This window comes from Bradyrhizobium sp. SZCCT0231 (genome assembly GCF_018130245.1).
GTDB classification, from domain to species: domain Bacteria; phylum Pseudomonadota; class Alphaproteobacteria; order Rhizobiales; family Xanthobacteraceae; genus Bradyrhizobium; species Bradyrhizobium japonicum_F.
Genome location: NZ_JAFCKP010000004.1, coordinates 1 through 57671, shown reverse-complemented (window position 1 = coordinate 57671; position 57671 = coordinate 1). Strand labels below are relative to the sequence as shown.

At 64.5% G+C, this 57671-nt stretch carries 50 protein-coding genes (1 of these 50 running past the window's edge); 30 read left to right on the top strand and 20 right to left on the bottom strand.

The window, feature by feature from the left end; translation table 11 throughout:
* The 5 genes from JQ566_RS13330 to JQ566_RS13310 all read left to right on the top strand — a co-directional run.
* Positions 1–46 carry the end of a dioxygenase family protein gene (locus JQ566_RS13330; RefSeq protein ID WP_212372690.1) on the top strand. It extends 848 nt beyond the left edge of the window, so the window shows 46 of its 894 coding nt (coding positions 849–894); its start codon lies beyond the left edge, outside the window; it ends in the stop codon at positions 44–46.
* Positions 47–164: 118 nt separating this feature from the next.
* Complete coding sequence (pcaH, locus tag JQ566_RS13325; RefSeq protein ID WP_212372689.1) at positions 165–866, top strand: protocatechuate 3,4-dioxygenase subunit beta; 702 nt, start codon at positions 165–167, stop codon at positions 864–866.
* Position 867: 1 nt separating this feature from the next.
* Complete coding sequence (pcaG, locus tag JQ566_RS13320; protein ID WP_212372688.1) at positions 868–1470, top strand: protocatechuate 3,4-dioxygenase subunit alpha; 603 nt, start codon at positions 868–870, stop codon at positions 1468–1470.
* A 261-nt stretch (positions 1471–1731) separates the two neighbouring features.
* Complete coding sequence (locus JQ566_RS13315; protein WP_212372687.1) at positions 1732–3420, top strand: methyl-accepting chemotaxis protein; 1689 nt, start codon at positions 1732–1734, stop codon at positions 3418–3420.
* 76 nt (positions 3421–3496) lie between these two features.
* Positions 3497–4561: a phosphotransferase gene (locus tag JQ566_RS13310; RefSeq protein ID WP_212372686.1), complete on the top strand. Its 1065-nt coding sequence runs from the start codon at positions 3497–3499 to the stop codon at positions 4559–4561.
* 143 nt (positions 4562–4704) lie between these two features.
* Here JQ566_RS13310 and JQ566_RS13305 read toward each other — a convergent pair whose 3' ends face one another.
* Genes JQ566_RS13305 through JQ566_RS13295 form a run of 3 tightly spaced genes read right to left on the bottom strand, consistent with a single transcriptional unit; the run spans position 4705 to position 7935 of the window.
* Entirely contained in the window at positions 4705–6261 is a 1557-nt protein-coding gene (locus JQ566_RS13305; protein WP_212372685.1) for an MDR family MFS transporter, read from the bottom strand.
* A 35-nt stretch (positions 6262–6296) separates the two neighbouring features.
* On the bottom strand, positions 6297–7460 hold the full coding sequence (locus tag JQ566_RS13300) for an HlyD family secretion protein (protein WP_212372684.1): 1164 nt from the start codon (positions 7458–7460) through the stop codon (positions 6297–6299).
* Positions 7453–7935 carry a MarR family winged helix-turn-helix transcriptional regulator gene (locus JQ566_RS13295; RefSeq protein ID WP_212372683.1) on the bottom strand — a complete coding sequence of 161 codons (483 nt, stop codon included), beginning with the start codon at positions 7933–7935 and terminating at the stop codon, positions 7453–7455. The genes JQ566_RS13300 and JQ566_RS13295 overlap by 8 nt, the downstream gene beginning before the upstream one ends.
* A 158-nt stretch (positions 7936–8093) precedes the next feature.
* Here JQ566_RS13295 and JQ566_RS13290 point away from each other — a divergent pair, with 158 nt between their 5' ends.
* From JQ566_RS13290 to JQ566_RS13270, 5 genes are all read left to right on the top strand, one after another.
* Positions 8094–8588 (top strand): Fur family transcriptional regulator, encoded by a 495-nt coding sequence (locus JQ566_RS13290; protein ID WP_212372682.1) that lies wholly within the window; start codon positions 8094–8096, stop codon positions 8586–8588.
* A gap of 35 nt (positions 8589–8623) precedes the next feature.
* Positions 8624–9577 (top strand): DMT family transporter, encoded by a 954-nt coding sequence (locus tag JQ566_RS13285; protein WP_212372681.1) that lies wholly within the window; start codon positions 8624–8626, stop codon positions 9575–9577.
* A 12-nt stretch (positions 9578–9589) separates the two neighbouring features.
* Positions 9590–10873 (top strand): flavodoxin-dependent (E)-4-hydroxy-3-methylbut-2-enyl-diphosphate synthase, encoded by a 1284-nt coding sequence (gene ispG / locus JQ566_RS13280; RefSeq protein ID WP_212372680.1) that lies wholly within the window; start codon positions 9590–9592, stop codon positions 10871–10873.
* A 192-nt stretch (positions 10874–11065) separates the two neighbouring features.
* Entirely contained in the window at positions 11066–11962 is an 897-nt protein-coding gene (locus JQ566_RS13275; RefSeq protein ID WP_212372679.1) for a TauD/TfdA dioxygenase family protein, read from the top strand.
* Between the two features lie 313 nt (positions 11963–12275).
* Positions 12276–13091, top strand: coding sequence for an N-acetylmuramoyl-L-alanine amidase (locus JQ566_RS13270; protein ID WP_212372678.1), 816 nt, complete (start codon positions 12276–12278; stop codon positions 13089–13091).
* Between the two features lie 30 nt (positions 13092–13121).
* Here JQ566_RS13270 and JQ566_RS13265 read toward each other — a convergent pair whose 3' ends face one another.
* From JQ566_RS13265 to JQ566_RS13255, 3 genes are all read right to left on the bottom strand, one after another.
* On the bottom strand, positions 13122–14729 hold the full coding sequence (locus tag JQ566_RS13265; protein WP_212372677.1) for a Na+/H+ antiporter: 1608 nt from the start codon (positions 14727–14729) through the stop codon (positions 13122–13124).
* A 49-nt stretch (positions 14730–14778) separates the two neighbouring features.
* On the bottom strand, positions 14779–15636 hold the full coding sequence (gene bla / locus JQ566_RS13260) for a class A beta-lactamase (RefSeq protein WP_212372676.1): 858 nt from the start codon (positions 15634–15636) through the stop codon (positions 14779–14781).
* A gap of 223 nt (positions 15637–15859) precedes the next feature.
* Positions 15860–16234, bottom strand: a complete 375-nt coding sequence (locus JQ566_RS13255; protein ID WP_212372675.1) for a nuclear transport factor 2 family protein — start codon at positions 16232–16234, stop codon at positions 15860–15862.
* A gap of 94 nt (positions 16235–16328) precedes the next feature.
* On the opposite strand from JQ566_RS13255, the gene JQ566_RS13250 reads away from it, so the two are divergent.
* Together JQ566_RS13250 and JQ566_RS13245 are read left to right on the top strand one after the other, a co-directional pair.
* Positions 16329–16757 carry a GFA family protein gene (locus JQ566_RS13250; RefSeq protein ID WP_212373081.1) on the top strand — a complete coding sequence of 143 codons (429 nt, stop codon included), beginning with the start codon at positions 16329–16331 and terminating at the stop codon, positions 16755–16757.
* Positions 16758–16941: 184 nt separating this feature from the next.
* A complete protein-coding gene (locus JQ566_RS13245; protein ID WP_212372674.1) occupies positions 16942–18759 on the top strand; it encodes a caspase family protein in 1818 nt (605 codons plus the stop codon).
* Positions 18760–18924: 165 nt separating this feature from the next.
* Here the strand turns inward: JQ566_RS13245 and JQ566_RS13240 are convergent, their stop codons facing one another.
* Both JQ566_RS13240 and JQ566_RS13235 read right to left on the bottom strand, forming a co-directional pair.
* Positions 18925–19614 carry a DUF1345 domain-containing protein gene (locus JQ566_RS13240; protein ID WP_212372673.1) on the bottom strand — a complete coding sequence of 230 codons (690 nt, stop codon included), beginning with the start codon at positions 19612–19614 and terminating at the stop codon, positions 18925–18927.
* 84 nt (positions 19615–19698) lie between these two features.
* Positions 19699–20622, bottom strand: a complete 924-nt coding sequence (locus tag JQ566_RS13235) for a polyprenyl synthetase family protein (protein ID WP_212372672.1) — start codon at positions 20620–20622, stop codon at positions 19699–19701.
* Positions 20623–20783: 161 nt separating this feature from the next.
* On the opposite strand from JQ566_RS13235, the gene mtgA reads away from it, so the two are divergent.
* The 3 genes from mtgA to JQ566_RS13220 all read left to right on the top strand — a co-directional run bounded on the left by mtgA (position 20784) and on the right by JQ566_RS13220 (position 22593).
* Positions 20784–21458: a monofunctional biosynthetic peptidoglycan transglycosylase gene (gene mtgA / locus JQ566_RS13230; RefSeq protein ID WP_212372671.1), complete on the top strand. Its 675-nt coding sequence runs from the start codon at positions 20784–20786 to the stop codon at positions 21456–21458.
* A gap of 169 nt (positions 21459–21627) precedes the next feature.
* Positions 21628–21810 carry a 50S ribosomal protein L32 gene (gene rpmF / locus JQ566_RS13225; RefSeq protein WP_007598106.1) on the top strand — a complete coding sequence of 61 codons (183 nt, stop codon included), beginning with the start codon at positions 21628–21630 and terminating at the stop codon, positions 21808–21810.
* 138 nt (positions 21811–21948) lie between these two features.
* Positions 21949–22593 (top strand): hypothetical protein, encoded by a 645-nt coding sequence (locus tag JQ566_RS13220; RefSeq protein ID WP_212372670.1) that lies wholly within the window; start codon positions 21949–21951, stop codon positions 22591–22593.
* On the opposite strand, the gene JQ566_RS13215 is transcribed toward JQ566_RS13220, so the two are convergent.
* Entirely contained in the window at positions 22594–22854 is a 261-nt protein-coding gene (locus tag JQ566_RS13215; protein WP_212372669.1) for a hypothetical protein, read from the bottom strand.
* Between the two features lie 222 nt (positions 22855–23076).
* On the opposite strand from JQ566_RS13215, the gene JQ566_RS13210 reads away from it, so the two are divergent.
* Positions 23077–24768: a bifunctional diguanylate cyclase/phosphodiesterase gene (locus JQ566_RS13210; RefSeq protein WP_212372668.1), complete on the top strand. Its 1692-nt coding sequence runs from the start codon at positions 23077–23079 to the stop codon at positions 24766–24768.
* A gap of 106 nt (positions 24769–24874) precedes the next feature.
* Here the strand turns inward: JQ566_RS13210 and JQ566_RS13205 are convergent, their stop codons facing one another.
* The 7 genes from JQ566_RS13205 to JQ566_RS13175 form a co-directional block, all read right to left on the bottom strand.
* A complete protein-coding gene (locus JQ566_RS13205; RefSeq protein ID WP_212372667.1) occupies positions 24875–26383 on the bottom strand; it encodes a tripartite tricarboxylate transporter permease in 1509 nt (502 codons plus the stop codon).
* Between the two features lie 4 nt (positions 26384–26387).
* A complete protein-coding gene (locus JQ566_RS13200) occupies positions 26388–26873 on the bottom strand; it encodes a tripartite tricarboxylate transporter TctB family protein (protein ID WP_212372666.1) in 486 nt (161 codons plus the stop codon).
* 186 nt (positions 26874–27059) lie between these two features.
* Positions 27060–28037, bottom strand: a complete 978-nt coding sequence (locus tag JQ566_RS13195; protein ID WP_212372665.1) for a tripartite tricarboxylate transporter substrate binding protein — start codon at positions 28035–28037, stop codon at positions 27060–27062.
* 204 nt (positions 28038–28241) lie between these two features.
* Positions 28242–31109, bottom strand: a complete 2868-nt coding sequence (locus JQ566_RS13190) for a PAS-domain containing protein (RefSeq protein ID WP_212372664.1) — start codon at positions 31107–31109, stop codon at positions 28242–28244.
* A gap of 325 nt (positions 31110–31434) precedes the next feature.
* Positions 31435–32310 carry an acyl-CoA acyltransferase gene (locus tag JQ566_RS13185; protein ID WP_212372663.1) on the bottom strand — a complete coding sequence of 292 codons (876 nt, stop codon included), beginning with the start codon at positions 32308–32310 and terminating at the stop codon, positions 31435–31437.
* 41 nt (positions 32311–32351) lie between these two features.
* The gene (locus tag JQ566_RS13180; RefSeq protein ID WP_212372662.1) at positions 32352–33332 is read right to left on the bottom strand and encodes an amino acid--[acyl-carrier-protein] ligase; all 981 of its coding nucleotides are present in this window, start codon (positions 33330–33332) and stop codon (positions 32352–32354) included.
* Positions 33333–33388: 56 nt separating this feature from the next.
* On the bottom strand, positions 33389–34606 hold the full coding sequence (locus tag JQ566_RS13175; protein ID WP_212372661.1) for an acyl-CoA dehydrogenase family protein: 1218 nt from the start codon (positions 34604–34606) through the stop codon (positions 33389–33391).
* 359 nt (positions 34607–34965) lie between these two features.
* On the opposite strand from JQ566_RS13175, the gene JQ566_RS13170 reads away from it, so the two are divergent.
* The 3 genes from JQ566_RS13170 (at position 34966) to mtnA (ending at position 37437) form a co-directional block, all read left to right on the top strand.
* Entirely contained in the window at positions 34966–35238 is a 273-nt protein-coding gene (locus tag JQ566_RS13170) for a phosphopantetheine-binding protein (RefSeq protein WP_212372660.1), read from the top strand.
* Between the two features lie 198 nt (positions 35239–35436).
* Positions 35437–36312 (top strand): S-methyl-5'-thioadenosine phosphorylase, encoded by an 876-nt coding sequence (locus JQ566_RS13165; RefSeq protein WP_212372659.1) that lies wholly within the window; start codon positions 35437–35439, stop codon positions 36310–36312.
* Positions 36313–36330: 18 nt separating this feature from the next.
* The gene (mtnA, locus tag JQ566_RS13160) at positions 36331–37437 is read left to right on the top strand and encodes an S-methyl-5-thioribose-1-phosphate isomerase (RefSeq protein WP_212372658.1); all 1107 of its coding nucleotides are present in this window, start codon (positions 36331–36333) and stop codon (positions 37435–37437) included.
* 105 nt (positions 37438–37542) lie between these two features.
* Here mtnA and JQ566_RS13155 read toward each other — a convergent pair whose 3' ends face one another.
* Positions 37543–38178, bottom strand: coding sequence for an HAD-IA family hydrolase (locus JQ566_RS13155; RefSeq protein ID WP_212372657.1), 636 nt, complete (start codon positions 38176–38178; stop codon positions 37543–37545).
* A 109-nt stretch (positions 38179–38287) separates the two neighbouring features.
* Between JQ566_RS13155 and JQ566_RS13150 the strand changes: the two genes are divergently transcribed.
* Together JQ566_RS13150 and JQ566_RS13145 are read left to right on the top strand one after the other, a co-directional pair.
* The gene (locus JQ566_RS13150; RefSeq protein WP_212372656.1) at positions 38288–39046 is read left to right on the top strand and encodes a S1 family peptidase; all 759 of its coding nucleotides are present in this window, start codon (positions 38288–38290) and stop codon (positions 39044–39046) included.
* Positions 39047–39171: 125 nt separating this feature from the next.
* Positions 39172–40674 (top strand): flavin-containing monooxygenase, encoded by a 1503-nt coding sequence (locus JQ566_RS13145; protein ID WP_212372655.1) that lies wholly within the window; start codon positions 39172–39174, stop codon positions 40672–40674.
* A gap of 223 nt (positions 40675–40897) precedes the next feature.
* Here the strand turns inward: JQ566_RS13145 and JQ566_RS13140 are convergent, their stop codons facing one another.
* Both JQ566_RS13140 and JQ566_RS13135 read right to left on the bottom strand, forming a co-directional pair.
* Positions 40898–41824, bottom strand: coding sequence for a response regulator (locus JQ566_RS13140; protein ID WP_212372654.1), 927 nt, complete (start codon positions 41822–41824; stop codon positions 40898–40900).
* Positions 41808–45179 (bottom strand): hybrid sensor histidine kinase/response regulator, encoded by a 3372-nt coding sequence (locus JQ566_RS13135; protein ID WP_212372653.1) that lies wholly within the window; start codon positions 45177–45179, stop codon positions 41808–41810. The genes JQ566_RS13140 and JQ566_RS13135 overlap by 17 nt, the downstream gene beginning before the upstream one ends.
* 170 nt (positions 45180–45349) lie before the next feature.
* On the opposite strand from JQ566_RS13135, the gene urtA reads away from it, so the two are divergent.
* The 9 genes from urtA (at position 45350) to JQ566_RS13090 (ending at position 56519) form a co-directional block, all read left to right on the top strand.
* Complete coding sequence (gene urtA / locus JQ566_RS13130) at positions 45350–46609, top strand: urea ABC transporter substrate-binding protein (RefSeq protein ID WP_212372652.1); 1260 nt, start codon at positions 45350–45352, stop codon at positions 46607–46609.
* Between the two features lie 131 nt (positions 46610–46740).
* Positions 46741–47667, top strand: a complete 927-nt coding sequence (urtB, locus tag JQ566_RS13125) for an urea ABC transporter permease subunit UrtB (RefSeq protein WP_212372651.1) — start codon at positions 46741–46743, stop codon at positions 47665–47667.
* A gap of 17 nt (positions 47668–47684) precedes the next feature.
* Positions 47685–48827 carry an urea ABC transporter permease subunit UrtC gene (gene urtC / locus JQ566_RS13120; RefSeq protein ID WP_212372650.1) on the top strand — a complete coding sequence of 381 codons (1143 nt, stop codon included), beginning with the start codon at positions 47685–47687 and terminating at the stop codon, positions 48825–48827.
* Between the two features lie 10 nt (positions 48828–48837).
* The gene (urtD, locus tag JQ566_RS13115) at positions 48838–49593 is read left to right on the top strand and encodes an urea ABC transporter ATP-binding protein UrtD (RefSeq protein ID WP_018644391.1); all 756 of its coding nucleotides are present in this window, start codon (positions 48838–48840) and stop codon (positions 49591–49593) included.
* Between the two features lie 68 nt (positions 49594–49661).
* Positions 49662–50351: an urea ABC transporter ATP-binding subunit UrtE gene (urtE, locus tag JQ566_RS13110; RefSeq protein ID WP_211403603.1), complete on the top strand. Its 690-nt coding sequence runs from the start codon at positions 49662–49664 to the stop codon at positions 50349–50351.
* A gap of 28 nt (positions 50352–50379) precedes the next feature.
* On the top strand, positions 50380–51609 hold the full coding sequence (gene fmdA / locus JQ566_RS13105) for a formamidase (protein WP_157285379.1): 1230 nt from the start codon (positions 50380–50382) through the stop codon (positions 51607–51609).
* Positions 51610–51723: 114 nt separating this feature from the next.
* Positions 51724–52101, top strand: coding sequence for an FmdB family zinc ribbon protein (locus tag JQ566_RS13100; RefSeq protein ID WP_212372649.1), 378 nt, complete (start codon positions 51724–51726; stop codon positions 52099–52101).
* Positions 52102–52144: 43 nt separating this feature from the next.
* The gene (locus JQ566_RS13095; protein WP_212372648.1) at positions 52145–53185 is read left to right on the top strand and encodes an aliphatic amidase; all 1041 of its coding nucleotides are present in this window, start codon (positions 52145–52147) and stop codon (positions 53183–53185) included.
* A gap of 499 nt (positions 53186–53684) precedes the next feature.
* Positions 53685–56519 (top strand): autotransporter outer membrane beta-barrel domain-containing protein, encoded by a 2835-nt coding sequence (locus tag JQ566_RS13090; RefSeq protein WP_349643323.1) that lies wholly within the window; start codon positions 53685–53687, stop codon positions 56517–56519.
* Positions 56520–56715: 196 nt separating this feature from the next.
* Here JQ566_RS13090 and JQ566_RS13085 read toward each other — a convergent pair whose 3' ends face one another.
* The gene (locus tag JQ566_RS13085; protein ID WP_212372646.1) at positions 56716–57537 is read right to left on the bottom strand and encodes an MlaD family protein; all 822 of its coding nucleotides are present in this window, start codon (positions 57535–57537) and stop codon (positions 56716–56718) included.
* Positions 57538–57671: the final 134 nt, after the last annotated feature.

The window sequence follows — 57671 nt, the reverse complement described above, 5'->3', positions numbered from 1 at the left end:
GCTCGAGCCCGGCGAGGCCGTGCTGCCGCGCCCGCCGATCAAATAGCGGCGCCCGACGGGGCGCAGGAAGGCTGCCAAACCCGCTTCCCCAAATTAGTTATATCCTATAATGATTGGCGGAAGCGTTGACCGGCCGGACCACAATGGCCGGGGAGGAGTTCGCCATGACATTTATCTATCCTGTCGACAGCAACAAGGCGCATCCGCTGCCGCTGTCGCCCGACTACAAGAGCTCGATCAAGCGCGCGCCGAACAAGCCCTTGATCCCGATGCGTCACACGCTGTCGGAACTGACCGGCCCGGTCTATGGCCACGAGACCGTGCGCGAGGGCGACAACGATCTCACCACCCAGCATGCTGGCGAGCCGATCGGCGAGCGCATCATCGTGCATGGCCATGTGCGGGACGAGGACGGCCGCGGCGTGCCGAACTCGCTCGTCGAGATCTGGCAGGCCAATTCCTGCGGCCGCTATGTCCACGTCCGCGATCAGCATCCGGCGCCGCTCGATCCGAATTTCACCGGTGCGGGCCGCACCGTGAGCGATGCTTCCGGCTATTATCGCTTCGTCACCATCAAGCCCGGCGCCTACCCCTGGGGCAATCACCACAACGCCTGGCGCCCCGCGCACATCCATCTCTCGGTGTTCGGCTATTCCTTCGTCACGCGCCTCGTGACGCAGATGTATTTCCCGAACGATCCCTTGTTTCCGTTCGACCCGATCTTCAATTCGGTTCCGGACGAGAAGGCGCGGGCGCGGATGGTCTCCTCGTTCGATCTCGAGAACACAAAGCCCGAATGGGCGCTGTGCTACCGCTTCGATATCGTGCTGCGCGGCAAGAACGCTACCCCCATGGAGAACCACTAACGTGCAGGATTCTGTGAAGCCCGACGGGATCACCCCCTCGCAGACGGTCGGTCCGTTCTTCAAATACGGACTGACGCCGACCGGCGACTATGCGTGGAACGACGCGTTCACCAGCTCGACGCTGACCCCCGACGTCACGGGCGACCGCATCCGCATCGAGGGCCGCGTGTTCGACGGTGCCGGCGTTGCCGTGCCGGATTGCATGCTGGAGATCTGGCAGGCGGATGCGCAGGGACGTTTCGCCGACCCGCAGGACAAGCGTGCGCTGCCGAATGCGAGCTTCCGCGGCTTTGCCCGCTGCGGCACCGACAAGGACGGCAACTACGCCTTCGAGACAATCAAGCCGGGCGCGGTGCCGGATCCCGACGGCAAGCCGCAGGCGCCCCATATCCTGCTTGCGGTGTTCGGCCGCGGCATGCTGCGGCATCTCTACACCCGGATCTATTTCAGCGACGAGGCTGGGAACTCCGCCGATCCCGTGCTGGCGCTGGTGCCGGCCGACCGCCGCGCCACGCTGACCGCGGTGCGCGAGGCCGGCAAGCCGGTCTACCGGCTCGACCTGCGGCTCCAGGGCGACGACGAGACGGTGTTCTTCGACGTGTGAAGGCAAGGCGTGCCGGGGAGGCCTGCTCCTCGGCACGCACATCTCATTCGGCGCATCGAAGCCGGCGCTGCGTTGCCCATCAGTCTCAAACGTTCTCTTCGGCGTTTGTGCGTCAGCCTCGCTGACTCAATACCGAAGGCTTGACGGCCAATTCCCGTAGTTATGCGGAGCTCGCGCGATACAATTCCGGCGCGAAGCAATCCCGTATTTACCGTATTCGTCTAGGGTGGAGGCAGTTTCGACGCCGACCCGGATTGTTTCATGAAATTTCGTCTGTCCTTGTCCTCTGCGATCGTCGCGTTCGGCATCGTTCTCGCCATTGGTTTTGCCGCCGTGGTTTCGACCAGCCTGTACGCCTTGAAGGAGCTCAAGGTCGGCGGCCCGCTCTATTCCGACATCAAGCTCGGCAACGACCTGATCGCCGATATCCTGCCGCCGCCGGAATATGTCATTGAGGCCTACCTCGAGGCGACGCTGGCCATGCGTGAGCCGGACCAGCTGGCGGCCCATGGCGAACGCCTGGTCCAGCTCCGCAAGGATTACGACGAGCGCAAGGCGTTCTGGGTCTCCTCCAGCCTCTCGCCAGATCTGAAGACCGCGCTGGTGTCGAAGTCCGATGCCGAGGTGCAGAAATTCTGGAAGGCGTCCGAACAGCTCCTGCCGGCCCTCAAGGCCAAGGACGCGGCGGCTTCCGAGCGCGCCTACGCGCAACTCAAGGAGGCCTATACCACGCATCGCGCCGTCATCGACAGCATCGTCGAGAGCGCCAACAAGCAGAATGCCGCCATGGAGAAGCTGGCCGCAGACCGCGACAGCTCCATGCTCTATATCCTCCTGGGCGTCTCCGCCGCCGTCCTCGCCTTCGTTGCCGCGGGCCTGCTCGGTGTTGCCCTCGGCGTGGTGCGTCCGATCGTGCGCATGACCGACACGATGCAGAAGCTCGCCACCGGCGATCTCACCGCCGACATTCCCTTCGCGCACCGGCAGGACGAGGTCGGCTCGATGGCGGGTGCGCTTCTGGTGTTCAAGCAGGCGGCGGTCGAGAATTCCCGTCTGCGCGAGGAACAGTTGCGACAGGAGCAGGAGGCGGCGCTTGCCAAGCGCTCCGCCCTGCACCAGATGGCCGAAACGGTCGAGCGCGAGACCGGCCGCTCGGTCGATACCGCAACCTCTGCGACGCAAGGCGTCGAGCGGGCCGCCTCCGGACTGTCGGAGATCGCAAAGTCGCTTTCTGCGCAGTCGCAGGCAGTCGCGGCGGCCTCCACGCAGGCCCTCGGCAGCTCGCAAGCCGTCTCGGCCGCGGCCGAAGAACTGAGCGCCTCGATCCGCGAGATCGCAAGCCAGGTCGCGCGGACCAGCACCGTCACCAAATCGGCGGTTGCCGGCCGCGAGCAGGCGCGCTCGACCATTCAGGCGCTGGCCGGATCGGTGAAGAAGATCGCCGAGGTCTCCGACCTCATCGGCGGCATCGCGGGCCAGACCAACCTCCTCGCGCTCAACGCGACGATCGAGGCGGCGCGCGCCGGCGAAGCCGGCCGCGGCTTCGCGGTGGTTGCCGCCGAGGTGAAATCCCTGTCCGACCAGACCGCCAAATCCACCGAGGAGATCGGGCGGCTGATTGCCGAGATCCAGACCTCGACGCAGGCCGCCGTCGACGCCGTCGAGGCCATGGGGGGCCACATCGTCGAGATCGACGGCGTGGCGACCTCGGTCGCCGCCGCGATGGAAGAGCAGGATGCCGCGACGCGGGAGATCGCGCGGTCGATTTCCGAATCGGCCTCTGCGGCGAAGGAGGTCTCGGCCAAGATCGGCAATGTCAGCCGCGATGCCGCCTCGGTCAACGAGCGCGCCGCGGACGTGAGGCAGGCGATCGCCGGGATGGCGGCCAATCTCGAGCAGCTGCGGTCGGTCGTCGTGCGGACCGTGCGCGACTCGACCGCGGCAGCCTGAGCCCCGCGGCAGCTCGGCCGCTGGTGCCCGGGCGTGTGATCGTGCAGTATGGCGCGGGACAGGGGCATCGTGGTTCATGACATCTCCACAATTGCCGGCGGTCGTTGAGCCCGCCCGACTGACGGCCGCGCTACGCAGGGGCGGCGTGCTCGACGCCGGCGCCGTGCGCGAAGTGAAGGTGCTGCACCAGCGCGACACCGTCGTGTCACATATCGTCAGGCTCGGGCTGCGCTATGTCGGGGAATCCGCCGGCGCCCCACAGTCGCTGATTCTGAAGACTCCCAACTCCGCCTTCGCCGAGAGCCTCGCCAATGGCGGCCGGCGCGAGGTGGACTACTACACCCAGCTCGCGCCGAAGATGCCGCCGGGACTCGTGCCGCGCTGCTTTGACGGGCATTTCGACGAGGACGGCCCCACCTGGCACCTGCTGCTCGAGGACCTCACCGATAGCCACGAAATCGGGATGGCTTGGCCGGTGCCGCCGTCGCGCGAGCAGACGATCGCCATCGTCACCACGCTCGCACGCTGGCATGCAGCCTGGTGGGACCATCCGAGCCTCGGCGACAGCGTCGGTACCTGGGCGAGCACGAAGGACAGTGCGCAACGTATGGAGACGTTTGCGGGGCACTATGACCGCTTTGCCGATCTTCTCGGTGATCGCCTCAGCGAGGAGCGGCGTACCCTCTACCGTCGCCTCATCGATCAGTCGGACCGGCTGTCCCAGCGCTACCATTCACGCCGTCACCTCAGCATCACCCATGGCGATGCTCATGTCTGGAATTTCCTGCTGCCGCGCGCGGGCGTCGCCGACACCGTGCGCATCTTCGATTTCGATCTTTGGAGCATCAACGTTCCGACCCACGACCTCGCTTATATGATGGCCATGCATTGGTATCCGGAACGCCGGCAGGCGCTCGAACGGCCGCTGCTCAATCTCTACCATGACACGCTGATCGGGAGCGGCATCACCGGCTACACGCGCGGCGCGCTCGATCGCGACTACCGCTGGGCGGTGCTCTGGCAGATCACGCGGCCGGTCTGGCAGTGGAGCATGAACATCCCGCCGCTGATCTGGTGGAACAATCTGGAGCGGGTGTTTGCGGCAGTGGATGATTTAGGCTGCGAGGAGTTGTTGGGATGATCTCTCGTGCCCCGGACGCAGCGCAGCACGTAGTGGTGCGCTGCTGAGCCGGGGCCCAGATCCGATAGCAGAATGGGTCCCGGTTCTGCGGCGCATCGCTACGCGCTGCACCGCGCCCGGTACACGAGATCGCCGACCCGAGGCTACTCCATCACCGCATGCTCCGGCCCCGCCGCCTGCTTGCGCAGCGTGGCCTTGGTGGAGCCGATCAGCAAAGCGAGCGGGATGGTGCAGAGGATGAAGACCATCACAAGCTGGTAGTCGTGTGCGAAGGCGATGATCTGCGCCTGCACGCTGACCATCCGGTCGGCCATGGCGCGGCCGGCGTCGGTGGACAGGTTGATCAGGCCGCTGACGCTGGGCATCTGCAGCGCGTGGTTGAACGGGTTGACGTGCTCGGAGAGGATCGCATAGGTCCGCCGCGTGCCCTGCGACAGCTCGGCGATGACGACGGAAATGCCGACCGAGCTCGCGACGTTGCGCATCAGGGTCAGCATCGCGGTGCCGTCGGTGCGCAGCTCGTTCGACAGCGTCAGGAACGCCACTGTCGAGAGCGGTACGAAGACGAGGCCGAAGCCGAAACCCTGGATGACGCTGACGGTGACGATCTCCGGCACCTGGGTCAGGTCGGTCCAGCCGGTCATCTGGAACAGCGAGCCGGCCGTCAGCGTCAGGCCGGAGATGATGAGCGTGCGCGCCTCGAAATAGCGCATCATGCGGCCGACCAGCATCATGGCGAAGAAGGTGCCGATGCCGCGGGTCGCGAGCAGCAGGCCGGCGGTGATGATGGGATAGCCGATCACATTCTGCATGTAGGGCGAGGCCAGCGCCATGGTCGAGAACAGCACGAGCCCCATCACGATCATGAACACGCAGCCGGTGACGAAGTTGCGGTCCCGAAACAGCGCAAAGCGGATGAACGGCGTCGAGGTCGTGAAGGAGTGCGCGAGGAAGAAATAGAAGGCGACCGCCGAGACGATGAATTCCGCGACGATCTCATTGGATTCGAGCCAGCCCAATTGCTCGCCGCGATCGAGCGCGAGCTGCAGCGCGCCGATCGCGATCGCCAGTGCGGCGAAGCCGAACCAGTCGAATTTGAGGCTGAGGTCCTTCCTGGTCTCGTCCATGAAGATGATCAGCCCGAGCACGGTGATGGCGCCGAACGGCAGGTTGACGAAGAACACCCAGTGCCAGGAATAGGTCTCGGTCAGCCACGCGCCCAATGACGGACCCATGATCGGACCCATCATCACGCCCATGCCCCAGATCGACATCGCCTTGGCGCGTTCCTGGAGCGTGTAATGATCGAGCATCACCGACTGCGACAGCGGCACCAGCGCGGCACCGAACACGCCCTGCAGCAGGCGGAACAGCACCATCTGGTTGATGTCCTGCGCGAGGCCGCACAGCACCGATGCCATGGTGAAGCCGGCCGAGCAGATGATGAAGATGCGCTTGCGGCCGAAGCGATTGGCAATCCAGCCCACCGGCGCCGTCATGATCGCGGCGGCGACGATATAGGAGGTCAGCACCCAGTTGATCTGGTCCTGCGAGGCCGACAGCGTGCCCTGCATGTAGGGCAGGGCGACATTGGCGATGGTGGTGTCCAGCGCCTGCATGATGGTCGCGGTCATGGCGCAGATCGTCACCATGTTCCGGCGCAGGCCGGGGACCATCAGGCTGGCGTTGGGGCCGGACATCGGGTCAGTCCTTGTTGTTGGTCTTGGTCTTTGGCCTAGTCTTTATCCTGGCCCGCGGTTGCCGACAGGCCGAACAGGCCGGCGAGCGAGCGTCGATGGCCGGTATCGATGGTGGCGTAGACGCTCATGCCGGCCTTCAGCTTCCGCACATATTTGTCGGTCTCGTCGAAATAGATGCGGATCGGCACGCGCTGCACCACCTTGACGAAATTGCCGGTGGCATTCTGCGGCGGCAGGATCGCGAATTGCGCGCCGGTGCCGGGCGAAAGCGAGCCGATCTTGCCCTTGAAGACGTGGTTCGGGAACGCGTCGACCTCGAGCGTGACGGGCTGTCCTTCGGTCACATAGGTGAGGTCGCTCTCCTTCGGGTTGGCGTCGACCCAGGGATGGGCGACGTCGATGATGGAGAACACCGGCGTGCCGGCGGCGACATAGCGGCCGAGCTGGATCTGCTCGACCTGCGTCGCCACGCCACCCATCGGCGCGCGCAGCACGGTGTGGTCGAGATTGCGCTGGGCGTCCTCGAGCTTTGCCTTGGCCTGCGCATAGGGAGGGAACTGCTCCAGTGGCAGGTCGGGTTTGCCGAGCAATTGCGTCTTCGCGTTCGACAGCTGCTGCTTGACGAACTGCGTCTGTGCGCCGGCGGTCACCAGCGCGTTGGCTGCATTGTCGAGATCGAGCTGGGAGCCGAAACTGTTCTTCACCAGGGCCTGCTTGCGCTCGACGTCGCGCTGCTTCAGCTCGACGCCCTGCTGGGCGAGGTTGAGCATGTCGCCGTAGATCCTGATATTGGCAACGAGGTTGTCGTAGGTCGTGCGGGCCTGCGCGAGCTGTGCCTTGGCTTCATCGACGGCGAGGCGGAACGGAACGGAGTCGATCTCGAACAGCTCGTCGCCCTGCTTGACGACCTGACCTTCCTTCACGACGACTTTCAGGATCTTGCCGGAGATATCGGGTGTCACCAGCACCTTCTGCGCGCCGACATAGGCATCGTCAGTGCCGACATAGCGGCCGCCTTGCAGATAGAGCGTGAGGCCGCCGATGGCGGCGATGAGAGGCAGCACGACCAGGAGCAGGAAACGGCGATAGCGGCGCAGGCCCGCCACCAAGCGGCGGCGCGGATCGGTGCCGGCCTTCTTGGTCGGTTTGCCGCCGTCGCTCTTCTGCTCGGGCTGGAACTTGAGGACCTGATCAGCCATAGCGCTGCTCCTTCCGTGCTTGCTCCGCGCCGCTGGTCTGGGTGGCGGTCCGCACGTTTTCCTTGATTGTTTCCAGCTGGACGAGGAGACGATGGGCGTCGGCCGGGCTGATGCCGTCGAGCGCGTTGGCGGTGATTTCGGACCGGAGCCCGCTCATCCGGCCGAGCAGCTGCCGGCCGGCCTTCTTCAGGTAGAGGCGCTTGACGCGGCGGTCCGAGGCGTCGCTGCGGCGCTCGAGCCAATCGTTGTCGCAGAGCTTGTCGATCAGGCGCGTCAGCGTGATCGGCTGCACCTCCAAGAGCTCGGCGAGCTCCGACTGCTTCATGCCCTCGCTGCGCTCCACCTTGGCCAGCACCGCCCATTGCGCGCGGGTGATGCCGAACCGCGAGGCCTCCTTGTCGGCATAGACGCGCAGCAGGCGGTAGAGCTCGGAGAGCGTGAACAGGAAGTTCTGGTCGACAGACCCGCGGGTCATGAGCTTTATCTCCAATAAGTCGAAGATATAGTAAGCAAGCTTATGATTATTTCAGGGCAGGATTATCGGGTAGCTGTCCCGCAGCGTTGGCATGGCTGGCAGCCGGTCGCAGTGTCGTGCTTTGGGTTCCCGGGTCGAAATGCTAGAAGGTCAGGCGCATGACACTCGCAAAGCCGGCATTTCCCGCGCCCGATCACGATCACCGCCGCTGCACCGCGGATGCACTCGCGCATGCCGAGGCCGTCTGCGAGCAGCGCGCGCAGAAATTCACGCCAATCCGCCGCCAGGTGCTGGGAGCCTTGCTTTCCAGCCACCGCCCGCTAGGTGCCTATGAGGTGATCGACGAACTGGCAAAATCGATGGCGCGGCCGGCGCCGATCACGGTCTATCGTGCCCTCGATTTCCTGATGGCCAACGGTCTCGTGCATCGCATCGAGAGCCGCAATGCCTATCTCGCCTGCGCCGCCCATGACCACGACGCGACCTCCGCGGTGGCGTTCCTGATCTGCGAGCGTTGCGGCCTGGTCGGCGAGATCTCCTCGGCGTCCTTCGCCAAGGACCTCAACGCTGCCGCGCGCAGCTCGGGCTTCGCACCAAAGCTGTCTGTGGTGGAGATCACGGGCGTCTGCGCCCATTGTCAGAAAATGTCTTAAAGCAACAACGGCGCAAAGCCGGATTTCGGGAAGAAATGTCCGCACCTCAAGTCATACCGTCCGAAGGTCGTCCCCTCAGTGCCGGCGCCATCGCCCTGATGCTCATGCTGTGCCTGACCTGGGGGTTCAACCAGATCGCGGTGAAGCTGGTGCTGCCGGACATTCCGCCGATGCTCCAGGCCACCATTCGCTCGATGGGCGCGCTGCCGGTGCTGTTCATCATCGGCGCCCTGCGTGGTGTCAAATTCTTCGAACGCGACGGCACCTGGAAGCCCGGCCTGATCGCAGGGCTGATGTTCGGCATCGAATTCGTGCTGATTTTCCAGGGGCTACGTCTCACGTTTGCTTCGCGTGCGGTGGTGTTCCTCTACACGGCGCCGTTCTTCGTTGCGCTCGGCTCCTACCAGGCGCTCGGCGAGCGTCTCGGCGGCTCGCAATGGTTGGGTCTCGCCATCAGCTTTGCCGGCGTCGCGCTGGCGATCGGCGTGCCGCAGCCCAATGTCGATTCGCATGTTCTGCTCGGCGATCTCCTGGTCGTCGGCGGCGCCGCGCTGTGGGCGGCAACCACGCTGGTCGCCAAGGGCACGCGGCTGCGCTTCGCCGCGCCCGAGAAGGCGCTGGGTTATCAGGTCGCGACCTCGATCCCGATTCTGGGGCTGGCGGCCTGGCTGTTCGGCGAAACCATCACGCACATGCCGGCGCCGCTGTCGCTCGGCCTGATGGCGTTCCAGGCGATCTGGGTGGTGGGAACCACGTTCACGCTCTGGTTCGCGCTGGTGAAGGCCTATTCGGCCAGCAAATTGTCCGCTTTTACCTTCATCACCCCTTTGTTTGGCGTGGTGGGTAGCTATTTCATCATGCACGACACCCTGAGCCTGACATTCGGGGCCGCTGCGGTCCTTGTAATTGCTGGGCTTTTTCTGGTTAACCGTCCCAGCCAAACGGCTGCGGCGCCGCGCGATGCATTGCTGAACGTCACCAAAACCTGATATTTGGACCCCATGAACAAGCTCGAAAACCCTCTCGATTCCGACGTTGCGGGCCCCGCGCCCCGGCACAAGACCATCCAGGTGAAGGTGGGCAACGTCACTGTGGGCGGCGGTGCGCCGATCGTCGTGCAGTCGATGACCAACACCGACACCGCCGATGTCGACAGCACCATCGCCCAGGTCGCAGCACTCGCGCGCGCCGGCTCCGAAATGGTCCGCATCACCGTGGACCGCGAGGAAGCCGCAGCCGCCGTTCCGCACATCCGCGACGGCCTCGCCAAGCGCGGCATCACCACGCCGCTGATCGGCGACTTCCACTATATCGGTCACAAGCTGCTCGCGGCCTATCCGGCCTGCGCCGAGGCGCTGGCCAAATACCGCATCAATCCCGGCAATGTCGGCTTCAAGGACAAGCGCGACACCCAGTTTGCCGACATCATCGAGATCGCGAACAAGAACGACAAGCCAGTCCGCATCGGCGCCAATTGGGGCTCGCTCGACCAGGAGCTTTTGACCAAGCTGATGGACGAGAACGCCGCCTCGCCGAATCCGCGTGACGTGCGCGCGGTGACGCGCGAGGCCATGGTGCAGTCCGCGCTGCTCTCGGCCGCGCGCGCCGAAGAGCTCGGCATGCCCAAGGACCGCATCATCCTCTCCGCAAAGGTCTCGGCGGTGCAGGATCTCATCGCGGTCTACCAGGATCTCGCGTCCCGTTCCGATTACGCCATTCATCTTGGTCTCACCGAGGCCGGCATGGGCTCGAAGGGGATCGTGGCCTCCTCGGCCGCGCTCGGCATCCTCTTGCAGCAGGGCATCGGCGATACCATCCGCATCTCGCTGACGCCGGAGCCCGGCGGCGACCGCACCCGTGAGGTGCAGGTCGGCCAGGAGCTGCTGCAGACCATGGGCTTCCGCACCTTCGTGCCGCTCGTTGCGGCCTGCCCCGGCTGCGGCCGCACCACCTCGACCACGTTCCAGGAGCTGGCCCGCTCGATCCAGGATTTCATCCGCGACGAGATGCCGACCTGGAAGACGAAATATCCCGGCGTGGAAGAGCTCAACGTCGCGGTGATGGGCTGCATCGTCAACGGCCCCGGCGAATCCAAGCACGCCAATATCGGCATCTCGCTGCCCGGCACTGGCGAAGCCCCGGCCGCGCCCGTGTTCGTCGACGGCAAGAAATTCCGCACGCTGCGCGGCCCGACCATCTCCGCCGACTTCAAGGCGCTGGTGATTGACTACATCGACCAACGCTACGGCCAGGGCGCCAAGGTCCCGGCGCCCGCGGCGGAGTAGTTTTCTCCTAAACATCGGAATCATAAGGCGGGTTCGCGAAACGAAACCCGCCTTATTTTTTGCGCGACCGTAGCCCGGATGGAGCGCAGCGAAATCCGGGGCGCTGCCCACCGCAGAACGATTGCTCCCGGATTGCGCTTCGCTCCATCCGGGCTACGATGGCTCTCAATCAAGATGATCGGGAGACACGCCATGAGCTCACTCGCCGGCAAGCAGGGTCCGCGCTATCGCCACACGGCTGAGGACGGCGCTCCTTACGAAACCATCGCGGTCGAAAAGCTCACGCCGATCATCGGCGCGGAAATCAGTGGCGTCGATATCGGCAAGCTCGTCGATGGCGATGCCCGCTCCAACCGGCAGATGGACGAGATCCACCGCGCGCTCGCCGAAAACCTCGTGATCTTCTTCCGCGACCAGCACATCACGCCGCAGCAGCACCTCGCCTTTGGCCGCAAGTTCGGCGAGCTGCATTTCCATCCCGCCGCTCCCCACGAGGACGAAGATCCGGCGCTGATGAAGATCTATGCCGACAAGAACTCGCCGCGCGCCAACGGCGAAGGCTGGCACTCCGACGTGTCCTGCGATCTCGAGCCGCCGATGGGCTCGATCCTCTACATCAAGCAATGCCCGCCGCGCGGCGGCGACACGCTGTTCGCCAACATGTATGCGGCCTATGAGGCGCTGTCGGACCGCATGAAGGCCTATCTCGACGGGCTCACCGCGTTGCATGACGGCGAGCCGATCTATCGCGGGCTCTACGCGAATTATGGCGTCGCTGACCGTCCCTCCTATCCGCATGCCGAGCATCCCGTGGTGCGCACGCATCCCGTCACCGGCAGAAAAGCGCTCTACGTCAACCGCGGCTTCACCCGCCATATCAACGGCATCCCGCGCGACGAGAGCGACGCGATGCTCGCCTATCTCTACCAGCACGCCGAGAACCCGCTGTTCCAGTGCCGCTTCCGCTGGACCGAGAACGCCATCGCCTTCTGGGACAACCGCTGCACCCAGCACCGCGCGATGTGGGACTACTGGCCGCACACGCGCTCGGGCACGCGCGTGACGGTGAAGGGGGAGCGGCCGGTTTGAACCCTCTCGTGCCCCGGACGCAGCGCAGCGCTTCTTCAGTGCCGTAGGGTAGGCAAAGGCGCGTCAGCGCCGTGCCCACCATGTTTCTGTGATCGTAGTAGCTGTGGTGGGCATGGCGCGCGAAGAGCGCGCCTTTGCCCACCCTACGAGAGCCGTTCTTGCGTTGACGTCCTCCCGCTCCCGCGCCAATCTTCCCAAAAAACAAATCGGGAGGCTTTCCATGCTCCGCGCAGAGGACGATACATTCCTGACCGAGTCCGGCCCCGGAACGGGCTTCGTCGGCCGGCCGCGGATCGCGGCAGCGGGGTAGGACTTGGGTCAGTCGCGGGGCATCGTTGTAATTCTCCTGGTGTCGCTGGTCGCGCTGTTGCTTCCGTCGATCGACGCGGGCCGCGCTGCTCCGGCCCGGAAGGTCGCGAAAGTCAGACCTAAGCCGTCGCCCGCACCAGCCAAATGTGAGATGCCGAAATTTCGGATCGTCGTGGACGTCGGGCACACCGCGGACTCCTACGGCGCATTGAGCGCGCGCAATGATCCGGAGTTCGGCTTCAACTTCCGCCTCGCAAGGCTCATCACGACGAAACTCAAGTCCGAAGGCTTTGCCGAAGCCCGCCTGCTCGTCACGGACGGCAAGGCACGGCCGAGCCTGTTCAAGCGCGTCGGCGCCGCGAACCAAGGCCGGGCCGATCTGTTCCTGTCGGTCCATCATGATTCGGTGCCGGACAAGCTGCTCGAAACCTGGGAGTTCGACGGCGCAAAGAGCTATTTCAGCGATCGATTTTCGGGGCACTCGCTGTTCGTCTCCGAACGCAATCCGCACTTCAGTACCAGCCTGAAGCTGGCCCGGATGATCGGCAAGCAGTTGAAGGAGCACGGCCTGCATTATGCCAGCCAATACACCCTGCCGGTGATGGGTCGCTATCGCCGCCAGCTGCTCGACAGGGATGTCGGCGTCTATCGCTATGACGGGCTCGTCGTGCTGTCGCGGACGCGGAGCGCCGCCGTGCTGCTCGAGGCCGGCTCGATCATCAATCGCGACGAGGAAATGGAGATGAACTCGGCGGAGCGGCAGGAGCTGATCGCAGGAGCCGTGGCAGCGGCGGTGGGGGAGTTTTGCGAGAGGCGGTAGATTGTTCCGCTGCGCTCGCAATGACGGGAGCTATAGCGGCCCGCCCCGATACTCCCGGTTCGCCAAACTCGCCTCCTCCAGATCCAGGTCCCGCTCGATCCGGCGCCGCGTCTCGTCGGTGATCTGGCCGTCGCGCAGGAGATCGTGGATGAATTTGCGCTCGGCCTCGATCAGGCTGCGGGTCAGCGCGGTGCCTGCGGCGGAGACGTCGTGATGGGTCGGATCGAGTGAATCGGGCAGCTGGTTGACGCGGATCTCGTGGCGGGCGCGCAGAAGCCGCATCACCTCGTCGGAGATCTCCTTTTCCGCGGTCAACGCATCGAGCGACTTCAGTGCGGCATCGAGCGCCTGGCGTCGCGCCAAGATCTCCGCTTCGTGCGCGGCGGCATGCTCGTGCCGGCCGGCTTCGGCGACGCCGAGCCAGCGCACGATCGGCGGCAGCGTCAGGCCGACGCCGATCAGCGTGACGAAGATGACACCGAAGGCGACGAACAGGATCAGATCGCGAGACGGAAAGGCCTCGCCATCAGGCAGCGCGAACGGCAGCGCCAGCGCGGCCGCCAGCGACACCGCGCCGCGCACGCCGGTGAAGGCGAGCACGAACGGCCATTGCCATGGCGGCGACGGGTCGCGCTCGCGCAGCGACTTCGAGAGCATCCGCGGCAGATAAGTCGCGGGATAGAGCCAGGCGAAGCGCGCGATCACGACGATGACCAGGACCACTGCAGTCGCGATGAGGATGTCGTCGAGCGGGAAGGCCTTCGATTTCTCGTAGAGCGCGCGCATCTGGAAGCCGGTGAGAAGGAACAGCATGCCTTCGATCAGGTAGATCACGAGATCCCAGAAGAAGATGCCTTGCAGGCGCGTTGCCGACGAGATCAGCAGCGGCCCGTTCCAGCTCACATAGAGGCCGCAGGCAACCGTCGCGATCACGCCGGAGCCGCCGACGTGCTCGGGCAGCCAGTAGGAGACGTAGGGTGTGATCAGCGACAGCGTCAGCTCGACCTGCGGATCCCCGGACCATTTGCGGAAGCGAAGGGAGAGCCAGCCGACGCCGATGCCGAAGGCGATCTCGCTGGCGACGATGAGGAGGAACTCGCCGGCCGCGAGCGGCAGCGAGAAATGTCCGACCATGATGGCGGCGAGCGCGAAGCGGTAGAGGATCAGCGCAGTGGCATCATTGGCCAGTCCTTCGCCCTCGAGAATGACGAGGAGCCGCCGCGGCATGTTGAGCCGGCGCGCGATCGCGAGCGGCGCCACCACGTCGGGCGGCGCGACGATGGCCCCGAGCAGGAAGCCGATGGTCCAGGGCAGGCCGATCATGTAGTGCGTGGCGGCCGCCACCATCGCCGCGGTGAAGATCACCGCGCCGACCGCGAGCAGCACGATCGGACGCAGATTGTTCCTGAACTCGCGCCAGCTCATGGCGACGCTCGCCGAATAGATCAGCGGCGGCAGGACCATCAAGAGCACCAGCTCCGGCGGCAATTCCACCGGCGGCATGCCCGGCACGAAGGCAAGGCCGACGCCGGAGAGCATCAGCAGAATGGCAGGCGCGATGTTGAAGCGGCGCGCGGCAAGTGCGGTGCCTGCCAGCACGGCGAGCAAGATGAGAAAGGTCTGAAACTTCGCTTCCATGATGGTCTGTCTTGACCCGGAAGCGCCCGCAAGGTCAATGCGGCGCGGTTCAGGCGAGGCGTTCGGCCACCCTGCGGCCGATGTGCGCGAACACCGCCGCGATCTGCGCCGCACTCGGCGTGCCGCCCTGGGTATAGGCCGCGATCAGGATCGGTGTATCCGGCTTGGGCCAGGCGACCGCGATATCGCCCGAGGCGTCCTTGCCGTTGTTCCCGGTCTTGTCGCCGATCTTCCAGCCCGCGGGGAGCCCGCCACGCAGCCGGTTTGCGCCGGTCTTGCAGTTCACCATCCAGTCGGTGAGCTGGACGCGCGATTGCGCCGACAAGGCTTCGCCCAGCACCAGCCGGCGCAAATTGTTCGCCATCGCCGCCGGCGTCGTGGTGTCCTGGGGATTGCCGGGCGGCGAGCGATTGAGCTCGGGCTCGTTGTGGTCGAGCCGCGAGGTGGTGTCGCCGAGCGATCGCCAGAATGCAGTCAACGCTGCGGGGCCGCCGATCCGCGCCAGCAGCAGATTGGCGCAAGTGTTGTCGCTGAGCTCGACGATGGCCTTGCACATCTCGCCGACCGACATCTTGCCCGCCGCGAGATTTTGTCTGGCAACCGGTGCATGCCCCAAAAGGTCGGCCTGGCCGTAAGGAATCGCTGCCGCAAGCTGTTCGTCACCGCGATCGACCCGCGCCAGCACGCAGGCTGCCAGCGAAGCCTTGAATGTCGAGCACATCACGAACCGCTCGTCGGCGCGCCATGCGAGCTTTTTGCCGGTCGCGAGATTTTCGGCGTAGATCCCGATCCGCCCGCCGCTCTCGCGTTCATAGATTTCGAGTTCGGGCGGCGCCTCTGCCGCAAGTGCGGGAGAGGCGGCCATCCAGCAGAGCGAGGCGAGCAGGGAACGGCGGTCGAGAAGCATGGGGGGCTTTCAGGCGAATGGAGGCGGTAGATGTAACGGATGCTTTATCCGCACCGTCACTGCGAGCCACCGGGTCCGCGCGAAGCGCGGCCCGATGACAGGCTCCGCGAAGCAATCCAGGCTGTCTTCGCGGAGGGATTCTGGATTGCTTCGCTGCGCTCGCAATGACGAAGACTGGGTAGCGAGTGCGCCAGATTTCAGGCAGCGAAGGTCGAGAGGCGCCTCACTCCCTCAGGTCGTACCGGTACGATTTCGACACGATCTGCCAGCCGTCGGCGAGCTTCATCGCGACCAGATAGTCGGTGAAATAGCGCGGCGGCAGCTGGCATCTGACCTTGATGAAGGCGGTCTTGTCGTCCGAACGGTCGATAGTGACGATGAAGTCCTCGCGCGGCTTGCCCTCGGCCTTGGCGGAGGCGCGCTTGCGGACGCGGTCGAGCCAGTCGGGCACCGTCAGAACCTGGAGCTCGCCCTTCTCGACCCAGCGCAGATCGGCGGAGGGATGGAAGATGGCGCCGAGCTTCTCGGCGTCGCCCTCATAGAGTCCGTCAAAGTAGGATTGCACGACGGCTTCGACGCTCGACCGGATCTGGCTCATGGGTGATTCCTTTGCATGATGGCTTCGGGCGAACTTAGTCGTACACGTCAAAATGCGCTATGGGTGTGTCAGCGATTTGCGCGAAGGCGTCACGATGACAGAATCAGAGAATTCGAACGCTCGTATCCTCGCCGGCGAATGCTATTGCCGCGCTGTGCGCTTCGAGGTGGCCGACGCGTTCTCCTATGCGATGAACTGCCACTGCTCGAACTGTCGTCGCACCACCGGCGCCGCGTTCAAGCCGTTCGCCGGAATCGCGCATGACAAGCTCCGCATCGTCCGCGGCGGGGACCTGCGGATGATTTTCGGCGACGATACCACCCACGATGCCCATTGTGCCCGATGCGGTTCGCTGCTGTATTCCCGGGTCCGTGAAGGACAATGGGTCCATGTCGCCATGGGAACCCTGGTCGATGCCCCCTCGATCCGGCCGAGCGCCCATATTTTTGTGGGCTCGAAGGCGCCCTGGCACGAGATTACGGACGGTCTGCCGCAATATCGGGGGCATGTCGGCGATCCCTAGAGGGAATCCAGCCCGCGCCCGCTTGTGTCGCCGAACCCCGACCGCGCTGGCGCGACAAACATAGAGGGTCTTTCGGCCTGTCATCGAAGCCGCCTTCGTGACCTCCATCACAAGCGCCGGCGATGGGTCCTGCTAAAGCGATCCCAAAGGGGCCCGGATGGCCCTGAATTTCGGAAGTCGTGTCATGCGCAACCTGCTCAGACTCTGCCCGCTTCTCCTTGCTGCCGCGCTGCTGTTCGGCACTGATCCCGCTTTTGCCGGAAAGCGCGTGGCGCTGGTGCTCGCCAATTCGGCCTATCAGCACGCGCCCTCGCTCGCCAATCCCGTCAATGACGGGTCGGTGATGGCGAAGACGCTGAAGGAGGCGGGCTTCGACGTCGTCGAGTCCCGGCACGATCTGTCGGCGCTGGACACGCGGCGCGTGCTGCGCGACTTCGCCGACGCGACCCGCGATGCCGATATCGCCGTGGTCTACTACGCCGGCCACGGCATCGAGGTCGAGGGCTCGAACTATCTGATCCCGGTGGATGCCAAGCTCGAGCGCGACACCGATGTCTACGACGAGGCGCTCTCGCTCGACCGTGTCCTGGTCGCGGTCGAGCCTGCAAAGCAGCTTCGTCTGGTGATCCTGGATGCCTGCCGTGACAATCCGTTCGGCAAGAGGATGAAGCGCACGATTGCCTCGCGCGGCATCGGCCGCGGTCTCGCCCAGGTCGAGCCGACCAGCCCCAACACGCTGGTTGCCTATTCGGCCAAGGCCGGTTTCACGGCGCAGGACGGCGACGGTGCCAACAGCCCGTTCACGGTCGCGCTGTCGAAGCATCTGACGACGCCGGGCCTCGATGTCCGCCGCGCCTTCGGCTTCGTGCGTGACGATGTGCTCAAGTCGACCGGCAACAAGCAGGAGCCGTTCGTCTACGGTTCGCTCGGCGGCGAGGACGTGCCGCTGGTGCCGGTCAGGGCGGTGGCCGCGGCGCCTGTGGCGAACCCGCAGGCGGACATGCGCCGCGACTACGAGCTCGCGCTCCAGGTCGGCAACAGGCCGGCGTGGGAAGCCTTCCTCGCCCAGCACCCCGACGGCTTCTATGCGAACCTCGCCAAGCTCCAGATCGACAAGATCCAGGCCGAGCAGGCCCATGCGGCGGCCATCGAGAAGGCGAAGCAGGCCGAGGCCGAGCGCGATCGTCTCGCTGCGCTCGGTGCGCAGAAGGATGCGCAGGCCAAGGCCGCGGCCGAGGCGAAGGCCGCCGACCAGGCGCAGCTAGCTGCGCAGAAGGCCAAGGAGCAGGCACAGCGGCAGGCGGCCGCCGCCGAGCAGGAACGCGTCAATCTCGCCGCCGCGGCGCCTAGCACCGCGCCGGCCAGCACGCCGAGCGCCGCCGGCACCAACATCGCCTCGCTGACCCCGGCGACCGCGCCGGCCGATCTGAGCCGCTCGGTGCAGACCGAGCTCGGCCGCGTCGGGTGTTTCTCCGGGCAGGCCGACGGCAATTGGAATACGTCCTCGCAGCGATCGCTGTCGCAGTTCAACCGCTATGCCGGCACCAAGCTCGACGTGAAGGTGGCGAGCACCGACGCGCTCGATGCGGTCAAGTCAAAACCGTCGCGAGTCTGTCCGCTGGTCTGCGAGCACGGCTTCAAGGCCGACGGCGACAAGTGCACGAAGATCGTCTGCCGTGACGGCTATGCGATCAACGATGACAATGAGTGCGAGAGGCAGCGTGCTGCCAAGCCGGCCAAGCCGTCGACCGCTAAGCGCGACGACAGTGATGAACGTCCCGCCCGGCAGCGTCGTCAGGCAGGAGGCGCTGCTGCCGGAGCTGCGGGCGGTTATGGTGCCGCCGCCGGCATTGCTGCTGCCGCTGGTACAGGCCGGCCTTCGCGTGGCGGGCAGGTCTTCTGCAATAGCGCCGGCTGCCGTCCGGTGCATCGGGGCTGCCGTCTCGAATATCGCGGTGGCGGCGGCCCCGGAAACGACGCCAATGCCGAGGTGTGTTACTGATCACCATTGTCTGGGTCGGTCCGGCCTGCGCCGGGACCATCGCTGCGGCGGGATGGCTTCAAGTTGAATCGCTTGAAGCGCCGCGGGCTCAATTGACCTCTCCCGCAAGCGGGAGAGGGAGAGCACCTATTCCGCGCAAGACACTAAACCCAATCTCGTCGCGCTTCAGGTCGCAATAGCGCTCGCTGCGATGTTGACCGTCAGTGCAAGCAAGGCCGTGTTGTAGATGAACGACACGATGCCATGGGCGGTGGCGGTGCGGCGGATGGTCTTGTCGGTGATGCCGACGTCGGACACCTGCGCGGTCATGCCGATCACGAACGAGAAATAGACGAAATCCCAGTAGTCGGCGTGGTCTTCCTTGTCGCCACTCGGAAACTGAAGGCCCCCAGCCGTACCGTCCCGATAATAATCATGCGCGTAATGCAGCGCGAAGATCGTGTGCACGGCGGCCCATGACAACGCGATGGTGGTGATCGCGATGGTCAGCTCCAGGACGCCGCGATGCGGCGTGCCGAGCTCGGAGACGATCGCCGCGATGCTGGCGAAGGCGCCGGTCGCCGTCACCAGCAGGATCACGAAGCGGCCGTCGTCCTGCATCGCGGCGGCGCGGCGGATGTGCTGATGGTCGTTGCACAGCATCATCGCATAGACCAGCACGAGATAGACGGCGATCAGCGCATCCCATCCGAGCAGGAGCCGTGTCACCAGCCGATACGTCCCCGGCAGCAGCAGGCAAATCAGGACACCGGCCGCGAGCGCGATGAAGGTCCGCGGCCGCGCATAGATCAGCCGCATCGGCCGCGACATCCGGCGGAAGCGGATGAGGACGGGATCTTCTTTGTCTGCGGCCATGATGGTGATGGCTTTCTCGCAGTTGCAGCGGCGGCGGTCTGCTCCCTCGCCCCGCTTGCGGGGAGAGGTGAAGAAAGGTCTGCGTCAGTTCTTCCGTTCGGCGACGAAGCGCGCTGCGGCCCGCAATACGGCGGCGCGATCGCCGAAGATCGAGACCGCGCTGTCGGCGCGCGCGAGCAGGTCGCGCACGCGCTGCTTGGCGCCTTCGATGCCGAGCTGGGTGACGAAGGTGGTCTTGCCGAGCGCGGCATCGGCGCCGGCCGGCTTGCCGAGCGCGGCGGCATCGCCTTCGACGTCGAGCAGGTCGTCGGCGATCTGGAAGGCTTCGCCGAGCGCGCGGCCGTAATCGTCGAGCGCCTGATATTCTTTCTGCGAGGCCTGGCCGAGGATCGCGCCGGCGATGCAGCCGTAGCGCAAGAGCGCGCCGGTCTTCATCTGCTGAATGCGGGCGACGTCGATCGGCTCGTTGCCGCCGAAGCGGCCTTCGCCGGCGAGATCGAGGATCTGGCCGCCGACCATGCCGCCGATCCCGGCGCAGCGCGCCAGCGCCCGCGTCAGCAGCAGCCGCACATTGGCATCGCGATGGATCTCGTCGCGGGTGACGATGTCGAACGCGAGCGTCAACAGGCCGTCGCCGGCAAGGATCGCGGTGGCGTCGTCGGTCTTCTTGTGCAGGGTGGGGCGGCCGCGGCGCAGGTCCGAATTATCCATCGCCGGCAAGTCGTCGTGGATCAGCGAGTAGCAGTGGATGCATTCGAGCGCGGCGCCCACGAGCAAGGCCGCTTCGCGCGGCACGCCGAACACCGCTGCGCTTTCGACCACCAGGAACGGTCGCAGGCGCTTGCCGCCGTTCAGGCTCGAATAGCGCATTGCGTCCATCAGTCGCTTGGGCCGGGCGATCTCATCGTGCAGGATGTCGTCCGACAGCAGGCGCCCGAGCAGGGCTTCGGTGTCATCAGCGGTCTTGTCCAGACGTTTGGCGAAATCGGACGGGGACGTGCCGGTCATCAAGAAAGGCTCCAGAACTAAAATTCGGCGGGACAATCCTTTATGCGCCCGCCTCAGTCAATCGTTTGGAAGGCCTAAAAAGTGCTGGAAAAGGCCCGAATTATCACGGACTTAATGATCCAGCCCGTGGCCGCGGTTCAGTTTGCGCCGGAAAGGTCGATTTGCGCATCGTCAAAATCCTGCTGGTGGTGCTCGCGGTTGTGCTTCTCGCGCCCTATGTGATCGCGCCGTTCTACCGCACCGGCCATCCTGTTTCGACGCTGATGGCCTGGCGCAGCTTGCGGGGCGCGCCGATGCAGCGGGAGTGGATCGATCTGGTTGACATGTCGCCCTATCTGCCGCGCGCGGTGGTGGCGGCCGAGGATGCCCATTTCTGCAAGCATCGCGGCATCGATTGGGGTGCGCTGCGCGAGGCGATCGACGACGCGAGGGAGGACGGTACCGCCTTCCGGGGCGCCTCCACCATCACTCAGCAGGTCGCGAAGAATCTGTTCCTGTGGCAGGGGCGAGACTTCGTCCGCAAGGCGCTGGAATTCCCGCTGGCACTTTGGATTGACCTCGTGCTGCCCAAGCCGCGGATTCTCGAAATTTACCTCAACATCGCCGAACTCGGTCCGCAAGGGCAGTTTGGCGTGGAGGCAGCCAGCGCCTATGCCTTCGGCAAATCGGCCGAAAACCTCTCCCCCCGGGAGGCCGCGCTTCTGGCCTCGATCCTGCCGAATCCGGTCAAACGCAGCGCCCGGATGCCCGGCCCTGGCGTCAGGCGGCTGGCGGCCACCTATATGGCGCGGGGCCAGGCGAGCTCGCTCGCGACCTGTTGGCGCGAAAATCGCTGATTTTTGGCCCATTCCGGGCGTATTTTCCGGCCCAAGAGCCTAGCTTTACGGCCAGCCTTCCTCTATAAGCGCGGCCTTGATCGGCATTCAGCTCGCCTCGTATTGCGGGTGCTGAGCCGTCCCTTCGCGGACGATGCCCTGATGACACCAATCCCTAGAGGATATTGAAATGGCCGTTCCGAGAAGAAAAACCTCGCCGTCGCGCCGTGGCATGCGCCGCTCGGCAGACGCCATCAAGAAGCCGACCTATGTGGAAGACAAGGACTCCGGCGAGCTCCGTCGTCCGCACCATCTCGACCTCAAGACCGGCATGTACAAGGGCCGCCAGGTCCTGAAGAAGAAAGAGTCTTAAGGACCTTTCTCTGGGCAGGATGATTGGACCTGCCTGATGTCGGCTAACCCATGAGATATGGCAGTGACGGCGGCGGAGCAAATGCTTCGCCGCTGCATTGTTCTGTCCGGATATCTTGATCGAGAAGGCATCTCGCCGATGGTCGGTTTCCCGCTGCTCCTGATTCCGCTCGCGGTCTACAACATCATCGCCTTCCTGATGCCCAGCGTGTCCTTCTCGGACGTGCTGTTCAAGGTGCCGATGATCACGGGCGAGGCCTGGCCGGTCACGCTCGCCGATCTCCTGCTCGCGCTCGGCGTGGTGCTGCTGCTGCTCGAGGTGGTCAAGGGCGCGCGGCCGGGCTCGAAATTCCTGATGGATCACCTGCTGTCGCTGATCATCTTCGGCGCGGCCGCTGCCGAATTCGTGATGTGGCCCAAATTCGGCAACTCCACCTTTTTCCTGCTGGTGCTGCTGGCGATGGCGGACTTCCTCGGCGGCATTGCCCAGCGCACGCGCCGCCGCGTCACCTATGTCGCCGAGACCACGGTGCCGGCGCCACGCAAGGCCAAGCGCAAGACCGAAGCGCCGGCGGACGATGCGGAGGCCGCCCCCAAGTTCGAGCCGGTGATTGCACCGCAGCCGGCGCCGCCCGCCCCTTCGGCGCAGTCCGTCGCCGAATCCGTGCTGATGGATCATCCTGCGCCAAAACCTGTGCAGGGCGCACCCTCGCCGGAAATTCCCTCGCCGCATCTTCAGCCGGGCAACGGCACGCCATCATCGCCGGATACACCGCAGCGCTGATCAAGCCACCTGCCGCGTGCGCGCGGTGACGCTTCCCAGTGGCCGCTTGCTGCCATAGGCCGTCCGCGCATCTTCGGAAGAGGCGCGGCGGAGCCGGGTGGTCTGGGGCAGATACTCGGCGTTGGCGATCAGCTGGGTGACGAAGCTCGGATCGGGGCGCGGCAGCGGCGCCTTGTGAACCCACTGCAACGTCGGCATCGTCGGCACCAGGGCCGTGCCCGTGCCGTTGTCCGCTGCGTCCGATCGATCAGTACCCAACATCGCAATCACCGTTGGTCCGGCGAGATTGTCGCGTTTCGGGACGCGGGCGCCGGTGCGAGTCCTTATACTCGCAAGGCCTATGCCGGCCGGGCCGGTTTGGTTCCGACGCCTTCGGAAACGTGGTTTCCAAATTGTTTATCAACTTTGCCTAGGGTCGGGGACGAATCTGGCTCTATCCTGTGCCGGCTCAGGACTTCTCCACTGTCCCAAAACGAGGCGATTTTGACCCCCGCATTGCCGCAAGCCTCCGACATCCTGGCCGCGCTCGGTCAGGCCGTGTTCGCCTGGGACATCGCCAGCGATGCCATAGTCTGGGGTGAGCAGGTCGCCAGCATCTTTCCCGGCATTCCAGCCGAGCGGCTCGCGACCGGCGCCGAATTCGCCAAGCTGATCGAGCCCGCGCAAACGCTGCGGACCGCAGCTCTGGCGCAAACCTCCGCCGTGCACGGCGCCGATGGCACGCCCTACCGCGTCGAGTATGGCGTGCGCATGAGCGCCTCCGATCCCGTGATCTGGATCGAGGAGACAGGCCGCTGGTTCGCGGGTCCCGACGGCCGCCCCGTGCGCGCGATCGGCTCCGTCCGCATCAACAATGAACGTCACGCCCGCGACGAGGAGCTGACGAGGCTGGCCCGTCTCGACCCGCTGACCGGCGAGCTCAACCGCTCGCATCTGATCGCGGCGCTCGCCGAGACGATTGAGGAGACCACTCGCTTCCGCTCGACCGCGGCCTTCATGCTGGTCGGCATCGATCATCTCGCCCGCGTCAACGATGCCTTCGGCTTCGACGTTGCCGATGCCGTGATCCTCGACATCGCCAAGCGCATTCGCTCGCGCCTGCGCGGCGGCGACGTGCTCGGGCGCTTCTCCGGCAACAAGTTCGGGCTGATCCTGAAGAACTGCACCGTCGACGACATGAACGTCGCCGCCGAGCGCTTCCTCGCCGGCATCCGCGACGAGGTGGTGCCGACCAAATCCGGTCCGGTCTCGGTCACCGCCTCGATCGGCGCGGTCAGCCTGCCGCGCTATGCGCGCAACACCGACGAGGCCGTCAACCGCGCCCATGAAACCCTGGACGCCGCCAAGCGCCGCCGCTCCGGCTCGTTCGCGGCGTGGCGTCCGGATGCCGCGCGCGACGCACAGCGCCGCGTCAACATCCGCGTCACCGACGAGATCGTCACCGCGCTCAACGAACGCCGCATCAGGCTTGCCTATGAGCCGGTGGTCTCGGCCGCCTCGCGCGAGGGTGCATTCCACGAATGCCTGGTGCGGATGGACCAGGGCGACGGCCAGGTGCTGCTCGCTCCCGACATCGTGCCGGTCGCCGAGCGGCTCGGCCTGATCCGTCTGGTCGATCACCGCGTGCTCGAGCTCGTGGTCGCCGAGCTCGCGGCCGCGCCCGACATCCGCCTCAGCCTCAACATCTCGCCTGATACGACGATGGATCCGGACTGGTGGGCGGGAATCGAATCGCTGATGCTGGCTCATCCCGGTGTCGCCGAGCGGCTGATCGTCGAGATCACCGAGACGGTCGCGATCCAGGACATCGACGACGTTCGCGCTTTCGTCAGCCGTCTCAAGCATTTCGGCAGCCGCATTGCCATCGACGATTTCGGCGCCGGCTACACCTCGTTCCGGAACCTGCGCAAGCTCGGCGTGGATATCGTCAAGATCGACGGTGCCTTCGTGCAGAACATCATCCATTCCGCCGACGACCGCGCCTTCGTGCAGACCCTGATCGACCTCGCCCGCCGCCTCGACATCAAGACCGTCGCCGAATGGGTGCAGGACGAAGAGGCCGCAAACATGCTGCGCGACTGGGGCTGCGACTACATCCAGGGCCGCCTGATCGGGCTCGCGTCAGCCGAGCGGCCGTGGGGTGCGCCGGAGAATGTGCTGCCTGCGGCGAGCTGAGATGCCGTAGGGTGGGCAAAGCGAAGCGTGCCCACCATCGTGCTGAATCGTTGGAAAGATGGTGGGCACGGCGCAAGCGCGCCTTTGCCCACCCTACGAGATCTCCTCACGCCCCCTCATCCAGCGCCACCAGCTCGCGCTTCTTGCGCAGCGACGGCAGCAGCGGCGCGGTCAGCAGCACCAGTGCCAGCACAAGGCACGCCCCCGAGATCGGCCGCTGCACGAAGGTCCAGAGATCGCCCTGCGACAGGATCAGCGACTTGCGCAGGTTGTTCTCCATCATCGGCCCCAGCACGAAGGCCAGCACCAACGGCGCCGGCTCATAGCCGAGCTTGCGCATGAAATAGCCGATGATCCCGAACGCGATCATCACATAGACGTCGAACACGTTGTTGCTCGAGCAGTAGACGCCGAGGATCGTGAACAGGATGATCAGGGGGAACAGGATGTTGTAGGGCAGCTTGAGCAGCTGTACCCACATGCCGATCATCGGCAGGTTCAGGATCAGCAGCATGACGTTACCGATATACATGCTGGCGACGATGCCCCAGAACAGGCCGGGGTTTTGCGTGATCAGCAGCGGTCCCGGCTGCAGTCCGTGAATGACGAAGGCCCCGAGCAGCAGCGCCATCACCACATTCGGCGGGATGCCGAGCGTCATCAGCGGAATGAAGGCGCCGCCCGCCGCGGCGTTGTTCGCCGATTCCGGCCCCGCAACGCCTTCGATCGCGCCATGTCCGAAGCGCTCGGGCGTCTTCGACAGCCGCTTCTCCAGCGCGTAGGACGCAAATGACGCCACCACCGCGCCGCCGCCCGGCAGGATGCCGAGGAAAAAGCCGAGGATCGTGCCGCGGCCGACCGGACCTGCGCTCGCCTTCCAGTCCTCTCTGCTGGGCAGGAGATGGGTGATCTTGGTGTTGATGATGTCCCGCTTGATGGCCTGCTCGGTGTTGAGAAGAACTTCGGCGACGCCGAACAGGCCCATCACGACGGGCACGAGGCCGATGCCGTCGATCAGCTCCATGCGGCCAAAGGTCAGCCGCGGTTGTGCGGTGATGCTGTCGAGCCCGACCAGCCCGAGCACGACGCCGATGCATGCCATCAGCAGTGCCTTCGGCATCGATCCCTGGGTGAGGAAGGTGAGCACCACGAGGCCGAGCACCATCAGGCTGAAATACTCGGCCGGGCCGAAGGCGATGGCGATGCTGGCAAGCTTCGGGGCCACCAGCATCAAGGCAACCAGTGCAAAGGTGCCGGCGGCGAAGGAGCCGAAAGCGGCGATGCCGAGCGCGGGGCCGGCGCGGCCCTGCTTCGCCATCTGGTGGCCGTCGATGCAGGTGACGACGGAGGCGGCCTCGCCAGGGATGTTGACCAGGATCGAGGTGGTCGAGCCGCCATACATCGAGCCGTAATAGATGCCGGCCATCATGATGATGCCGGATTCCGGCGTTCCCGACAGCGTCACGGGCAGCAGCAGCGACATCGCCGAGATCGGCCCGATGCCCGGCAGCACCCCGACCAGCGTGCCGATGAAGACGCCGATGAAGCAGTAGAGCAGGTTGATCGGCAGCAGTGCGACGCCGAATCCATGTGCCACGTTGACAAGCGTATCCATGCGATCAACCGATCCCGAACAGGCCTGAGGGCAACTGGATCAACAGCAGCCGCTTGAGCACCCACCACATGCCTGATGGCACCAGCACGGCGATCGGGACCGCCAGCGTCCAGCGCACCGGATCGATCAGCCGCAACAGCAGCAGCATCAGCGGGATCGACGACAACAGGAATCCCAGCGGCTCCAGCGCGAAAGAGAATGCGGTGAGGCAGGCGATGAGGAGAAGCGGCTTGCTCCAGCGCATATCCTCCCAGCGCGAGGCCAGCGTTGGCCCGCCCTCGGTGACCGCCGAGACGATGATGGCGCCTGCGAACACGCACATCAGTATGCCCGTGTAGAACAGCACATAGCCGGAGCCGGGATCGTTGATGGTGCCGAGCTTGAGCTTCAGCCCCGACCAGATCACGAAGCCGCCGAGTGCGAGCCCGATCAGCCCGCCCCAGAGTTCGGAGTTGCTGAGGCGGAGCTTGACGTTGGTTGGGTCGTTCATCGATTCTCTCTCGTGCCCCGGACGCAGCGCAGCACCGTAAGTGCGTTCACGCACGTCTTCGACGTGCTATGGTGGCGCGCTGCAGATCCGGGGTCCATGAGTGTGGACGAAAAGGTGGGTCCCGGCTCTGCAGTGCATCGCTGAAGAAGCGCTGCACTGCGTCCGGGACACGGAAGCAGTTCAGCCCTACTTCTTCGCCAGCCCGAGCGTTTCGATCACCTTGCGCTCGGACGCCGTGACCTCGACGATGAACTTCTTGTAGTCCTCGGTGTTCTTGTAGTTCGGCACCATGTCGTATTTGGCGAGCGTGGCGATGACCGCAGGGTCCTCGACCGCCTTCTTGAAGGCATCGTGCAGCTTGGCGACGATCTTGGGATCCATTCCTTTCGGGCCGGCGATGCCGAACGGGGAATCATAGACCATGGGATAGCCGAGCTCCTTCAGCGTCGGCACGTCAGGATAGTTCGGCGAGCGTGAGCCGGTCCACACCATCATCAGCCGCAGCTTGCCGGCGTCGACCAGCGGCCGCCATCCCGTGGAATCCGCCTGCAGCATGGTGTGCTGCCCCAGCACTGCGGCGTTGGTCTCCGCCCCGCCCTTGAAAGGGACCTGCGTCAGCTTGATGCCGGACATCGCGGCGATCTGCTCCATGCCGATATGCAGCGAAGTGCCGGCGCCCGGCGTGGCGTAGGTCACCTTGCCCGGGTTCGCCTTGGCGAACTCCACCACGTCCTTCCAGCTCTTGAACTGCGACTCCGCGCTGGTCGTCACGCCGAAGGTGTAGCCGGTGAGATGGACGATGTAGGTGAAATCCTTCGCCGGATCCCACGACACCTCCTGCATCAGCGGCAGACGGAACACCGTGATCGGGATCTGCGAGATGGTGTAGCCGTCCGGCTTCGCCGCCGCCGCCATCGTCGCCGGTCCGACCGTGCCGCCGCCGCCAGCCTTGTTGTCGACCACGATCGGCTGCCCCAGCACCTTCGAGGCGCTGTCGGCGATCGCGCGCATCGAGATATCGGTCGATCCACCGGCCGGCCATGGCACGATCAACGTGATCGGCTTAGTGGGATAGTCCTGCGCACTGACGGCAGTGGAGAGCAATGCGCCCATGACGGCGTGCACCGCGGCAAATGCAATCGTCTTCAGCCCGTATCCCGACATCGAAACGCCTCCCTCGCAGCGGCCCTTTTGGGTCCGCCGCCTCTTGTTCTTGTGGGACGATTGTTCCTGAAATCGAGGGAGAAGAAAAGCGCATTGCGCGGGCCGCGCGCAGCGATCGGTTGGGCAATGCCGTCAGAGCCGGTACATGCGACAATTCGTCGTTTGGCCGCGTGCCGAGAGACGGAATTTGAGGGGCCGAAGCGGTCAGGCCACGCGCCGGACCATGTTCAGCGTCTCGATGGTGGGGCCGACCTCCGATGCGAGACAGGGCTTGCCGAAATAATAGCCTTGGACCGCGGTGCAGCCGCATTCGCGGACGAAATCGAGTTGCTCCTCGGTCTCCACCCCCTCCGCCGTGGTCTCGACGCCGAGCACGGAGCCGAGGCTTGCGATCGTTCTGACGATGGCAACGCTCTCCGGGCTTTCGCCGAGCGTGCCGACGAAGGAGCGGTCGATCTTGATGCGGTCGAACGGAAACTTGCGCAAGTAGCTCAGCGAGGAATAGCCGACCCCGAAATCGTCGAGGCTGACGCGCACCCCCAACGCGCGGAGCTGGTGCAGGATGTCGATGGTCGCCTCGCTATCGTCGAGCAGCGCGGTCTCCGTGACCTCGAGCTCGAGCCGCTGCGGCGGCAGGCCGGCTTCGGCAAGTGCGCTCGTGACCATCGCCACCAGTCCGCGGGAGCGGAACTGCACCGGAGACAGGTTCACCGCGACGGTGACGCCGGGCCAGGACGCGGCGGCCGCGCAGGCGGTGCGCAGCACCCATTCCCCGATCGGGACGATCAGCCCGTTCTCCTCCGCAATCGGAATGAATTCGGCCGGAGAGACGAAGCCGCGCGAGGGATGATTCCAGCGCAGCAGTGCCTCGAAGCCGGTGAGTTCGGAGGAATCGAGCCGCATCTGCGGTTGGAACACCAGGTGGAATTCGCGTCCTTCGAGCGCGCCGCCCAGATCCTGCTCGAGCGCGTGCCGGCTGCGCGCCTCTGCCTCCATCTCGGGCTCGAACAGCTGATAGGCTCCACGCCCTTTGGCCTTGGCCTGGTACAGCGCGAGGTCGGCGCATTTCATCAGCTCGTCGGCATCGAGCCCGTGGTCGGGTGCGATCGCGATACCGACGGAGACGCCGACATGGATCGACTGGCTTTCCAGCGGCGGAGGATGACCGATGATGTCGACCAGGCGGCGGGCGAGCTCCTCAGCCGATTGCGGCTGCGGCCCGCGCTGGAGAACGGCGAATTCGTCGCCGCCGAGCCGCGCGACAGTGTCGTGCTCGCCGACATTCTCCTTGAGGCGCGCCGCGACCCAGCGCAGCAAGCGGTCGCCTGCGGCGTGGCCGAGGCGGTCGTTGACGGTCTTGAAATTGTCGAGGTCGAAGCACAGCACCGCCATGGCGCCGCCGGCGATCGCGACCTGGTTCAGTCCCTCGCCCATCTTGTCGCGGAACAGCGTGCGGTTGGGCAGCTCGGTGAGCGAATCGTGCCGCGCCATGTGCGCCACCCGGGCCTGGGCCTTGTGGCGCTCGGTGACGTCCTCATAGGTGACGACCCAGCCGCCATGCTCCATCCGCTTGTGATTGAGCTTGATGATGCGGCCGTCGCTCAAATGGCGGTGCAGCGTGTGCTCGCCTTCGCGCAGCCGCTCGACGTAGTCGGCGTAGAGCTTGGCGCCGGTCATGTTCGGATGGATGCCGAGCTCGCAGCTGTGCTCCATGATCTCTCGCATCGAGACGCCGGGCTTCACGATCTCCGGCGACAGTCCGTACATCTCGATATAACGGCGGTTGCAGACGATGACGCGCAGGCTCGCATCGAGCATGCACAGGCCCTGGCTCATGTTGTTCAGGGCCGCGTCGAAGCGGCGATACTGTTCGCTCAGCTGCTCGATCGCACGTTCGCGCTCGGTAATGTCCTCATAGGTGGCGACGAAGCCGCCCTCGGCGAGCGCGCAATAGCGGACCGAGATCACGGTGTCATTCGACATGCGCCGACGCATCGGCGAGAAGTCGCGATTCGCGATCCTCGTGCTGGCGGCTTCGAGAAGCTGTTGCGGACTGTATTCGGAGGAGAACGCGCCGTTCGCCATCGAACGCTCGATCAGCTCGGCGAGATGGGTGCCGGGCCGGGTCTCCTCCGGCGACAGCCGGTAGATCTTGCGGTAGGTGGTGTTGCAGATCCGAAGCCGCATGTCGCTGTCGTAGAAGGCGAGCCCGTGCGCCATGTTCTCCAGCGCCGCATCGAGAATGACGTTCTGCTGCCTCAGCGTCTCCTCATATTGCAGCCGCTCGGTGACATCCTCGTGCACCGTCACCCAGCCGCCGTCGGGCAGGAAGCGGGAAACCGCCTGCACCATCCGTCCGTCATAGCGCATCACCAGCAGGGTCTTCGCCTTCCTGCGGCGCACATCTTCCAGCCGGCTCTCGTGAAATTCGCCGCCCGACATGCCCGGCAGGTTGCCGCGCGACATCCAGTGCTCGATCACCGTACCATGCGAGACGCCCGGCTTCACGATCTCGGGATCGAGGTTGTAGAGCTTCAGGAACCGTTCGTTGCAGACGACGACGCGACTGTCGACGTCGTACATGATGAGGCCGTGCGACATGTTGGCGAGCGCGTGTTGGCTGCGCTCGGTCTGCACGCGCAATTCCGCTTCGAGCCGGGCGAGGCGGGTGACGTCGTCGCAGATCGTCATCCAGCCGCCGCCGGGGAGCGGCTTCAGCTCGAGCGACATGACGAGGCCGGTCGCCAGCCGCTGCTCCGTCCGGAACGGCTTGCCCGCGGCGATCTGCGCAATCCGCGCCGAATACAACGCGTCGAGCTCGTCCTGCGGAAAGTTCCCGCGGCTTGCGCTGTGCGCGAGCACCTCACGGTAGCTCATGCCGACCCGCACCACGTCGGCCGACATGTTGAACAGCGTGAGGTAGCGCTGGTTCGCCAGCACGATCCGGTTGTCGGCGTCGTAGACGCAAACGCCCTGCTCCATGTGGTCGAGCGCAAGCTGGCTCAGCGCGACCAGGGCTTCCGGGCCCTGCTCGCTGGGTGCACCAGGCTCGTTGTCGCGGGTCGACATCATGGGGGCGGCGGGACCTCGACAGGCAAAAGACTTAACGCAACCTATTTCAGCCGCCGAGGGTAGCGAAGAGGCCGGAAAATTCCCTTAAGCGCAGTAGTTTACGGAGGGTGACCGGCGATGGCGAAGATGTGTGCCGCGGTCTGCATGGTGAGGCCCAATCTCAGGCACCGACCTTTCATCGTCATCCTGAGGTGCCGGAGCGAGGCGGAGGCCTCGAAGGGCGACGGCCCGGCTGCATCCCGGCCGTTCATCCTTCGAGGCTCACCGCGCTGTGCGCGGCGAGCACCTCAGGATGACGGGTCTGGAGTGCTGGCTGTGGGTCTACTTACGGCCCGTACAGTACGAGCTCGGTGTCGGTGAGGTCGCCGAGCTGTGGCCGGTGCGGCCCCCTGAAATATTTGCGGCCGCGTCGCTCGGTATAAATACCGACAAGGCCGGGAATCGGACCGTTGGCGTCGATGGCCACCGAAATCTTGCCGAGCCGCAGCAGCAACCGGCCGATGCGGCCGGCGCATTCGGCGTATTCGGCGGCACTCCGGCAATAGATCAGCTTCATAGCGGGCGGTGCGATGAAACCGCGGCGGATGCGCACCGGTTGCAGGATGAAGGGAAACGTTCCCTTCGGCGTGCGGCAGACGAGGCTGAGGCAATTGTAGCGCGCATGCCGCGTCAGGAGCTCGGTTTCCGCTTCGGAAAGCCCCTTGATCTCCTTGGCGTGCGGCGGAATGACCTCGATCTCGCTCCAGCGCGGCGCGCGCGCCAGCGCAGGGACGGAGAAGAATATGCCGCGGCAATAAGCGCGAAAGCCCTGCGTCTCGATGATCGGCCAGGTCCACGGTGCCGGGCTGATGTTGAAATAAGTGACGTCCTTGTGCCGCTGCGCAATCTTGGTCAGCAGCGGGGCATAGTTGCGGTAGGCTGGATCGACATACCAGCTCGACAAATTGCACCGGATGGCGGTCTCTTCGCCGTCCTTGCGCGCCGTGTAGATCAAGAGCAGCACGCCGACCGGCGTGCCGTCGTCGTCGAGCATGTAGCCGAAGCGCGGATAACCTTCCGGCACGGGTCGGAAGGCCTGGCGGCGCAGGCCCTGAATCCAGTATTCGCGTGAACGGCCGACGAAGCCGCGCGTTAGCAAGTCCGCGATCTTATCGACGTCGGACTCGGTGATCTCGCGGCATCGAACCTTGGTATGGATCACGCTCGTCTTGCCCGTGGAAATGGTCGGCCTCGTGAGTTGTGTTAGCGCCAGCCTTCGCCGTGGGCTTCAGTCGCGACGTGCGGCTGCAGGCCCAGGATGTCCCGCACCTTGGCCGGCCAGGCGGAAAGATCGGTGCCGTGGGTGTGGAACATGGCGACGGCCAGACGGTCCATGCCGAAGGCAACGCAGCCGGTATGGGCCGGCTCGCCATTGGCGTCCTGGATTCCCCAGGTCGTGCCGAAATGCTCGCGATGATAGTTGAAGCTCATGCAGGCGGTCGGTTGCTCCTCCGAGCGCAGCGGGATGAGGAGCTCGAACTTGAGCTGCTGCTGCTTCTGGCTCACCGCCTTCATCTGGCCGACGCGGCCGAAGAAGGGATCGCTGGCATAGTCGACGCGGAAGGTGAGGCCGAGATCGCTCGCGATCTTCTGCGCGCGCACCATCCAGCGCTCGCGGAAATCGGCGACGTCGTCGGGGGTGCCGATGCAGACATATTCGCGCATCCGGAACGATTGCAGCCGGTCGAGATGTTTCGACGGCTCGCGGCGGAAGCAGTCGGCGGCGACGTCGAAGCGCAGGCCGCCCTTCGGCAATTGGCCACGGCTCGCCGCGATCGGGTAGACGGGATAGCAGGCGGCCGGAGACAGCACGAGATCGGCCGGCGAGAGCGACGTGGTCCAGTCGCCGCCGGCATCGAAGCGGCTCACCGCGGCGTTGATCTCGCGTTCGGTGCCGTGCAGGCCGCAAACGCAGCCGAGCAGGTTCGGAAAGCTCTTGAGATAGCCGGATTTTTCCAGCTGGGCGCGGCTCATCACCGGCGGGAAGCGCATCGCCTCGGTGCCGGTCTCGCGATGGCTGGTGATCAGCGCAGCGAGCTTCTCGACGATGCCCTCGTAGAGCGCGGTGCGGGCATAGACGCCGTCGGCGCCCATGCGATGGAACAGCTTGTCCGCGAGATGATCGAGCGGATCGATCATCTGCGGCGCGGTATCGGGCGAATTGGGGAGGACGGCAATGTTCATGGTTCGATGTCCTGCTATCTCAAAATTGTTCTTGTTGATTTCGTCGCCAAGGCACGTCAGTCGCGAAGGCTTGTCGGCACCCCGCTCATCAGCGTCGATGTCGCGGCGTTGGCCAGGATCCGGTCGTTGTTGATCATGATCGGCGACGACAGCACGTCGCGGAGGTGGCGGCCCATGGTGAACTCGCCGTCGTTGCGGTAGCCGGAAAGACCCGCGGTGCGCATCGCATGCATCACGGTCTCGACCGCGAGCTCGGAGGCCTGCACCTTCAAAAGCGTGATCGACGACTGGAAGTCGAGCGAGCCGAGCGCTCGCTCGTCATGCTCGGCGCCGGCGAAGGCGTCGATGTTGGCGGCGATCAGCGCGCGCAGCTTGGCCAGCGACATCTTGGCGGCGGTGAAGTGCGCGGCGGCCGGGGGCATCTGGCCGCCGGAAGAGCGCGCTGCCTTGCGGATGAAGGCCTGCGCGCGGGTCACGGCCGCAGCGGCGATGCCGGCCCAGGCCGACGACCAGCACAGATGCGCGAACGGCGTCATGGTCTGGGCGTGGATCTTGTCGTAGGATTCCGGGAAGACGCGGTCGGCGGGGCAGTCGACCCTCAGCTCGAAGCCGGTCGAGCAGGTGCCGCGCATGCCGAGCGTTTCCCAGCCCAGCGTCCGCTTCAGCGAATAGTCGTCCTTGGCAAGCGCCATCAGCACCTGGTCGGAGGCGGCGGCATCGGTGGCGCGGCGGGCGATGGTGACGAGACCGTCGGCCTCGGCGCCATATGAGATCACGGTGGCGTCGCGTACCAGCGAGACGGTGTCGCCGGCGTGGTCGACGGCGGCGGCGCTGGCGCGGATGTTGCCGCCATTCTGGCCCTCGGTGGTGGAGGAGGCGAGCAGCCACTGGTCGCGGGCGACCCGGCGCATCATGGTCTCCATCCAGGGAATGCCATGGCCGTGCCTGATGACGCAGGCGACCTTGGTCTGGTGCATCGCGTAGATCATCGCCGTGGACGCGCAGGCGCGTCCGAGCGTGTAGCAGATGTCGGTGACGTCATAGATCGAGGCGCCGAAGCCGCCGAACTCGACCGGAATCATCACGCCGAGCAACTTTTGCTCGCGAGCGACCTCGAAAGCCCTGTGCGGGAAGCGAGCGTCGCGATCGACACCGTCTGCGTCGGCCGCGGCCGCTGCGGCGGTTCGGGCGGCGCGCTCGATCAGGGAGGGGCCCTGCTCGAGGAAGCTCGTCTGTGTTTCGTCGACAGTAAGGACCGCTTCACGCACGTTCATGCTCGTCCGCCTCCGGTTTGCCGTTCGAGATCGCCAGCATCATTCGCGATGCCGCCTGAAGCGATCCTCCGGCCATCTTTGCTTGTGAGACGAGGCTACGGATTTAATTCAAATTCGTCGATGAAATAGAGGGTAAACAAAACCCAATTCCGAACGAACAGTTAAGGTCGGGTTGTTGGCATCCCCCGATTTTCCAGCATCGCGTTAGGACTCTGGAAGAAGCCCGAATTTCAGACGATCTGAGTCATCGTTTACTAAGAAACGCGAACTATTGGTGCCGCCCATTGCAGGACCGGCAGGCCGTGCCCATCGTAGCCGGCAGTCCGATCCAACCCCGATAGACAGATGGGAATTTGCCGATGCAGGCCTTCGATACCGATTTGCGCAATCGCATCATCATGCTGGTGAAGGGCATCCTCGAACAGAACTCGCTCACCGCAGATGTCACGCCACAGGCGAAGCTCGTCGATATCGGCCTGACTTCGATGGACATGGTCAATCTGATGCTCGGCGTCGAAGCCGAATTCGACTTCACCATCCCGCAGTCCGAGATCACGCCGGAGAATTTCCAGTCGGTCGAGACGCTGGAGCGGATGGTCGCGATCCAGCTGCGGCTCGCGACCGCGGCTTAATCAGCGCACGGCTCCTTCCTCGGTGTCGTCCCTGCCTAGTGCGCAATTGCGCACGGGCGCAGGGACGACACCGAGTGTGAGGCGAGCACTCCGCGCCCCTCACGACACCGCCATCACCCCACCACCCCCGTTCCAAATCCGCCGCAAAACTGGCATAGCTTAACCATGTCACATATGGCGGACATGGGTGGAGCAGGCATGACGCAGGCGGTATTGGGTATCATCGGCGGCTCGGGCATCTATGACCTGCCGGGCCTCGAGGGCGCGCGCGAAGAAGTGATCGAGAGCCCCTGGGGCGAGCCATCTGCGCCCTTGCGGCGTGGCTCCATCGCCGGCCTGCCGGTCGTGTTCCTGCCGCGGCATGACAGGGGGCACCGGCTGTCCCCCTCCGACATCAACTATCGCGCCAATATCGACGTGCTGAAGCGCGCCGGCGTCACCGACTTGATTTCGCTCTCGGCCTGCGGCTCCTTCAAAGAGGAACTGCCGCCCGGCACCTTCGTTCTCGTCGACCAGTTCGTCGACCGCACCCACAAGCGCGAAAGCTCGTTCTTCGGCCGCGGCTGCGTCGCGCATGTATCGATGGCACACCCGGTCTCGCCGCGGCTGCGCATCCATCTGGCGGCGGCGGCTGAGGCGGAGGGCATCGCGATCGCGCGCGGCGGCACTTATGTCTGCATGGAGGGACCGCAATTCTCCAGCTATGCGGAGAGCATGACCTACAAGACGCTTGGCTATTCCGTGATCGGCATGACCAATATGCCCGAAGCGAAGCTCGCGCGTGAGGCGGAGATCTGTTACGCCACGGTCGCGATGGTGACGGATTTCGACTGCTGGCATCCCGATCACGATGCGGTCACCGTTCAGGACATCATCCGCGTGCTGAACTCGAATGCCGATAAGGCGAAGGCACTTGTGGCGCGGCTGGCCAAGGATTTCCCGCGCGAGCACGAGCCGTGCCCGATCGGTTCGGACCGCGCGCTCGACACCGCGCTGATCACGGCGCCCGAGGCGCGCGATCCCGAGCTTCTGAAGAAGCTCGATGCGGTGGCAGGACGCATCCTGCGCGGCTGAAGTGAGAGGCAGAATGCCATGAAGGTCGACGGCAAGCATTTCCGCAGCATCTGGCGCGAGCGCGACGGCTGGTCGGTCGGCGCGATCGATCAGCGCCGGCTGCCGCATGAATTCATCGTCGCAAGGCTGACATCGTGTGAAGACGCGGCAGTTGCCATTCGTGACATGCTGGTGCGCGGTGCGCCGCTGATCGGCGCCACCGCCGCCTACGGCATGGCGCTCGCGATGCGCGAGGACGCTTCCGATGCTGGGCTGAAACGGGCCTATGACACGCTCGTCGTGGCGCGGCCGACCGCGATCAATCTGAAATGGGCGCTGGACGAGATGCGCGCGGCGCTCGCGCCGATCGATCCGGTTGAAAGAGCGGAAGCGGCCTACGCGCGCGCCGACGAGATTGCCGAGCAGGACGTCGAGATCAACCGCGGCATTGCCGGCAACGGCCTTGCGCTGATCGAGGCGATCGCGGCGAAGAAGCCGGGCGAAGTGGTCAACGTGCTGACCCATTGCAACGCCGGCTGGCTCGCCACCGTCGATTGGGGCACGGCGACAGCGCCGATCTACCTTGCGCATGAGCGCGGCATCAAGGTCCATGTCTGGGTCGACGAGACCCGTCCGCGCAACCAGGGCGCCTCACTCACGGCCTGGGAGCTCGGCCATCACGGCGTGCCGCATACCGTGATCCCGGATAATACCGGCGGACACCTGATGCAGCACGGCATGGTCGATCTCGCCATCGTCGGCACCGACCGCGTCGCCGCCAATGGCGACGTCTGCAACAAGATCGGCACGTATCTGAAGGCGCTCGCCGCACATGACAACGGCGTGCCGTTCTACGTCGCGCTGCCGTCGCCGACGATCGATTTCGCCGTTCATGACGGCATCCGCGACATCCCGATCGAGCAGCGCAGCGGCGTGGAGGTCACCGACATGACCGGCCGCACCGCCGATGGCCGGCTGGAGACGGTGCGCATCGTGCCCGAGAACTCGCCGGTCGCGAACTACGGCTTCGACGTGACGCCGGCGCGGCTCGTCACCGGTCTCATCACCGAACGCGGCGTGCTCAAGCCGGATCGCGCAGCGCTGGCGGCTGCGTTCCCGGAGCGAATCTCTGCTGCGGCGAAGTAGCTCTCGTAGGGTGGGCAAAGGCGCACTTGCGCCGTGCCCACCACTTCATTCCGCCGCGAGCTTTGGTGGGCACGCTTCGCTTTGCCCACCCTACGGTTTTGCGAACTAGATAAGCTTCAGCCCCGTCGCCTTCTCGAGCTCCGCGATCGCCTGCGCCCCACTCGTCACCTTGATCGTCGTCATGCCCATCTCGCGCGCGGGCTTCAAATTCACTCCGAGATCGTCGAGATAGACGCAGCTGTTCGGATCGACCTTCAGCGTCTCGACCATCATCTGGTAGATGCGCGGATCGGGCTTGCGCAGGCCGATCTTGGCGGATTCGATGACGTGATCGAACAGCACCATGACTTCGGCAATGTAAAGCGAGCGACCGGTCATGCTGCCGATCGCGTTGGCCGGAAGGTTGTTGGTGATGCAGCCGGTCTTGAACTGCGCCTTGATGCGCTTCAGGGCCTCGACCATTTCCGGGCGCAGATCGCCCTGCAGCAGCGGCAGCACGTCACGGCCGCGCACCTCCGCGCCAAGCGCGAGCGATTCCGCGGCGAACAATTCGTCGAACGTCTCGATGTCGACCTCGGCCCGCTCGAATTTGGCCCAGGCGTTCTCCAGATGATTGGCGGCATTGGTGCGTCGGATGATGTCGATGGGCAGGCCGCGCTCGGTCTCGAACCGCGCGAACGCCTCGAATGGTGAGCTCGTCAGCACGCCGCCAAAATCAAAGATCACCGCCTCGATCGCCAATGTCCTGCCCTCGTCAATTCCTTTCCAAGAGGGCTAGCATGCGCTATCGGCAAGAGCCAGTCCGAAGCCGTCCCCTCCTTCACCGATGCTGACGCTAAAGCGTGTTCCCATGAAGAAGCTTGCCACGTTCATTGCAGCAGCGCTGCTGCTCGCGACGCCCGCCCATGCCATCGTCGGTGGCGGCACGCCGCAGGCCGATGGTGTCGCGCGTGCCGTCGTCACCATTGTCGGATCGCGCGGCAATTTCTGCACCGGCAGCCTGATCGCGCCAAAACTGGTGTTGACGGTCGCCCATTGCGTGCAGCCCGGCGCCGATTACAAGATCGTCGATCGCGGCGGCGACGGCCAGCCGCAGCTGCTGAACGTGCGCACCGTCGCGATCCATCCCAATTTCAACATGCAGGCGATGCAGGCGCATCGCGCCACCGCCGACGTGGCGCTGCTGCAACTGGAAATTCCACCGAAGGGAAAATCCACAGTGACGGTCGGCATGCCGAATATTCCAATCCAGGTCGGCAGCCGCTTCGTCATTGCCGGCATCGGCGTCACCGTTCGCGGGGACGGCAAGAGCGGTGGCACCACGCGCGTTGCCGGCCTTGTCGCGACAGGGCAGCCGGGCACGCTGCAGATACGGCTGGTCGATCCCGTAACCAACGGTGTTCGTGACGGAATTGGCGCCTGCACCGGCGATTCCGGCGGTCCTGTGTTCGAGGACAAGCCGAATGGCACGATGCTCGTCGGCCTCATCAGCTGGTCCACTGGACCGAACGGCGCCGCCGGCTGCGGCGGCCTGACCGGTGTCACGCCGCTCACGCTCTATCGCGACTGGATTTTGCAGACCGCGCGGAGCTGGGGTGCGGCACTGTGATTTGACCGCGACTTGATCTATGTCATTTTGAAGCGGAGGCGCGGCGGGTGATCATGCCCGTCGCGGAGGAAACGCGCCGTCCGGTCAAGGGCGGCCACAAAAACAAGCAAGGCATAGAAGCAACAATGAATGTCGCTGTTCGCAGTCACGCCACCACCAAGCAGGCCTCGGAACATTTCGACGTGCTGATCGTCGGCGCCGGCATCTCCGGCATCGGCAGCGCCTATCACATCGAAAAGCAGCTGCCGGGCACGAGCTACGTCATCCTCGAAACGCAGGCGACGTTCGGCGGCACCTGGAGCACCCATCGCTATCCCGGCATCCGATCGGACAGCGACCTCCATACCTTCGGCTACAGCTTCAAGCCCTGGGTCGGGCCGCCCATCGCGACCGCCGAGGAGATTCTCTCCTACATGAAGGAGGTGATCGACGACAACGACATCGCTCGCCACATCCGCTACAAGCACAAGATCAATTCCGCGAGCTGGTCGAGCGAGCAGAATCTCTGGACCATCGAGGCGACGACCACCGATACGGGCGAGGCAAAGACCTTTACCGCAAACTTCCTCTGGATGTGCCAGGGCTATTACCGTCATTCCGAAGGCTACACGCCGGAATGGAAGGGCATGGACCGCTTCAAGGGCCGCATCGTCCATCCGCAGACATGGCCCGATGATATCGACCTCACGAACAAGAAGGTCGTTGTGATCGGCTCGGGTGCGACCGCGGCGACGCTGGTGCCGAACATCGCGGACACATGCGCGCACGTCACCATGCTGCAGCGCTCGCCGACCTATTTCCGCCTCGGCCGCAACGCCATCGAGATTGCGGAGGAGCTGCGCCGGCTCCAGGTCGACGAGGAATGGATCCACGAGATCGTGCGGCGGAAGATCCTGTTCGAGCAGGATGCGTTCACGAAGCTCTGCGTGTCCAAGCCTGAGCAGGTCAAGAAGGAGCTGATCGGCCAGATCAGCGCCGTCCTGGGTCCCGACTACGACGTCGAGACCCACTTCACGCCAAAATACCGGCCGTGGCGACAGCGCATCGCCTTCGTGCCGGATGCCGATCTGTTCAAGGGCATCGCCAGCGGCAAGGCCTCGGTCGTGACCGACGAGATCGAATGCTTCGTCGAGAACGGAATCCAGCTCAAATCCGGCAAGTTGCTGGAGGCCGATGTCATCGTCACCGCGACCGGCTTCAATCTTGCGGCGCTCGGCGACATCGCCTTCGAGATCGACGGCAAGCCGCTCGCCTTTGGCGACACCGTCACCTATCGCGGCATGATGTTCACGGGCGTGCCGAACATGGTCTGGGTGTTCGGCTACTTCCGCGCCAGCTGGACGCTGCGCGTCGACCTCGTTGCAGATTTCGTCTGCCGGCTGCTCGGACACATGAAGGCAAAAGGTGCAAAGAAGGTCGAGGTGAGCCTGCGCCCCGAGGATCACAACATGCCGATCCTGCCCTGGATCGATCCGGAGAACTTCAACCCCGGCTACATGATGCGCAACATGAACCTCTTGCCCAAGCGCGGCGACAAGCCGGAATGGCAGCACAGCCAGGATTACTGGACCGAGAAGGACGAGATCCCGAAGACGGATCTGGACGACAACGCGTTCGTCTACGGGTGAGGGGGCTGTTCGCGGTAAAGCTCGCCACATACTCCGCTGTCGTCCCGGGGCGCGAAGCGAACCCGGGACCCATAACCACAGGGAGTGGTTATGGGGTGAGCTGACCACCCCGAGTTTTCGCCAAACATCTCCCTGTGGCTATGGGTCCCGGATCGGCGCGCGCCTGAGGGCGCGCTTGTCCGGGACGACACCGTTTGTCGGGTGACAGCGCGTCAACTCACACTCACGAATTTCTCCGCGTCGCATTCGCGGCAATCGCGGCCGCGGCGGTGCGGTTCTCCACACCGAGCTTGGCGTAGATCTGCTCCAGATGCTTGTCGACCGTGCGCGGGCTGAGGCCCAGAATTTGCGCGATGTCGCGGTTGGTCTTGCCCTTGCTGAGCCAGGCCAGCACCTCTCCCTCGCGCGTGGTGAGGCCGAGTTCGCTGGTGAACTCGGGGGGCAGCGCGGTGCCGGACTCCCTGGAAAGCCGCAGCAGGAACTCGTTCGGCGCGGTCTCGCCCATGTAAAAGAGCCGCAGTTGCGGATTATCGGGCAAGAACGCTCCTTGAGACTTCGCGCTGCCCTTGGCCTTGGCCTGCTCCAGCCATTGCAACAGTGCTGGCGGCAGGACGAAGTCGTCGGCCTGTGCGCCGTGATGGTCGGACAGCAGCTTCTGCGCCTGCGGCGTCGCCCAGAGCACGGTGCCCTGGCGATTGACCGCGAACAGGAAGCGGCCGGAGACGTCGAGTGCGGCGCGCGCGCTCTGGGTCAGCCGAGCATTGCCGAGATGGACGCGGATACGAGCCAGCATCTCCTCGATCACGATCGGCTTGGTCACGTAGTCGACGCCGCCGGCTTCCAGTCCGCGCACGATGTGCTCGGTCTCGGCAAGGCCCGTCATGAAGATCACGGGGACATTGGCAAGTCCGGCATCGCGCTTGAGCCGGCGGCATGTCTCGAAGCCGTCGATGCCGGGCATCACGGCATCGAGCAGAACGATGTCGGGCGTGATCTGATCGATGATGCGCATCGCCGCGGCGCCGTCGAGCGCCACCATCACCGTCATGCCGGCGCCGTCGAGCGCGTCGGTGAGCAGCCGCAGCGTCTCCGGGGAATCATCGACGACGAGCGCGACGTCGCGCTTCTTTGGTTCAATGCTCATAAGCATGCAACGTCTTCAATGTGGCCATGTACTGGTCGAGATCGAAGCGATCGACCAGCGACCGCATCTGCGCGACGAAGTCGGCGTGCTCGGGATGCTCGCTGCCGATCTCGTCCAGCTTCAACTGGATGCCCTTGACGTAGCCGATCTGGCCGAGCCCGATCAGCGCCTCGATGTGTCGCACCGGCGGCCGCGAGCCGCTCTCGGGCCGCCAGAACGGCACCGCGATCTCGTCCGAGCCGTACTGCCATTCGATCTTGAGGAGCTGGCGGATCGCCTCCAGGAGCCGCGGGATGTCGATCGGCTTCATCAGATAGCCGTCATGGAAGGGCTGCGCCAGCGGCGCGCCGTGGGCCTCGATCGCGCTTGCCGACACCATCAGGATGCGCGCTTGATGATGGCCGCTCGCGCGCAAGGCCTCGGCGACCGCCCAGCCGTCCATGGCAGGCATCGAGATATCGAGCAGGAACAGATCGGGCCGGCAATGCTGTGCCAGTGCAAGGCAGCCCGCGCCGTCGGGCGCGCTGAGCAGGATGAAGCCGAGCGGCGTCAGCACCTCGCGCAAGAGGTCGCGATGCACTGGATCGTCGTCGGTGACGAGGATGGTCTTGCGCGCACCGTGATAGCCGGAGACCGGCGCCTCCACCGGCGCGATGCGCTGGGGATTGGTGACCTCCGACAGCAGGATCTTGACCTTGAACGTTGAGCCGGTGCCGACCATGCTGGTGACCTTGATATCGCCGCCCATCACGCCTGCGAGCAGGCGGCTGATGGTGAGCCCAAGGCCGGTGCCGGTCTGCGGCTGCGCGACGCCGAGCGCGCCACGCTCGAACGGCGCGAAGATGCGTTCGAGATCGTCGCCCTGGATACCCGGGCCGGTGTCGATTACCTCGAACTCGGCGACGGGGCTGCGATAGTGCACGACGAACTGCACGCTGCCGGTCTGGGTGAATTTGATGGCGTTGGAGAGCAGGTTGATCAGCACCTGGCGCAGCCGCTTCTCGTCGGCATAGACGACGACCGGCAGATGCGCCGGCCGCCTGAACACGAAGTCGATGCCCTTGGCCGCGGCCTGGAGGCGGAACATGCCGACGAGCTGGTCGAGGAATTCGCTCAAGCGCACCTCGTCGCGCGAGAGGTATAGCCGCCCCGCCTCGATCTTGGAGATGTCCAGGATGCCGTCGATCAGGCCGGAAAGGTGATCGGCGCTGCGGCGGACGACGCGGACCTGGTCGCGCGGCTTGGTGCTCAGCGTCGTATCCTGCTCGAGCAGCTGGGCATAGCCGCTGATCGCGTTCAGCGGCGAGCGCAGCTCGTGGCTGAGGCCGACCACGTAGCGGCTCTTGGCGAGGTTGGCGGATTCGGCGACTTCCTTGGCACGTTGGAGTTCGGCATCGGTGCGCTTGTGTGCGTCGATCTCCTGGATCAGCAGCGCCGTCTGCCGCCGCGTCTCGGCCTCCGCGGCGCGGCGGCTCTGCTGCGCCAGCACGAACAGCCAGGCCACGACGCCGATGATGATGCTGAGCGAGAAGAACACCTTCCACAGCACGTTGGAGACGAGCATGTTCTCGCCGTGCACGCTGGCCGAGGTCTGGAGATAGATCAGTCCGAGCACCAGCGCGACGAGGCCGGCGGAGACCACGAACACGCCGATGTAATGGCCGAATTGCGAGTTGATCCGCTCATAGATCGGCTGCGGCAGGATCTTGCCAAGCGCCTCGGCAAACTGCACCTGCGCCCGCGCATGCGGCTTGCAGAGATCATGGCAGCGGGCATCGAGCGAGCAGCACAGCGAGCAGATCGGACCGGCATAGGCCGGGCAGGAGGTGGTATCCTCCGGCTCGAAGCTGTGCTCGCAGATACAACACTGGATCGCCTCGATATTGGCCCAGCTCGGCTTCGGTTTGCGCGCGATGTAGAATTTTCCGTCCGTCAGCCAGGCGATCACGGGCGCGGTGACGAAGGCGACCGTCAGCGCGACGAAGGCGGCCAGCGCCTTCATGGTCGGGCCGAACAGGCCGTAGAACGCTGCGACCGAGACGATGATCGCGAGCGTCATGGAGCCGACACCGACTGGATTGATGTCGTAGAGATGCGCGCGCTTGAACTCCATCTGCGGGGGACGCAGGCCGAGCGGCTTGTTGATCACGAGGTCGGACACCAGCGCGCCGACCCAGGCGATCGCGACGTTGGAGTAGAGCGCCAGCGTCTGCTCCAGCGCCTTGTAGACGCCGATCTCCATCAGCAGCAGCGCCACCATCACGTTGAACACCAGCCAGACCACGCGGCCGGGATGGCTATGGGTCAGACGCGAGAAGAAATTCGACCAGGCGATCGAGCCGGCATAGGCGTTGGTGACGTTGATCTTCAGCTGCGACAGCACCACGAAGATGCCGGTCAGGGCGAGTGCGAGGTCCGGCTCCGACAGCACGTATCGAAAGGCCACGAGATACATATGAGCGGGCTCGGCGGCCTCTTCGGGCGGCACGCCGTGGCTCAGCGCAAAGAAGGCCAGAAACGAGCCGGCCAGGAGCTTCAGCGCGCCGAGCACGATCCAGCCCGGCCCCGCGCTCATCAGCGCGATCCACCACGATGCCTTGGAGGCGCGGCGGTCGCGCGGCAGAAATCTGAGGAAGTCGACCTGCTCGCCGATCTGCGCCACCAGCGAGAACACCACCGACGACGCCACGCCGAACAGCAGCAGATCGAATTGTCCGTTGAGATCGCCGTGCTCGCCGGAGAATTTGCGCCATTCCGTGAAGGAGTGCGGGCTGGCCCAGGCGATCGCGACGAAGGGCAGGATGTGTAGGACGATCCAGAGCGGCTGCGTCCAGAGCTGGAAGCGGCTGATCAGCGTGATGCCGTAGGTCACGAGCGGGATGATCGCCACCGCGCTGATGAGGTAGCCGATCGGGCGGGGAATGCCAAGGCACATCTCCAGCGCGGTCGCCAGGATGACCGCCTCGACCGCGAAGAAGATGAAGGTGAAGGAGGCGTAGATCAGCGACGTCACGGTCGAGCCGATATAGCCGAAGCCGGCGCCGCGGGTGAGGAGGTCGATGTCGATGCCGCATTTGGCGGCATGATAGGCGATCGGGACACCGCAGCAGAAGATGATGGTGGAGACGACGAGGATCGCGGCCGCGGCGTTGGTGACGCCGTAATTCAGGGTGATGGTGCCGCCGATCGCCTCGAGCACCAGGAAGGAGATCGCGCCGATCGCGGTGTTGGCGACGCGGGCGGCGGACCACCGCCGCGCGCTCTTGGCGGTGAAGCGCAGCGCGTAGTCTTCCAGCGTCTGGTTGGCGACCCATTGGTTGTACTGGCGCCTGACGCGGTCTATTCGCTGCCGCCCTGCCACTCTTTACCCCACTGCCGATACGGACCCCGAGCCCTCGCAAATTCCGTACCAGAAGCCTACGTCGGCATTTTGCGGTGCAGTATACGCGATCTTGCGTATGCTTGGGCTGCATAAATTCGAGCCATCCTCACGGCACCAATCGCGTGTTCTCGAACAAAAGTGGGGTGCTCATGTCAGACGAAGCAAACAAGGGCCTGTTGTCGCCGCTGCGGCGCAAATTGTTGATGGGGATGGCCGCCGTGCCGGCCATCACGATGCTGCCGCCGGCGTCCTTTGCGCAGGCCCCGGCGACCTCGGCGGTCAACACCACGGGCCTCGCCGTCACCGATACCGAGGTCACGGTCGGCATCCTGCATTCGGCGACCGGCACCATGGCGATCTCCGAGACCGGCTCGATCGAGGCCGAGAAGCTCGCCATCGAGCAGATCAACGCCATGGGCGGCGTGCTCGGGCGCAAGATCAAGTTCATCCAGGAAGACGGCGCCAGCGACTGGCCGACCTTCGCCGAGAAGGCCAAGAAGCTGCTGGTCAACGACAAGGTGGCGGCGATCATGGGCTGCTGGACCTCGGCCTCCCGCAAGGCGGTGCTGCCGGTCATGGAGCAGTACAACGGCATGCTCTATTACCCGACCTTCTATGAAGGCCTCGAGCAGTCCAAGAACGTCATCTACACCGGCCAGGAGGCGACCCAGCAGATCCTCGCCGGCCTGAACTGGATCGCCAAGGAAAAGGGTGCCAAGACCTTCTTCTTCATCGGCTCCGACTACATCTGGCCGCGCACCTCGAACAAGATCGCGCGCAAGCACGTCGAGAACGTGCTGAAGGGCAAGGTCGTCGGCGAGGAGTACTATGCGCTCGGCTCGACCCAGTTCAACTCGGTCATCAACAAGATCAAGCTGACCAAGCCCGACGTGATCTTCACCGACGTCGTCGGCGGCTCCAACGTCGCCTTCTACAAGCAGCTCAAGGCCGCCGGCATCGACCTCGCCAAGCAGCCGCTGCTGACGATCTCGGTGACCGAGGACGAGATCGACGGCATCGGCGGCGAGAACATCGCAGGCGCCTATGCCTGCATGAAGTACTTCCAGTCGCTCGACAATCCCAACAACAAGGCCTTCGTGCCGGCGTTCAAGAAGGCGTGGGGCGAGAAGACGGTGATCGGAGACGTCACCCAGGCTGCCTATCTCGGCCCGTGGCTGTGGAAGTTGACGGTCGAGAAGGCCGGCTCCTTCGACGTCGACAAGATCGCGGCGGCGTCGCCGGGCGTCGAGTTCAAGGGCGCGCCGGAAGGTTACGTGCGCATTCACGAGAACCATCACCTGTGGTCGAAGACCCGCGTGGGCCGCGCCAAGCTCGATGGCCAGTTCGAGCTGATCTACGAGACCGCCGATCTCGTCGAGCCGGATCCATTCCCCAAGGGCTACCAGTAAGACCCGGCGTTCGGCGCCGTTTCTCCCAAGGCAAAACAGCTCCCTGGCGTGGATCGCAAGTCCATGCCCAAGACCCCGCGTCGCGACTCTGCATCGCGACGCGGGACCCTATTCCCCGACGGAGGACATCGATGTTCGGCGACTACTCGCTTGGTGACCTTGGCTCCATCTTCGTCATGCAGGGCTTTGCGGGACTGATTCTGTTCTCGGTTTACGTCCTGATGGCGCTCGGGCTTGCGATCATCTTCGGCCAGATGGGCGTCATCAACATGGCCCATGGCGAGTTCATGATCCTCGGGGCCTACGTCACCTGGATGACCTCCAATCTGTTCCAGAGCTACATGCCGGGCCTGTTCGGCGGCTACTTCTTCCTCGCGATGATCCTGGCCTTCCTCGCATCCGGTGCGCTGGGCATGCTGGTGGAGTGGGTGCTGATACGGCATCTCTACAAGCGCCCGCTCGATACGCTGCTTGCGACCTGGGGCCTCAGCCTGATGCTGCAGCAGGCCTATCGCTCCGTGTTCGGTGCGCGCGAGGTCGGCGTCGAGCTGCCGCAATGGATGCTCGGCTCCCTGCATGTGACCGACAGCATCGAAGTGCCGATCAACGGCGTCTTCGTGATGGGCCTCACCGTCCTGATCACCATCTCCGTCGCCTATGTGATGTACAAATCGCGCTGGGGTCGCCAGGTGCGCGCCGTGGTGCAGAACCGCATCATGGCCGGTGCCGTCGGCATCAACACCGAAAAGGTCGACCGCTATACCTACGGCCTCGGTTGCGGCATCGCGGGCATCGCCGGCAGCGCCTTCACCATGATCGGCTCGACCGGGCCGACCTCAGGTCAGCTCTATATCGTCGACACGTTCCTGGTGGTCGTGTTCGGCGGCGCAGCCAGCCTGCTCGGCACCATCGCCTCGGCTTTCTCGATCTCGCAGACGCAATCCACCCTCGAGTTCTTCATGTCGGGCTCGATGGCCAAGGTGCTGACGCTGCTCGCCGTTGTCGGAATCCTGATGCTGCGGCCGCAGGGGCTGTTCGCCCTCAAGGTCCGCAAGTGAGAAATGGGGCTGATGTTATGACCGACAATCGGTTCTTCAATCGATCGGAGCTGATCGGAATTCTGGTGCTCGCGGTCTTCCTGGTGGTGGTGCTGCCGCTCACGCTGGATGTGTTCAGGCTCAACCTCGTCGCAAAATACCTGACCTATGCCTTCGTCGCGCTCGGTCTCGTCATCTGCTGGGGCTATGGCGGCATCCTGAGCCTCGGCCAGGGTGTGTTCTTCGGGCTCGGCGGTTACTGCATGGCGATGTTCCTCAAGCTCGAGGCCTCGAGCGTGGAGAACACCAAGATCCAGTCGACCCCCGGCATCCCGGACTTCATGGACTGGAATCAGATCACCGCGCTGCCGTTCTTCTGGAAGCCGTTCAACAGCCTCACCTTCACCATCGCCGCCATCATCCTCGTGCCCGGCATCTTCGCCTGGATCATCGGCACTGCGATGTTCAAGCGCCGTGTCGGCGGCACCTACTTCGCCATCATCACCCAGGCGGTCGCGGCCATCCTGACGATCCTGATCGTCGGACAGCAGGGCTACACCGGCGGCATCAACGGCATGACCGACCTGCGTACGTTGAAGGGATGGGACATCCGCCCCGACCACGCCAAGATCGTGCTCTATTTCTTCGAGGTCGGATGCCTGTTCGTCTGCATCATGATCGCGCAGTTCGTCCGGCACTCCAAGCTCGGGCGGATCCTGGTCGCGATGCGGGAGAAGGAGGACCGCGTCCGCTTCTCCGGCTACAGCGTCGCGAACTTCAAGATCTTCGCCTTCTGCATCGCCGCAATGTTCGCCGCGATCGGCGGCGCCATGTTCGCGCTCAATGTCGGCTTCATGTCGCCGTCCTTCGTCGGCATCGTGCCGTCGATCGAGATGGTGATCTACACCGCGGTCGGCGGCCGGCTGTCGATCCTCGGCGCGATCTACGGCACGCTGCTGGTCAATTTCGCCAAGACCAGCCTGTCGGAAACCTTCCCTGAATTGTGGCTGTTCGGCCTCGGCGGCCTGTTCATCGCCGTGGTCCTGGCCTTCCCGAACGGTCTTGCCGGGATCTGGGGCGACTATGTGCAGCCGCGCATCGATCGCCTGATCGCCTCGCGCAAATCGAAACCCGATGGCTGGACCGACAGCTCGGTCGCCGACGGCGCCCCGGCGGAGTGAGGAGATCGTCATGCTCGTAGGTCATCAGCCCAAGGAATTCCTGCTCGCCGTCGAAGCGCTCACCGTGTCGTTCGACGGGTTCAAGGCGGTCAACGATCTCTCCTTCTACGTCGACGAGAACGAGATCCGCGTCATCATCGGCCCCAACGGCGCCGGCAAGACCACCGTGCTCGACCTGATCTGCGGCAAGACCAAAGCGACGTCGGGCTCGATCCAGTTCCGCGGCAAGGAGCTGACCAGGATGAGGGAGAACGAGATCGTCAAGACCGGGGTGGGGCGCAAGTTCCAGAACCCGTCGATCTACGACGATCTCACCGTGTTCGAGAATCTGGAGATCTCTTATCCGCGCGGACGTTCGGTGTTCGGCGCACTGACCTTCACCCGCGACGCCGCCGTGCGCGACCGCGTGCATGAGGTCGCCGAGATGATCTTCCTCAAGGACCGGCTGCACATGAATGCCGATCTGCTCAGCCATGGCCAGAAGCAGTGGCTCGAGATCGGCATGCTGCTGATCCAGGATCCGGACTTGCTGATGCTGGACGAGCCCGTCGCCGGCATGAGCGTGTCCGAGCGCGCCAAGACGGCGGAGCTGCTCAACCGCATCATCAAGAACCGCTCGGTGCTCGTGATCGAGCACGACATGAAGTTCGTCGAGGACATCGCGCACAAGGTCACCGTGCTTCACCAGGGCCAGATCCTCTCGGAGGGGACGATGGAGAAGGTGAAGAACGACCCCAAGGTCGTTGAAGTGTACCTGGGGCACTAGCGCATGATCCCGGAAAGTGGCGTCCGGTTTCCGGACAAGATCATGCGCAAGAAATAAGGAGCGCGCTGATGCTGGCAATTTCCGATCTTCACGTCGCCTACGGCCAGAGCGAGGTGCTGCACGGTCTGAACGTCAAGGTCGCGCCCAACGAAATCGTCGCGATCATGGGCCGCAACGGCATGGGCAAGACCACGCTGATGAAGTCGCTGATGGGCATCCTGCCGACCAAGAGCGGCTCGGTGACCATGGACGGCGCCGAGCTTGGAGCCTTGCCGAGCTACGAGCGCGTCGCCAAGGGGCTCGCCTATGTGCCGCAGGGTCGCATGATCTTCTCGACGATGACCGTGAAGGAGAACATCGAGACCGGCCTCGTCGTCTCCGGCGGGTCGGAAGTGCCTGAAGACATCTACGAATTGTTTCCGGTGCTGCTGGAGATGAAAGGCCGCCGCGGCGGCAATCTCTCCGGCGGCCAGCAACAGCAGCTCGCGATCGCCCGCGCGCTCGCGACCAAGCCGAAGGTCTTGCTGCTGGACGAGCCGACCGAAGGCATCCAGCCCTCGATCATCAAGGAGATGGCGCGCACCCTCAAGCGCATCCGCGACGAGAAGGGGCTCTCGATCGTCGTCTCCGAGCAGGTCCTGAGCTTCGCGCTCGACATCGCCGACCGCGTGCTGGTGATTGAGAACGGCGAGATCGTCCGCGACGATCCGCGCGACGCTGTCGATGCCGCGCAGGTCTCGAAATATCTGTCCGTCTAACCAACCGTAGTAAAAGGGGAGCATCTCGATGCCAGAGACACTGATCAAGGTCGATCTCACCAAGTCGGCTTATGAAAATGACATGGTGCACAACCGCTGGCATCCCGATATCCCGATCGTGGCCTGGGTCAATCCCGGCGACGATTTCATCATCGAGACCTATGACTGGACCGGCGGCTTCATCAAGAACAACGATTCCGCCGACGACGTGCGCGACATCGATCTGTCGATCGTGCACTTCCTGTCCGGTCCGATCGGCGTCAAGGGCGCCGAGCCCGGCGACCTGCTGGTCGTCGACCTGCTCGATGTCGGCCCGCTCAAGGAGAGCCTGTGGGGCTTCAACGGCTTCTTCTCCAAGCAGAATGGCGGCGGCTTCCTCACTGATCACTTTCCGCTGGCGCAGAAGTCGATCTGGGACATCAAGGGCCTCTACACCTCGTCGCGCCACGTGCCCGGCGTCAACTTCGCTGGCCTGATCCATCCCGGCCTGATCGGCTGTCTGCCCGATCCGAAGATGCTGGAGACCTGGAACAAGCGCGAGGCCGAGCTGATCTCGACCAACCCGACCCGCGTGCCCGGCCTTGCCAATCCGCCTTTCGCGCCGACCGCCCATGGCGGCCGCGCCAAGGGCGATGTGAAGGCCAAGATCGGTGCGGAGGGCGCGCGCACCGTGCCGCCGCGCGAACACGGCGGCAATTGCGACATCAAGGATCTCTCGCGTGGCTCGAAGATCTACTTCCCGGTCTATGTGCCCGGCGCCGGTCTCTCGATGGGCGACCTGCACTTCAGCCAGGGCGACGGCGAGATCACCTTCTGCGGCGCCATCGAAATGGCCGGCTGGCTGCATCTGAAGGTGGAAGTGATCAAGGACGGCATGTCGAAATACGGCATCAAGAATCCGATCTTCAAGCCATCGCCGATCACGCCGAACTACAAGGATTATCTGATCTTCGAAGGCATCTCGGTGGACGAGGCCGGCAAGCAGCATTATCTCGACGTTCACATCGCCTATCGCCAGGCCTGCCTCAACGCCATCGAGTATCTGAAGAAGTTCGGCTATTCCGGCGCCCAGGCCTATTCGATCCTCGGCACTGCGCCGTGCCAGGGCCACATCTCCGGCGTGGTCGACGTGCCCAACGCCTGCGCCACGCTGTGGCTGCCGACCGAGATCTTCGACTTCGACGTGATGCCGTCGGCGGCCGGACCCATCAAGCACATCACCGGCGACATCCAGATGCCGATCTCACCGGACAAGTAGCTGGTGCGCTCCCTCTCCCCGTTCTTACGGGGAGAGGGTTGGGGTGAGGGGCTGTCTCCGCGCGAACGGTGGCAGCGAGGTGTATTGAACAAGCGACAGCGTGGGGATGATGCAATGCCGGTCTACGAATATCTCTGTGACGACTGCGGTCCATTCAAGGACCTTCGCCCGATGGCGGAATGCGACGATCCGCAGAGCTGCCCACACTGCGAGACGCTGGCGCCGCGGGTGATCCTGACCGCACCGAATTTCTTCTGCATGCCGGCAGACAAGCGCAAGGCGCACGCCGTCAACGAGCGCAGCACGCACGCGCCGCAGACGCTGGCGCAATATAAGGCCTCGCACGGCCCCGGCTGCGGCTGTTGCTCCTCGGGCAAGACCGTGAAGGACAAGAGCGCGACGGACAGGAAGAAGCCGGCGCGGCTGATGACGAAGACCACGAGCGGCGCCAAGGGCTTTCCGACGGCGCGACCCTGGATGATCAGCCACTAGCGCACGCGATGAATTCAAACGAATAGAGACGGGATCGCTCAAAATGCTTCACGGCGATGTCTCCAGCAGCAACGACACGGTCGGCGTCGCGGTGGTCAACTACAAGATGCCCCGCCTGCACACCAAGGCCGAGGTGCTCGACAACGCCCGCAAGATCGCCGACATGATCGTTGGCATGAAGGTCGGCCTGCCCGGCATGGACCTCGTGATCTTCCCGGAATATTCCACGCAAGGCATCATGTACGACTCCAAGGAGATGTACGAGACGGCGTCGGTGGTGCCGGGCGAGGAGACCGCGATCTTCGCCGAGGCCTGCCGTAAGGCCAAGGTGTGGGGCGTGTTCTCGCTGACCGGCGAGCGCCACGAGGAGCATCCGCACAAGGCGCCCTACAACACCCTGATCCTGATGAACGACAAGGGCGAGATCGTGCAGAAGTACCGCAAGATCATGCCATGGGTGCCGATCGAAGGCTGGTATCCCGGCAATTGCACCTATGTCTCCGACGGACCGAAGGGCCTCAAGGTCAGCCTGATCATCTGCGACGACGGCAATTATCCGGAGATCTGGCGTGACTGCGCCATGAAGGGCGCCGAGCTGATCGTGCGTTGCCAGGGCTACATGTATCCGGCCAAGGAACAGCAGGTCATGATCTCCAAGGCCATGGCGTGGGCCAACAACGTCTATGTCGCGGTCGCCAATGCCGCCGGCTTCGACGGCGTCTATTCCTATTTCGGCCACTCCGCGATCATCGGCTTCGATGGCCGTACCCTCGGCGAGTGCGGCGAGGAGGATTACGGCATCCAGTACGCCCAGCTCTCGAAACATCTGATCCGCGATGCGCGCCGCAACGGCCAGTCACAGAACCATCTCTACAAGCTGGTCCATCGCGGCTACACCGGCATGATCAATTCCGGCGACAGCCCGCGCGGCGTCGCGGCGTGCCCGTATGATTTCTACAAGAACTGGATCAAGGACCCCGAAGGTACGCGCGACATGGTGGAAGCGATGACCCGCTCGACCCCGGGGACCGACGAATGCCCGATCGACGGCATCCCGAACGGATCATCACCAAGCAATTATTGAGCGGTTGCCGGCTTTGACGCCTCGATGATCGGCCATTGATGTGAATGGCCATCCATATGTGCCGACGTTCCGAAACGTCTGCGCATGCGCGGAATGGGAATAGCGCCCGGCAAACCGTGGCGCGTGCGCAACATGGACTGTTGAATAGGCCCAACTTGCGACCCCTTTGGCGGATTCTCGATACACCGTAGTTCTACCGGCCATTCTCCTGGCCTAAGTTCCACGCGGCGCCGCTGGGAGCGCCGCGGGTGAGGGGAAGAGCGTGGGGGCTTGGTTGCCATCGAGTGAGCTGGGTTGCTCGCGCCGGACCGCCGCGGCCATTCGCGCGGCATTTGGGGTGAGCCTTGCCCTCGGCGTAGTTGTCGCGACGACCCCGGCCCGAGCCCAACAATTCTTCAATGGATCGCAAACCACACCGAACGGTGCCGTTAATGGCGGAGGCGGCGTCTGGGACGCCACGACCACCAACTGGACGGACCTCTCCGGTTCGACCAGCACCGTGTACGATCCGTTGTCAGCCGGCACAATGTTCGGCAGCGGCGGTCCTTCGACGCCGGCAACAGGCGGCATGGTGACGGTTACACCAAGCGGCGTGCAACTCACCAGTCTCGTGGGTTTCGACCTCACTGGCGACGGGTCGATTTACACCATCCAGGGCGGCGACCTCAGGCTGGCCTCGGGCGGCACCACGTTTTTCACCAACGATGTCACCGGGACTGGGGCCCCGTCGGCGGCGATCGCGTCCCGCATGACCGGCAGCGGCGGCATCACCGTACAGGGGCCCGGTTTCCTCGCGCTGCTCGGCGCGAATACCTATACCGGGGGCACTTTCATCTGCAACTGCGGCTCACTGCAGCTTGGCGATGCGACCCATACTGCCAGCATCATTGGGGCTGTCACCAATGAGGGCCTCTTCAACATCGTCAATGCCGACATGTCGGGCGTCACGTCGTTCCTGAACGAGTTCTCCGGTCTGACAACGTTGCGCAACGCGACCTCCGCGAACTCGATGGCGATCACCAACAGAGGCCAGTTGTATTTCGGCGATTCAACCGGAAGCGGGACCGACACCGCGACGGCTGGCCGGGCGACCATCATCAATGATGGTGGCTTGACCGGCTTCTTTGCCCGCACCAATGCGGGCACGGCCAGCATCACCAACCGGAATGGCGGCGGCACCACTTTCCTCGAGCAAGCCTCGGCGGGCTCGGCGACGATCGTGAACAAGGATTTCAGCGGGACAGTATTCGGTGCGCTGTCCGGCTCCGATACGGCGACCGCGGGCAATGCGACCATCATCAATGAAGCTGATGGTCTCACAAATTTCGGCGCGTCCACGACGGCCGGCAATGCCACGATCATCACCAAGGACGGCGGCAAGACCGAGTTCTTTGACCATTCCACCGGCGGCAACGCGCGCTTTGTCACGACCGGGACAGGCATCGTCGATTTCGGGGTCAGCGTCGGCCCCGGCAGCGACGGCCGCATCACCGCCGGTTCGATCGAAGGCAGCGGCTTCTACTACATCGGCGGCGGCAACACGCTCGTCGTCGGCGGCAACAACCGCTCGACCGAGGTCAGCGGCGTCATCGGCGACTACGATCCCTGCGGCTGCGGTCCCGCCGGTCCTGGCACGCTGGAGAAGATCGGCAGCGGCACGCTGATCCTCTCGGGCACGAATACCTACACCGGTGCCACCATGGTGAACGGCGGCATCCTGCGGGTCGATGGGAATATTTCCCAGTCGAGCCTGACTACCGTGAATGCCGGCGGCGCGTTGTTCGGCGCCGGCATTGTCGGCAACACCATGATCGCCGCTGGTGGCATCTATGCGCCCGGTGACGGTGGCCCCGGCTCGAGCATGCTCGTTCAGGGCGACCTTGCCTTCCAGTCCGGCGCGCTCTACCTCGTGCAGGTCGGCAGCGGGACCACCGCGAGCTTTGCCAATGTTCTCGGTAACGTCACCCTGAATGGTACAGTCGGCGTCTCGCTGTATGCTGGCAGCACCATATTGCCGCAGTACAGGATCATGCAGTTTTCCGGCGGTGCCACCGACAATTTCGCCGGTGTCGCCGCGCCCGGAGGCCTGATTGGCACCACGGCCGTCGATCCCTCCGGTATCGTCTACCTCGATTTCACACTCGATTATGGCGCGAAGTACGCCCTCAACATCAACCAGAAGAACGTCGCCAAGACGCTTCAGAATTTCTTCAACGCCAATGGCTTTCTGCGAGCCGAATTCGCGGGCCTCGGCCCCAACGGCCTGATGCAGGCCTCCGGCGAGTCCGCGACAGGCTCGCAGCAGACGACCTTCAGCGCGATGAACCTGTTCCTCGGCCTGCTGACCGACGTCTACGGCTCGGGACGCAGTGGCATTTCAGGCGCAACGCCATATGCCGATGACGCGAGCGCAAGTGCCTACGCCGCGCCCGGCAAGGATGCGCGCGACGCGCTCGCCTCGATCTACCGCAAGGCGCCGGCTGCGACTTTCGAGCAGCGCTGGGATGTGTGGGCGGCCGGCTACGGCGGCTCGCAGACCACCGACGGCCATGCTGCTCTCGGCTCGAACGACACCACCAGCAGCGTCTACGGCACGGCAGTCGGTCTCGACTATCGTTTCTCGCCGTCGATCATCGCAGGTTTCGCGCTTGCCGGCGGCGGTACCAGTTTCGGCGTCAACGGCCTCGGCTGGGGCCGCTCCGATCTGTTCCAGGCCGGCGCTTTCGTGCGTCACACCGCTGGACCCGCTTATGTCACAGCTGCGCTGGCTTATGGCTGGCAGGACGTTACCACCAATCGCGTCGTCACCGCCGCCGGATTCGACCAGCTGCGCGCCCAATTCAATACCAACGCGTTTTCCGGCCGCATCGAGGGTGGCTATCGCCACGCGATGTCATGGATCGGCGTTACGCCTTATGTGGCGCTTCAGGCCACCATGTTCAGCCTTCCGAGCTACTCAGAATTCGCTGTGGTCGGCAGCAGCGTCTTCGCTCTCAACTATGCCGCCAAGGATGTGACCAGCACCCGCACCGAGCTCGGCCTGCGTGCAGACAGGTCATTTGCCGCGGCCGGCGGCCTGATGACCCTGCGCGGCCGCCTCGCCTGGGCGCATGATTGCAATCCGGATCGTACCATCGGCGCGGTGTTTCAGACCCTGCCTGGATCGGCCTTCGTCGTGAACGGCGCCGCGCAGGCGCGCGATTCCGCACTGACCGCGGCATCGGCGCAGATGAACTGGATGAACGGCTGGTCCGCATCGGCAACCTTCGAGGGCGAATTCTCGAACGTCACCCGTTCCTACGCCGGCAAGGGCCTCGTGCGCTACGCCTGGTAAGCGCGATTAATGGGCCACGGCGGGATTGCCATCCTCCCCTGGAGGGGGAGGATTGGTTCGCATGCAGCGAAGCGCAATGCGAACCGAGGTGGGGTGACAGTCTATCCGCAGTTCACACTGCTCGCGTTGAGAGATCACCCCACCCCGCTCGCGCTCCGCGCGATCGACCCTCCCCCTCCAGGGGAGGGTCAGGAAGCTACCGCTTCTTCTGCTCGGGCGCGCGCGGCGGTCGCGGCGCTACGGGCGTTCCCGCCATCTTGTTGGCGGCCTCGCTGACGTCGAGCAGCGAGCGGCGAATGTCTTCGAGGTAGGTCGCCGACTTCTTCTTCATGGTCCCGGCAAGCTCGTGCAGTCCCTGGATCTTCTCGAACAGCTCGTCGGCCTTGCCGTCGACGAAGCCCGGCACCGCGCCCTCGATCTTCGCGACCGCCTTGTCGAATCCCGCAAAGGCGCTGTCGACCTTGGCCATGACCGAATCGATCTCCGCGCCCTTGCTCCTGAGGTCTGCAGTATGGGTCTCGAACGTGTGCAGGCCCTCCTTGATCGCGGGGGCGTTGTTCACGATGGTGCGGTCGACGCTGTGCAGGGTTTCGACGATGGTTTCGGCGTCGCTGAGATCGGCCGTCAGCACGGGGATGCCGTCTGCGTCCAGCGGCACCGGCGGCGCAGAGGGGGCGCCGCCGATCAGTGAGATCGCGGCAATGCCGGTGAGGCCCTGGAACTCGATGCCTGCCACGGTGTCCTTGCGGATCGGCGCGGTGTTGTCGAGCATGACGAGCGCCACGATCCTGCGCGGATTATCCAGCTTGATCGACAGGATCTGGCCGGCGGGCACGCCGTCGAAATTGACCGGCCCACCGCGGCGCAGCCCGCTGGCGGAGCCGCCCTCGAACACCACACGCAACTGGGTGCGGCTCTGGATCGTGCGCCATTTCTGCACGCCGAGCAGGCCACCGAACGCCACGGCGATCGCCGCCAGCGTCGCCGTTCCGATCACAAGATTGCTCGCGCGTGCCATGCAGGGGCGATTCTACGGCCAAAGCGGGGAAGTTGGAAGGAGCCTACGATCCTACGCAGGACCTCCTACCCTTGGTCAAGGGGAATAGGCGTCCTTGAATAGGGCAATATCGTAGCGCCGTGCTCGATGCAGTC

Coding starts and splice junctions, on each gene's coding strand:
- pcaH (WP_212372689.1), top strand. CDS start 165: ATGACATTTATCTATCCTGTCGACAGCAACAAGGCGCATCCGCTGCCG.
- JQ566_RS13315 (WP_212372687.1), top strand. CDS start 1,732: ATGAAATTTCGTCTGTCCTTGTCCTCTGCGATCGTCGCGTTCGGCATC.
- JQ566_RS13310 (WP_212372686.1), top strand. CDS start 3,497: ATGACATCTCCACAATTGCCGGCGGTCGTTGAGCCCGCCCGACTGACG.
- JQ566_RS13305 (WP_212372685.1), bottom strand. CDS start 6,261: ATGTCCGGCCCCAACGCCAGCCTGATGGTCCCCGGCCTGCGCCGGAAC.
- JQ566_RS13300 (WP_212372684.1), bottom strand. CDS start 7,460: ATGGCTGATCAGGTCCTCAAGTTCCAGCCCGAGCAGAAGAGCGACGGC.
- JQ566_RS13295 (WP_212372683.1), bottom strand. CDS start 7,935: ATGACCCGCGGGTCTGTCGACCAGAACTTCCTGTTCACGCTCTCCGAG.
- JQ566_RS13290 (WP_212372682.1), top strand. CDS start 8,094: ATGACACTCGCAAAGCCGGCATTTCCCGCGCCCGATCACGATCACCGC.
- JQ566_RS13285 (WP_212372681.1), top strand. CDS start 8,624: ATGTCCGCACCTCAAGTCATACCGTCCGAAGGTCGTCCCCTCAGTGCC.
- ispG (WP_212372680.1), top strand. CDS start 9,590: ATGAACAAGCTCGAAAACCCTCTCGATTCCGACGTTGCGGGCCCCGCG.
- JQ566_RS13275 (WP_212372679.1), top strand. CDS start 11,066: ATGAGCTCACTCGCCGGCAAGCAGGGTCCGCGCTATCGCCACACGGCT.
- JQ566_RS13265 (WP_212372677.1), bottom strand. CDS start 14,729: ATGGAAGCGAAGTTTCAGACCTTTCTCATCTTGCTCGCCGTGCTGGCA.
- bla (WP_212372676.1), bottom strand. CDS start 15,636: ATGCTTCTCGACCGCCGTTCCCTGCTCGCCTCGCTCTGCTGGATGGCC.
- JQ566_RS13255 (WP_212372675.1), bottom strand. CDS start 16,234: ATGAGCCAGATCCGGTCGAGCGTCGAAGCCGTCGTGCAATCCTACTTT.
- JQ566_RS13250 (WP_212373081.1), top strand. CDS start 16,329: ATGACAGAATCAGAGAATTCGAACGCTCGTATCCTCGCCGGCGAATGC.
- JQ566_RS13245 (WP_212372674.1), top strand. CDS start 16,942: ATGCGCAACCTGCTCAGACTCTGCCCGCTTCTCCTTGCTGCCGCGCTG.
- JQ566_RS13240 (WP_212372673.1), bottom strand. CDS start 19,614: ATGGCCGCAGACAAAGAAGATCCCGTCCTCATCCGCTTCCGCCGGATG.
- JQ566_RS13235 (WP_212372672.1), bottom strand. CDS start 20,622: ATGACCGGCACGTCCCCGTCCGATTTCGCCAAACGTCTGGACAAGACC.
- rpmF (WP_007598106.1), top strand. CDS start 21,628: ATGGCCGTTCCGAGAAGAAAAACCTCGCCGTCGCGCCGTGGCATGCGC.
- JQ566_RS13220 (WP_212372670.1), top strand. CDS start 21,949: ATGGTCGGTTTCCCGCTGCTCCTGATTCCGCTCGCGGTCTACAACATC.
- JQ566_RS13215 (WP_212372669.1), bottom strand. CDS start 22,854: ATGTTGGGTACTGATCGATCGGACGCAGCGGACAACGGCACGGGCACG.
- JQ566_RS13205 (WP_212372667.1), bottom strand. CDS start 26,383: ATGGATACGCTTGTCAACGTGGCACATGGATTCGGCGTCGCACTGCTG.
- JQ566_RS13200 (WP_212372666.1), bottom strand. CDS start 26,873: ATGAACGACCCAACCAACGTCAAGCTCCGCCTCAGCAACTCCGAACTC.
- JQ566_RS13195 (WP_212372665.1), bottom strand. CDS start 28,037: ATGTCGGGATACGGGCTGAAGACGATTGCATTTGCCGCGGTGCACGCC.
- JQ566_RS13190 (WP_212372664.1), bottom strand. CDS start 31,109: ATGATGTCGACCCGCGACAACGAGCCTGGTGCACCCAGCGAGCAGGGC.
- JQ566_RS13180 (WP_212372662.1), bottom strand. CDS start 33,332: ATGAACATTGCCGTCCTCCCCAATTCGCCCGATACCGCGCCGCAGATG.
- JQ566_RS13175 (WP_212372661.1), bottom strand. CDS start 34,606: ATGAACGTGCGTGAAGCGGTCCTTACTGTCGACGAAACACAGACGAGC.
- JQ566_RS13170 (WP_212372660.1), top strand. CDS start 34,966: ATGCAGGCCTTCGATACCGATTTGCGCAATCGCATCATCATGCTGGTG.
- JQ566_RS13165 (WP_212372659.1), top strand. CDS start 35,437: ATGACGCAGGCGGTATTGGGTATCATCGGCGGCTCGGGCATCTATGAC.
- mtnA (WP_212372658.1), top strand. CDS start 36,331: ATGAAGGTCGACGGCAAGCATTTCCGCAGCATCTGGCGCGAGCGCGAC.
- JQ566_RS13150 (WP_212372656.1), top strand. CDS start 38,288: ATGAAGAAGCTTGCCACGTTCATTGCAGCAGCGCTGCTGCTCGCGACG.
- JQ566_RS13145 (WP_212372655.1), top strand. CDS start 39,172: ATGAATGTCGCTGTTCGCAGTCACGCCACCACCAAGCAGGCCTCGGAA.
- JQ566_RS13140 (WP_212372654.1), bottom strand. CDS start 41,824: ATGCTTATGAGCATTGAACCAAAGAAGCGCGACGTCGCGCTCGTCGTC.
- urtA (WP_212372652.1), top strand. CDS start 45,350: ATGTCAGACGAAGCAAACAAGGGCCTGTTGTCGCCGCTGCGGCGCAAA.
- urtB (WP_212372651.1), top strand. CDS start 46,741: ATGTTCGGCGACTACTCGCTTGGTGACCTTGGCTCCATCTTCGTCATG.
- urtC (WP_212372650.1), top strand. CDS start 47,685: ATGACCGACAATCGGTTCTTCAATCGATCGGAGCTGATCGGAATTCTG.
- urtD (WP_018644391.1), top strand. CDS start 48,838: ATGCTCGTAGGTCATCAGCCCAAGGAATTCCTGCTCGCCGTCGAAGCG.
- urtE (WP_211403603.1), top strand. CDS start 49,662: ATGCTGGCAATTTCCGATCTTCACGTCGCCTACGGCCAGAGCGAGGTG.
- fmdA (WP_157285379.1), top strand. CDS start 50,380: ATGCCAGAGACACTGATCAAGGTCGATCTCACCAAGTCGGCTTATGAA.
- JQ566_RS13100 (WP_212372649.1), top strand. CDS start 51,724: ATGCCGGTCTACGAATATCTCTGTGACGACTGCGGTCCATTCAAGGAC.
- JQ566_RS13095 (WP_212372648.1), top strand. CDS start 52,145: ATGCTTCACGGCGATGTCTCCAGCAGCAACGACACGGTCGGCGTCGCG.
- JQ566_RS13085 (WP_212372646.1), bottom strand. CDS start 57,537: ATGGCACGCGCGAGCAATCTTGTGATCGGAACGGCGACGCTGGCGGCG.